Origin of the sequence: Streptomyces sp. NPDC006739 (assembly GCF_042869815.1) — a bacterium.
GTDB lineage: Bacteria > Actinomycetota > Actinomycetes > Streptomycetales > Streptomycetaceae > Streptomyces.
In genome coordinates this window covers 72,395-113,570 of record NZ_JBIAGM010000004.1, presented here as the reverse complement: position 1 = coordinate 113,570, position 41,176 = coordinate 72,395, and the positions used below count along the sequence as shown (strand labels likewise).

The window sequence follows — 41,176 nt, the reverse complement described above, 5'->3', positions numbered from 1 at the left end:
GGGCGTGGGGCCGGACCCCCAGATGGGTCTCCCCGCCGGCCACACCGTGGTCCCCGCCGGCTGGGCCGGGGGGGCCCCCCCCCCCGCGGGGGGGGGGGGGGGGGGGCGGGGCCCCCCCGCCCCACGACCCGCCCTTTGCTTTCAGTCGGTATCGATGGAATCGCATCGTGGATACGATGCGAGCGGGTATGGCGCATCCACCTGGCAGCACCTCTGAGTGGGAGGCGGGGGCCATGCGATCGATTTGCCGCACCGGTTTGGTGGGCATGGGCCTGGGACTCGGCATGATCGGCGGGTTCGTCGGCAGCCTGCTCAGGGAACGGAGCGCTCTGACAGCCGCCCGCGGCGCCGTGGGCGAAGGAAGCGAGGAACCGCCTTCATGGGCCGTCGGCTCGTACCGCTCACGCTGGACAACCTTCAGGACCTTCCCCAGCGCTGTCGCTCGTGTGTCTTCTGGGAACTGGACCCCGTCAGCGGTGAGGCCGCGGTAAGAGGCGGTACGGCCGCGATGGAGAAGGAGTCCTGGATCTCCGCCGTCCTGCTGGACTGGGGATCCTGCGGCCGGGTGGTCTACGTCGATGACGTACCGGTGGGCTTCGTGCTCTACGCCCCGCCGGCCTATGTGCCCCGCTCCACGGCGTTTCCCACAAGCCCGGTCTCGCCGGACGCCGTGCAGCTCATCACGGGCTTCATCATGCCCGGTTACCAGAGGCAGGGGCTGGGCCGGGTGATGGTCCAGACGGTGGCCAAGGACCTTTTGCGCCGCGGGTTCAAGGCGATCGAGGCATTCGGTGACGCCCGTTGGAAGGAGCCTGCCTGTCTGTTGCCCGCCGACCATCTCCTGGCCGTGGGCTTCAAGACGGTCCGGCAGCACCCCAGCCATCCCCGGCTGCGGTTGGAGCTGCGGACGACGCTGTCCTGGAAGGAAGACGTGGAACTGGCGCTCGACCGGTTGCTGGGTGCCGTACAGAAGGAACCGGCCCTGCGGCCGCTCTGAGCGGAGCCTGTTCTCAACGAAAAGGGCCAACCCCTCAGGGGTTGGCCCTTTTGTGTTTCACGTGAAACGTCACTCGGCGATGAACTCGTCCAGGTCACGGACGATCGCGGCCTTCGGCTTGGCGCCGACGATCGTCTTGGCGACTTCGCCGTTCTGGTAGACGTTCAGGGTCGGGATGGACATGACGCCGTACTTGGCGGCCGTACCCGGGTTCTCGTCGATGTTGAGCTTGACGATCTCGATCTTGTCGCCGTACTCGGCGGCGATCGCTTCGAGAGACGGGGCGATCTGGCGGCACGGACCGCACCAGGCGGCCCAGAAGTCCACCAGGACGGGCTTGTCGCTCTTGAGGACGTCCTGCTCGAAAGAGTCGTCGGTCACGTTCTTCAGGGTGCCGGCCACGGCGGGCTCCTTAGCTTGATCGTGCGGTCGGTCGGAGGGGGGAGGGTCAGACGGTGGTCTTCTCGGGTTCGGCGTTCTCCTCGTCCGCGAGGGCGGCGAGGAAACGCTCGGCGTCGAGAGCGGCGGAGCAACCGGTGCCGGCCGCCGTGATCGCCTGGCGGTAGGTGTGGTCGACCACGTCACCGGCACCGAAGACGCCGGTCAGGTTGGTGCGAGTGGAGGGCGCGGCGACCTTCAAATAGCCCTCCTCGTCCAGGTCCAGCTGGCCCTTGAACAGCTCGGTACGCGGGTCGTGGCCGATCGCGATGAACAGACCGGTCACCGCCAGGTCCGAGAGTTCACCGGTCTTGAGGTTGCGCAGCTTCAGGCCGGAGAGCTTCTGCTCGCCCTGGACCTCGGCAACCTCGCTGTCCCAGACGAACTTGATCTTCGGATCGGCGAAGGCGCGCTCCTGCATCGCCTTGGACGCGCGCAGGGTGTCCCTGCGGTGGACGATCGTCACGGACTTGGCGAACCGGGAGAGGAAGGTCGCCTCCTCCATCGCGGTGTCACCGCCGCCGATCACGGCGATGTCCTGGTCCTTGAAGAAGAACCCGTCACACGTGGCGCACCAGGAGACACCGCGGCCGGAGAGGGCGTCCTCGTTCGGCAGGCCGAGCTTGCGGTGCTGCGAGCCGGTGGTCACGATGACGGCCTTGGCCCGGTGGACCGTGCCCGCGGTGTCGGTGACGGTCTTGATCTCACCGGTCAGGTCGACGGAGACGATGTCGTCCGGGATCAGCTCGGCACCGAAGCGTTCGGCCTGCGCGCGCATGTTGTCCATGAGCTCCGGGCCCATGATGCCGTCGCGAAAGCCCGGGAAGTTCTCCACTTCGGTGGTGTTCATCAGCGCACCGCCGGCGGTGACGGCACCCTCGAACACCAGGGGCTTCAGCGACGCGCGCGCGGTGTAGAGCGCTGCCGTGTAACCGGCGGGCCCGGAGCCGATGATGATCACGTTTCGGACGTCGCTCACGGCTTGATTCCTCGTCTCTGGTCTACGTCGTTCGACCGGTGGGAGCCCCTCTCGGAGCCCTCACACCACCCAACGGATCCTACGGGGCGTGCATTCCCGGTGTGTCCGGGCACACGGAGTCGCACACGGTACGGATTACCGTACGGGCAGAGACAAGACCTTCTTGCCCGTAGACGTGCGACGGAGGATCAGGAGCGCGGGAGGGACTGCTTCAGCAGAACCTTGCCCGGCGAGACGGGCTGCCGGCCGATACAGGAGGCGTCGACCACGTAGGCGGTGACCCGATGAGGGGCACCGGACTCGGGCACCACGACCAGGTAGGCGCTCTTCCCCTCGTAGGTTCCTGTCTTCGCACCGAGTGCGGTGGTGTTGAGGTTGATTCCCTGGCGTACACAGTCGGGAACCGGCACCTGCTTCTGGAGCAGGGTGTTCGCGCTCTCGGCCGAGCCCGGGGTGTTGGGCTGGGACTGGACGTCCAGGTTCGGCTTCTGGCTTTCCGAGGGGTGCTGTGTGTCCCTCTTCGTGGAGAGGAGACCTTTCACCTGGTCCTCGATACTGCCACCGGAGAAGGTGCCGGCGGAGGGGGTCTGCGTGCCGTGGGCTGTCGTATCCGAGGAGTCGTTCCCGAGCGACTGCACGATGAGTGTCCCCGCACCCAGGACAGCGACGGTGAGGACAGCTCCCAGGACGACGGTCCTACGGCGCCGACCGCGTCCACGCTCCTTGCGCCCTGGGCCGGTCGCCGCATGGGGACGCCCGGAGGGGCGGTCGGCTGAAGTCGATGTTTCACGTGAAACGCGAGCCGGGGCGTCCTCGGCGGACGATCCGGAAGCGGAGACCAGTACCGGGGAATCCATCGATTCGGGGGCGCTGGCGTTCAGCAGCGCCTCGGCGGCCAGAGCCGCGTCGATACGGCCCGCTACGTCCGCGGGCATGAGCGGCGGGGCCGGAGCGGTGCCGAGCAGTCCGCGAATCTCCTCCAACGAGGCATGAACGTCGGCGCACAACTCGCACGTCTCCAGATGACGCCGGAGATCCGAAGTCCGTGACGGCGGAAGCAGGCCTTCGGTGAGGTCGGAGATCTCCGCGACGTCCGGGTGCCCGGCCGTGTCTGTCGAGGAAGTCACGCTCGCCCACCTCCGCCCTTCACTACAGCTGAACCGCTGGGCCCCCCGTCCAGGGGTCCTGGGGGAGCTCCGTCCTGAGATCCCGCTGCGGGTGGGACGGATGTCCTCTGCGCCCGGTTCCGTTCCGCTCCCGGGTCCTTGGCGCCACCGGTGTTTTCCGGCCGTAGATGGGTGAGCAGTGGAAGGAGTCTGGCTCTGCCCCGGGCGCAGCGGCTCTTCACCGTCCCTGTCGGCACGTCGAGGATCCGGGCGGCCTCCGCGACCGGGTAACCCTGCATGTCCACGAGGACGAGGGCCGCACGCTGATCGTGCGGAAGCGTGCCGAGGGCTTCGAGGAGCTGACGGTGCAGGTCGTTCCGTTCGGCCGGCGCGGAGGCCGATTCATGCGGCTCGAGCAGCTGCTCCAGCCGCTCGGTGTCGTCGACCGGGGAGGTCTTCCGGGTGGCGGCCTTGCGCGCCCGGTCCAGGCAGGCGTTCACCGTGATCCGGTGCAGCCAGGTGGTGACGGCGGACTGCCCCCGGAAGGTATGGGCGGCCCGGTAGGCCGACACCAGGGCGTCCTGAACCGCGTCAGCGGCCTCCTCGCGGTCGCCCAGGGTGCGGAGGGCCACGGCCCACAGCCGGTCCCGATGACGCCGCACAATCTCCCCGAAGGCATCGGGGTCACCTTCGACGTGCCGGGCGAGGAGATCCTCGTCCCGCACGTCGTCGTATCCGGCGCCATCTGCCATCCGCCCCTCCTCGGGGCAACCTTACGGACTTCCGGACAGGAATCCACAGTCCTCAGCTGGTGACCTTGATGTCCGCCACTCTGCCGCGCCACTGGCCGTTCTCCTGCATGGGCAGCTTCGTCAGCCACACCAGGAGGTACCGGCTCTTGAGGGGCTGCCCGGGCTTGAGTACCACGGTCGTACCCGAACCCGTGGCGACCTTGGTGTAGGAGTCGAAGGTCGTCGGCATGGTCCCCGAGTTCTCACTGCTCGCGGCCCGGAGTTCGACGGACGTGTCCCCCACGAAGGTGACGGTGGCCTTCCCGACCTGCTGGACCTTGCCGAGGTCGACAATGACCCCGACGCCGGACTTCAGATTGCCGAACTTCGCGCCCAGGTAGTAGTCGGTCTGCCAGTACGTTCGGGTGCTGTTGTCGTAGACCTTGTTTATGTTGGCCGGATTCTCGGAGTGGTCATCGCTGAACGGGTCGAAGTCCCGGGCGCCGATGATGGCGATGGGCTTGCCGGACGTCGTCTTCTTCGGAGCCTTGTCGCCGCCGCTGTCCGTGGTCTGCGTGTGGTTCGTGTCGTTGGACTTGTCGTCGTGCATCAGCGCGTCCGCCAGCTGCCAGCTGCCGAGGCCCAGGGCGGCGATCAGGAGGGCGGAGACCGCCCACTTGAGGGCCTTGCCGGTACGGCTCTGGAGCGGCGGCAGCGGCGCCGTGAGCGGCTGCCCGACGCCGGGGTGGGGGGCCGGACGGCCGTATGTACCCTGCTGGTACGTCGTGCGCTGGTACTCGGGAGGTGCCGTGAACGCCGGCTCGGGCGGACGGATGCGGGGCATCTCGCCGATCGCCTTCACCAGCTCCTCCGGCGTGGTGCACGGGGACTCGTGGCGGGAGGCGGTGGCACCGTCGTTGACGAGCGCGCGCATCGCCAGTTCCGACAGACCCCGGTGGACTCCGGCCCGCACCTGGTCGGGTGCGATCAGACCGACGTCCTTGGGCAGGCCGGACAGGCCGTAGGCATCGTTCTCGTACGGCCAGCGCTGCGTCAGCGCCGCGTACAGCAGGGCGCCGATCGACTCGGTGTCGGTGCGCTGAGGGGTCTGCGAACTGACGCCGCGCAGGGCCGCGTTGACGGCCAGCCCGCGGATGCGCCACTGACCGGTCGACGCACGCAGTACGGCGTTCGGGTTGAGCCGCAGATGGGCGAGACCCTCGCGATGCGCGGCAGCCATCGCGGAGGCGATCTGACTGACCATCTGGTAGGCGTCGTGCGGCTCCAGGGGAGCGGCCGAGAGCAGCGTGGTCAGCTCGGTCGCGTCGGGAAGCCATTCGTGCACCACGTAGACGAGGTCGTTCTCCTCGACGGCGTCCAGCACCTGGACGAAGCGAGGGTCTCCGAGCAGCGCGGAGGAGCGGGCGGCTGCCAGCACCGACCGGGCCCGCGCATGGTCCGCGGGCAGGATGTGGACGCCGACGGCGCGACGGAGTTTCTCGTCGACCGCGCGCCAACTGCTGAATCCGTCCAGACGGGTGACGCACTCCTCGAGACGGTAGCGTCTGGCGAGCTTGTGACCGCTGTGCAGTTCGGGAGGTGAGGCTGTCTTCTCAGGACTTCCGGTCCCGCCGCTCCTCTGTGCCTCGTCGCTTTCCGTGTCCCGCTCCGGGTTCTGGGCCACCCCGTCGGCCGTGGACTGATCCGCCTTGGCGGTCAGCGGCTCGTCACCGCTGTTGCCTGCCACGTCGACGGCAGCCGTGCTCCGTTCCGCCACCGTCGTTCCCTGCCTCCCCATCCGTTGCACCCTGTCCGACGCCGAATCCAATTGTGCCCACAGTCCGCTGCTATGCACGACACGCAATCGCGAACGATGGTTGTGCGCCTACCCCCACCTTCATCGCCCCAGACGCCCGCGCACCATGCCCACGAGCGAGTTGAGTTCCTCGATCCGCATACGGCGGGCGGCCACGAAAAAGATGCCGAACAGGACGACACTGCCCACCAGCAGAGCGGCGAACGAGCCCACGACGCCGTGGCCGAGGGCATGCAGAATGCCGTAGCAGGCGACGCCGCTGAGCAGGGCCGCTGGCACCGAGGCGATGCCGAGCCGGGCGTAGGTGCGCAGCACCTTGGCACCGTCCAGGTCGCCGCCGAGCCGCTTGCGCAGCCGTCGCCAGGCGACACCCACACCGGTCGCGTAGGCCAGGCCGTACGCGGCGGCCATGCCGGCGACAGCCCAGCGGGCCGGAAGCAGGACGTAGCAGAGCCCGGAGGCGCCCGCGTTGACCACGGCCACGATGACGGTGTTGTAGAAGGGCGTGCGGGTGTCTTCGTAGGCGTAGAAGGCGCGCAGGACGACGTACTGCACGGAGTACGGAATCAGACCGAGACCGAAGGCCATCAGCATGTAGCCCATGTTGGTGGCCGCGTCGGTGCCCGCGGAGCCGAAGATCAGCGTGCACATCGGGATGCCCAGGGAGAGGAAGCCGAAGGCGATGGGCACGATGGCGACCGCGGTGGTGCGCAGGCCCTGGGAGATGTCGTCGCGCACGGCACCGCTGTCGCCCTCGGAAGCCGAGCGAGCGATGCGCGGGAGCAGGGCGGCCATCAGGGACACGGTGATGATGGCCTGCGGCAGGCCCCAGATCAGCTGGGCGTTGGCGTAGGCGGCGAAGCCGGTGCCCTTGATGCCGGAGTCCTTGCTGGCGGCGGTGGACAGCTGGGTCACGACCATGGCGCCCGCCTGGTTGGCGAGGACGAACAGGACCGTCCACTTGGCGAGCATCGCGGCCTTGCCCAGGCCGTGGCCCTTCCAGTCGAAACGTGGGCGGATCCGGAACCCGGTCTCACGCAGGTACGGGATCATCGCCAGGGCCTGCACCACCAGGCCGAGCAGCACCCCGACACCGAGGAGCCGCTGGCCCTGCGGCGGGATGTTCGCGGTGGTCAGATGGGAGTGCGAGGCGGTGCCGTACACCCAGATGAACGCGCCGAGTGCCACGATGATGACGATGTTGTTCAGGACCGGGGTCCACATCATCGCGCCGAACTTTCCGCGAGCGTTGAGGATCTGACCCATCACCACGTGGATGCCCATGAAGAAGATCGAGGGCAGGAAGTAGCGGGTGAAGGTGACCGCGACCTCGTTGGACGCAGGGTCGGCGGCGATGGTGGGGGACAGCATCCGTACCAGCAGCGGTGCGGCGAACATCGCGAGGCCGGTGAGCGCGGCCAGGGCCACCATCACGAGGGTCAGCAGACGGTTGGCGAAGGCCTCGCCGCCGTCCTCGTCCTCCTTCATGGCCCGCACCAGCTGGGGCACGAACACGGAGTTGAGTCCGCCGCCGACGGTCAGGATGTAGATCATCGTCGGCAGCTGGTAGGCCACCTGGAAGGAGTCGGCGAGAAAGCTGAGGCCGAGAGCTGCGGCGATCAGTGCGGACCGGATGAAACCGGTGAGGCGGGAGACCATGGTGCCGGCCGCCATGACGGCGCTGGACTTCAGCAGACCGGAGGCCCGCCCGCCCTTGGCCGGCGTGGGGGCGGGGGCGGGAGCGGCAGTGGCCGCGGCCGGAGCAGGGGCAGGCGGCGGTACGGCGGCTTCCGCGCCGGCCGGAGCCGCTGGGTACTGGGCCTCGGCGTACTGGGCTTCGGGGTACTGCGCACCCTGGTAGGGGTTCGCCTGATGCGAATGGTCCCCGTTCGGGCTCATGGGGTGCGAACCGGTCGGATACTGACCGCTGCCCGGCGCGGCGGCCGGGCCCGGCACCGCCCGGGGCTGGGGGTCCATGGACGGATAGCCGCCCTGCTGCTGGTCCCGGAACAGATGCGCGAAGGCGTCCGGCTCGTGGTGCTCCTCACCGGAGTGCGTGACCAGGTCGTCCACCCCCACGAACTGGGTCGTGCGGGGGTTGTCACCGTAGGGCAGGTACTGGGTCGGGCCGTCCGGCTCCGGTGGCGGGGTCTGGGCCCACACCTGCGGGTCCGGGGCGTACGGCGACTGGGCCGGCGGGCCGTACAGCGGCGGCTGGGGCTCGTGCGCGCCCGGCGGCGGTGGAGGGTGCGCGGCGCGGTCGTAGAGCGCCTCGGCCACCGGGTCCTGGGCGGCGAGGTCCTGAGACCGGTAAGGATCCTGGTCGTAGGCGTCCTGGAGGTACATGTCCGCCGCGTGCTGCGGCGGCACCTGGCCGGGCTCGGGCGGCGACTCGGGGTAGCCCGAACCGGCCGCGCCCTGGCCGCGGTCACCGTCGTACGGCGCGTTCATGGTTTACCCCACCTCATCGTCCCCGGGCCCACCGGCCACGACATCGCTCAACGGTCCACTCTCTCACCCGTCCCGGACGGGTCGGCGCTTTCCGGTGCGGTGTCCGGTGTCGGGTCACTCGGCTGCCCCGGGTCGTCTGCCCCGCCGTCCCCGTCCGACTCTCCGGGGAGACGGTCCGAGGGGCCTTCGGGGTTCCCCGGGGAGTCGGTGCCCTCCCCCGCGTCGTCCGGGCCGTCGTCCTGGGCCTGGCGGGCCGCCGCGCGCTTGCGCTGGGTGTACATCCGGAACCCGGCGAGGACGAGGAGCAGCACGCCGCCGCCGATGACGAGCATCACGGTGGGGGTGACCTCGGTGACCTTCACGTCGAAGCTGACGGGGTCACCGTACTCCTGGCCGTCCTGCGTGTAGAGCTGGGCGATGACCGTGACACGGCCGTTGGCGTTGGCCGAGGTGGTGAACTTCACGGACTGGCTGTGCCCGCCGGAGACCTCCACGGGCTGCTCGGCGTAGGCCTTGCCGCCGATCTTCAGGCGGGTCGGCATCGTCGAGGTGAGCCGCAGCACCAGGTGGCCGGCGGGCTGGACGAGATTGTTCTGGACGGTCACCGGGATGGTGGCGCTGCGCCCCGAGAGCTTGGTCTCGGACTTGTCGATCAGCTTCACCTGGTCGGTCAGGTCGTCGAGCCATGCCTCGACACCACTGCGGTAGCTGTCGGCTTCCGGAGCCCGCCCCCGCCACGACGTGGACATCTCCCGGTTCATGGCCCGCCCGAAGGGCGTGACCACCCGGGACTCGTCGGTGAGAACCACCCGGAAGTTGTCGAGCTTGTCCTGGGTGCGTGCGATCTGCTCGAAGGCCGACCTCGGCATTTCCCCGGCACGCAGTGAGGAGGGGTAGACGGATGTCGACGGGATCCTCGTGGTGGCGCCCGGGTCGGGCTTGGCCTTGGCTGCGGCGGCGAGGTCCTGCGACTGGGACCAGTTACTGCCCTGGAGTGCGGACAGCGCCGCCGCCATCGCCTGGGCCTGGCTCGCCGTGGGCATCCGCTGAGGGGCCACGACGATGTTGCGCTGCTCGTCGGTCTGCCCGTTCAGCTCCAGGCTCTGGGCCAGGAACTCCTGCTCGGCCAGCGTGGCCGAGTCAGCCTTGGTCAGATCGCCCTCGAAGGCCCTCGACAGCCGCGCGTCGGCGACCACCGCCGTCGTACCGCCGCCGATGGGGCGGGCCGCGGAAGGCGTGTACGACAGGCCGCCGGCCTCCTGCAGGCTGTCGCTGCGGGCGATCACGTTGTCGGCGCCGGCGGAGGTCGCGACCTTGATGATCGACGGGTCGACGGCACCGTCCACGGGCCAGGCGAAGTCGGTGTTCGGCGTGACGTGCAGCACCGTCTTCACGGTGGTGGCGGCGACATCGGTGGCGTCCTTGAGATGGCTCAGCGAGCCGGTGACGCTGGTGCCGTTGTGCGCCAGGGAGGCCAGGTCCGGATCCGCGAAGGGCAGGGCCACGACCTCCTTGTCCGCCACCGCCTGCTGCAGTCCGGCGAGCCACTTCTTGGCCAACGCCTGGTGGGTGCCGGTGGTGGTGGTGTCGCCGTCTCCCTGGATCTTGTAGTTGCGGGTCATCGCGTCCACGGACGCCAGCAGGTCCGGGTCGATCACCCAGGTGACGTCGAGGTCCTTGCCCAGTGCCAGCATCTGGTCCAGCCGGCCGCCCGGCGCGATGTCCTTGGCGAGGTCGTCGTTGAGGAAGACCGGCGTCTGTAGTTCACCGGCGCCGGTCTTCGCGGTCACGTGGACCGGAGAGATCAGCGGCCACAGATACGTCGTCTTCGTCTTGGTGCCGGCCTCGGAAGGCTGCCACGGCAGGAAGGTCCGCCGGATGCCGAGCACCTGCTCCCAGGGCTGCGCCGAAGTCTGGCCGGACAGAGAGACGTCGAACTCGTAAACCCCGTCGTGGCCGAGGTCGAGCTTGTTCACCGGTACGGAGATCTCGAAGTGTTCGGCGACTCCAGGAGTCAGCTTGGCGAACTTCTCCACATACTTGTCACCGACCTCGGAGCCGATGCTGGCCTGGAGGTCGTCGGCGTGCTGGGCGGTGCTGTCGATCGCCGAGCGCGTGGTCAGCATCGGGCCCACACGCAGCCCCACGTGCGCGCCGGTGACGGTCTGCTTGCCGTTGTTGGTCACCGTCCCCGAGACGGTCAGCGTGTCGCCGTCCGTAGGGGTGCTGGGCGTGAGCGAATCCACGGAGACGTCCACCGTGTCCGAGGTCGCCGCCTGCGCGGACGTGGACGCGGGCAACTGGAGCACTCCGGCCAGCAAGGGCGCGCCGGCGAGCAGTGCTCCCGCGCGCCAGAGCCACCGGCGGGCAGGGGAGGCACTGGTCGCCTGGAAGTCTGCCGCCTCGGCCACGCGCTCGCCCGTCCCTCGTCTTCGTCAGTGGTCGTCGGAATGTGCGTCCACGCATGGTAACGATGCGCGCCGAGGGGAAGTGCCGCGGTCTGCCGCACAAGATCGGCGGCACCGCCGACCCGTCCCTATATATCCAGTATCGGGCAGACGGCCCGCTCGTGCCGCAGGAGCTGTGCTCGCACGAGTACGGACGGTGAGGATCTGCCCGTTAATGAGGGCGCCCCCGGCTGTCCGGGCCACGTACCCTCTTCTGTTGTGCCGAACGCCAACGAAGACACTCCCACTGCCCTGAACCAGGTGCAGCAGCGCGCGGTGAGCGAACTGCTGCGGGTGGCCCCCGTCGCCGACGAACTCGCACGCCGATTCCAGGAGGCCGGGTTCTCCCTCGCCCTGGTCGGTGGCTCGGTCCGGGACGCGCTGCTCGGCCGGCTCGGCAACGACCTGGACTTCACCACCGACGCCCGCCCCGAGGACGTACTGAAGATCATGCGGCCCTGGGCGGACGCGGTGTGGGAGGTCGGGATCGCCTTCGGCACGGTCGGCGCGCAGAAGGACGCCCGCGTCGGAGACACGGACTGGCGTTTTCAGATCGAGGTGACCACCTACCGGTCGGAGGCGTACGACCGCACCTCGCGCAAGCCTGAGGTCTCGTACGGCGACTCGATCGAGGAGGACCTCGTCCGCCGTGACTTCACCGTCAACGCGATGGCCGTGGCGTTGCCGGAGAAGAGGTTCATCGACCCGCACGGGGGGCTGGAGGACCTCGCGACGCGGGTGCTGCGCACGCCGGGCACACCCGAGGACTCCTTCTCGGACGACCCACTGCGGATGATGCGGGCCGCTCGTTTCGCTGCCCAGCTGGACTTCGAGGTGGCCCCCGAGGTTGTCGCCGCGATGCGGGAGATGGCCGGGCGGATCGAGATCGTCTCGGCCGAACGCGTCCGGGACGAGCTGAACAAGCTGATCATGTCCGCGAACCCACGCAAGGGGCTGACCCTGCTGGTGGACACCGGGCTTGCCGCTCACGTCCTGCCCGAGCTGCCGGCCCTGCGCCTCGAGAGTGACGAACACCACCGGCACAAGGACGTCTACGAGCACACGTTGATCGTCCTGGAGCAGGCGATGGCCTTGGAGGAGGACGGCCCGGACCTCACCCTTCGACTGGCCGCGCTGCTGCACGACATCGGCAAGCCCCGCACACGCCGTTTCGAGAAGGACGGCCGGGTCTCGTTCCACCACCACGAGGTGGTCGGCGCGAAGATGACCAAGAAGCGCATGACGGCCCTGAAGTACTCCAACGACCTGGTGAAGGACGTCTCACGGCTGGTCGAACTCCATCTGCGCTTCCACGGGTACGGCACCGGGGAGTGGACGGACTCGGCCGTCCGCCGCTACGTCCGTGACGGTGGGCCGCTCCTGGACCGCCTGCACAAACTGACCCGGTCGGACTGCACCACCCGCAACAAGCGCAAGGCCGCCGCGCTGTCGCGTGCGTACGACGGACTGGAGGAGCGCATCGCCCAGCTCCAGGAACAGGAAGAGCTGGACGCGATCCGTCCGGACCTCGACGGTAACCAGATCATGGAGATCCTGGGCGTCAGCCCGGGCCCGGTCATCGGCAAGGCCTACCAGCACATGCTGGAGCTGCGGCTGGAGAACGGCCCGATGGAGTACGACGCCGCCGTGGCGGCCCTCAAGGAATGGTGGGCCGAGCAGAGCTGACCGTTGCTGGGCTCGGGGTCGTGTTTCACGTGAAACACGACCCCGAGCCGCTCGTACGGAGGGCGATGTTTCACGTGAAACATCGCCCGTCTCGCGCTTAGCGGCATGCGAAGCGGGCCATCACCGCGGCGACCGCCGCATAGACAAGGGCGACCAGGACGACCAATACGGCCGAACGGCCGTCCGGAGGAAGCATCAGGGCGGCCACACCGGCGGCGCCGACGAAGGCGACGTTGAAGAGCACGTCGTACACGGAGAAGATCCGTCCGCGGAAGGCGTCGTCGACGGACGACTGCACGATCGTGTCGGTGGAGATCTTGGCGCCCTGGGTGAACAGCCCCAGGAAGAACGCCGCGGCCATCAGGGGGCCGGTGGTGAAGGAAAGGCCCAGGGCGGGTTCCAGGAAGGCCGCGGAGGAGGCGCACACGACGATCCACCGTCCGGGACCGAGGCGCCCCGCGGCCCAGGGTGTCACCACGGCCGCGGTGAAGAAGCCCGCGCCGGACACCCCCAACGCCAGTCCCAGCAGGCGCAGGCCTTCGTCGGGGTTCGAGGAGAGGGTGTACCGGCACAGCATGAGAAGCAGGACGAGCAGCGCGCCGTAGCAGAAGCGCATCACCGTCATCGTGAACAGGGCCCAGGCGGCCTCCCTTCGCTCGGGGCCGGCGAGGTGGCGCACCCCTGTCAGGAGCTCCCGCGTGGTCCGGACGAGTACGGTGCCCAGCGGCCGTGGTGCCGGAACGCGGTCCGGGCCGAGCAGTTCGGGTGCCATGGTCAGCGAGGTGAGGCCCGCACACAGGTATAGGGCGGCGCCCAGCAGCACCACCGAAGCGTTTGAGTCCGACACGGCCAGCCGTTCGGCGAAGGCCAGGCCGCCGCCGACGGTCGCGGCGAGCGTGCCGGCCGTCGGGGAGAGGGAGTTGGCCAGCACCAGACGTTCGGTGTCGACCACATGTGGCAGTGAAGCGGACAGGCCCGACAGGACGAAGCGATTGACGGCGGTGACGCAGAGGGCGGAGACGTAGAACAGCCAGTCCGGGACATCGCTGACCATCAGCAGTGCGGTAGCCCCGGCGAGCAGCCCACGCAGCAGATTGCCGTAGAAGAAGACCTGTCGGCGACGCCAGCGGTCCAGCAGGACGCCGGCGAAGGGGCCGACCAGCGAGTAGGGCAGCAGCAGGACCGCCATCGCCGAGGCGATCGAGGCGGCCGAGGCCTGCTTCTCCGGCGAGAAGACGACGTACGCGGCAAGAGCGACCTGGTACACCCCGTCGGCGCCCTGCGAGAGGAGACGCACGGCGAGCAGGCGCCGGAAGTCGCGCAGACGTAGGAGGACGCGCAGGTCACTGACGACGGACATGGGGCACAGCCTCACACACGGAAAGGGTCCCCGGGTCATGGACTCGGGGACCCTCCAGCCCTGGCAGGAGCGTTTACGTGCGAGCGGCGGGTGTCAGCCCGCAGCGCTGGTGCGACTCAGCGCTCGACGTCGCCGCGGATGAACTTCTCGACGTTCTCGCGGGCCTCGTCGTCGAAGTACTGCACCGGCGGGGACTTCATGAAGTACGAGGACGCCGACAGGATCGGGCCACCGATGCCGCGGTCCTTGGCGATCTTCGCGGCGCGCAGGGCGTCGATGATGACGCCGGCGGAGTTCGGGGAGTCCCAGACCTCGAGCTTGTACTCCAGGTTCAGCGGGACGTCACCGAAGGCGCGGCCCTCAAGACGGACGTAGGCCCACTTGCGGTCGTCGAGCCAGGCGACGTAGTCGGACGGGCCGATGTGGACGTTCTTCTCGCCCAGGTCCCGGTCGGGGATCTGCGAGGTGACGGCCTGCGTCTTGGAGATCTTCTTGGACTCCAGACGCTCACGCTCGAGCATGTTCTTGAAGTCCATGTTGCCGCCGACGTTCAGCTGCATGGTGCGGTCGAGGATGACACCGCGGTCCTCGAACAGCTTCGCCATGACGCGGTGCGTGATGGTGGCGCCGACCTGCGACTTGATGTCGTCACCGACGATCGGGACGCCCGCCTCGGTGAACTTGTCGGCCCATTCCTTGGTGCCGGCGATGAAGACCGGGAGGGCGTTGACGAACGCGACCTTGGCGTCGATGGCGGCCTGGGCGTAGAACTTCGCCGCGTCCTCGGAGCCGACGGGCAGGTAGCAGACCAGGACGTCGACCTGCTTGTCCTTCAGGATCTGGACGACGTCGACCGGCTCGGCCTCGGACTCCTCGATGGTCTGGCGGTAGTACTTGCCGAGACCGTCGAGGGTGTGGCCGCGCTGGACGGTGACACCGGTGTTGGGCACGTCGCAGATCTTGATGGTGTTGTTCTCGGAGGCGCCGATGGCGTCCGAGAGGTCCAGGCCGACCTTCTTGGCGTCGACGTCGAAGGCGGCGACGAACTCGATGTCCCGCACGTGGTAGTCACCGAACTGCACGTGCATCAGGCCCGGGACCTTGGCCGCCGGGTCGGCGTCCTTGTAGTACTCGACGCCCTGCACCAGCGACGCGGCGCAGTTGCCCACGCCGACGATGGCTACGCGAACCGAACCCATTCCGGTTGCTCCCTGTGTGTACGAGTGGGGCCCTGAGTGGGCCTCACGTGGCGGTGTCGTCGGGCGTATCCGTCCGGGGGGTCTCCCCAGCACGGGGCAGGCCGCCCGGCGCTCCATATGTGGTGTCCTGCTGAGCTGGCCCCCCGGAACCCTTCAGGTCCCGCCCGGCCCGCTCGCTCTCGATGAGCTCGTTCAGCCAGCGCACTTCGCGCTCCACGGACTCCATCCCGTGGCGCTGGAGCTCAAGCGTGTAGTCGTCGAGGCGCTCCCGGGTGCGCACCAGGGAGGCGCGCATCTTCTCCAGACGCTCCTCCAGACGGCTGCGGCGGCCCTCCAGCACGCGCATGCGCACATCGCGCGACGTCTGGCCGAAGAAGGCGAAACGTGCGGCGAAGTGCTCGTCCTCGTAGGCGTCGGGTCCGGTCTGCGAGAGCAGTTCCTCGAAGTGTTCCTTACCTTCCGCCGTCAACCTGTAGACGATCTTGGCACGGCGTCCCGCGAGCGGTGCGGCAAGGGGGTCCTCGTGGGTGCTTCCGGGCTCCTCGATCAACCAGCCGTTGGTGACCAGCGTCTTGAGGCACGGATACAGCGTCCCGTAGCTGAACGCGCGGAACACACCCAGTGACGTATTGAGTCGTTTGCGCAGCTCATAGCCGTGCATCGGGGACTCGCGGAGCAGACCGAGGACGGCGAACTCAAGGATGCCGGAACGTCGGCTCACCGTCGCCTCCTCTGTCCTTATCTCGCTCCGATGTATCGACTCGATACATCATGACGATAGAACGGCCATCCGGATGCGACAAGAGCGGGGGCGGTGAACGGGATCACATCACCGATTCGTAGGAGGTGAGTTGCCTGATTTGGGGTGAACTTCTCGGCTAGGCAGGTTTTGACGGTGCGTAGTCTGTGCGGCATGCATGTCACCGGGAACCGAGTGACGCGTGGGGAGCGTCAAGGTCCTTGGTGCAGTACGGGTGAATGCAGGACCGACCACATCCGTACTTCGGGGGGACCGGAAACCAGCCGCCGTTTCCAGGCGCGCAACGGCGCGCCTGCCCGAGGAGTAATCGTTCGATGAGCGAGCACCGTCGCAAATCGCCGCAGCCGCAGGAAGGCGGACGTGCCGCGGCCCGACGCGGCCAGTCCGGCTCGTCCTCCGGCCGCCGTGCGGCACCGCGAGGCGCCACCGGGTCTCCTTCCGACTCCTATGGGTCCCGTTCCTATGGGGCGGACTCCTACGACTCGGGGGGTGAGGAGCGCGCCTACGGCGGCCGGGCCGAGGCCCGCCGGGCGGCGCAGAGAGGCGCAGGCAGCCGTCGCAGAACAGAGGACAGCGCGGGTCCGGGCGGCCGGCGCGGCGGTCCCGGCGGACCGGCCGGACCCGGACGCGGCAGAGGGCGTCCGGCCCCACCACCCGGCAGGAAGGGGTTCATCGACTACCCCAGGGCCGGCAAGTACGGCTGGCGCCGGTGGATGCCCTCCTGGAAGCTGTTCTCCGGGCTGATGATCGGCTTCGTCGGATGCATGGTCGCCATGGTCGGTGTCGGGTATGCGATGGTGAGCATCCCGAGCGAGAACGACGCGGCCAAATCCCAGAACAACGTCTACTACTGGGCCGACGGCAAGCAGATGGTCGCCACCGGCACGGGCATCAACCGTCAGAACGTCACCATCGACAAGATCCCCGAGGCCATGCAGTGGGCCGTGATCTCGGCTGAGAACAAGAGCTTCTACCAGGACTCGGGCGTGGACCCGCAGGGCATCGCCCGGGCCCTGATGAACATGGCGCGGGGCGGTCAGACGCAGGGTGGTTCGACGATCACCCAGCAGTTCGTCAAGAACACCTACCTGAGCCAGGACCAGACGATCACCCGCAAGTTCAAGGAGATGTTCATCTCCATCAAGGTGGGCACGAAGCTCACCAAGCCGCAGATCCTTCAGGGCTACCTGAACACGTCGTACTACGGCCGTGGCGCCTACGGCATCCAGGCCGCCGCCCAGACCTACTACGGCAAGGACGCGGTCGACCTCAAGCCGAGCGAGTGCGCCGTGCTGGCCGCTCTGCTCAAGGGCCCCACGTATTTCGACCCCGCGGGCAACCAGGACCTCGACAAGACCGCGACTCAGGCGGCCAACCTCCAGCGTTCCAAGGAACGCTGGAGCTGGATCCTCGGCGAGATGCACAAGGACAAGCACCTCACCGACGCCGAGTACCAGGAAGCGGTCAAGAGCTACCCCATGCCTCAGGGCCGCAAGGCGACCAAGGGCATGACGGGGCAGATCAGCTACCTGGTCGACACGGCCAAGAAGTACGTCCTGAACCACTCCGACATCACGGAGGCGCAGTTCGACCAGGGCGGCTACCAGATCTACACGACGTTCCAGAAGGACAAGGTCGACGCCCTGACTGCGGCGGTGAAGAAGGTCCAGAAGGACCGCATTGACCCGAAGGCGCGGGACAAGGACAAGTATGTCCAGTTCGGCGCGGCCTCGGTGGAGCCGAAGGGCGGAGCGATCGTCGCGCTCTATGGCGGTGACGGTTACGAGAACGGTCACTTCACCAACAACGCGGATACCTCGGGTGTCCCCGTCGGTTCGACGTGGAAGCCGTTCGTGCTGGCCGCGGCGATGGAGTACGGCACCTACAAGACCGCACCCTCGGGCCTGTCGCCGCTGAGCAAGTACAACGGCAACGACAAGCTCAAGGTCATGAATCAGGACGGCAGCCCTGTCCTGAAGAAGGACGGCTCGGTCTTCTACCAGCGCAACGAGAGTGATTACCGCTGGGGCTACATCACGCTGCGCAAGGCGATGGAACAGTCCATCAACACACCGTTCGTCCAGCTCGGCATGGACGTGGGTCTGACGAAGGTGCGGGACGTCGCCAAGGCGTCCGGCATCCTCCAGGACAGCTTCTCCACGCTCAACCCGTCCTTCGCCATCGGCACCTCGACCCCGAGCGCGATCCGCATGGCCGACGCCTATGCGACGTTCGCGGCCTCCGGCCAGCACACGGACCCGTATTCGGTGGTCCAGGTGAAGAAGGACGGGGCGGTCCTGCCGGGCTTCACCAAGCCGGAGGCCACGTCGGCGATGCCCGCGGATGTGGCCAACAACGTCACGGACACCCTCGAGAATGTGATCCAGAACGGTACGGGTCAGAACGCCAAGGCCCTGGGCCGCACGGCGGCGGGCAAGACGGGTACCACCGACAGCAACAAGTCGGCCTGGTTCGTCGGCTACACCCAGGGGCTGTCCACGTCGGTGGCGATGTTCCGCGAGAACCCGAAGGACCATGAGCTGCTGTCCATGAATGGCACGGCGGGTGTCCCCTCCATCCACGGTGGTGACATCCCGACGTCGGTGTGGACCGAGTACATGAAGGTCGCCCTGAAGGGGAAGTCCGACACCGGCTTCCCGGAGGCCACCAAGATCGGTGAGGTACAGGACGAGGCGGGGGCTCCGTCCCCGACTCCGACCATCAGCATCCCGCCGAGCGCGTCCCCGAGCGATTCGCCGAGCCCCACGCCCAGCGTGACGGCCCCGTCCCCGTCACCCTCGCCGAGCGATTCCTGCCAATTCGGCTGGGGCAACACCTGCGCCAACACCGGTGGCACCGGTAATGGCGGCACCGACGGAGGCACGACCACTTCGCCCTCGCCAACCGACACCAACGGAAACGGCAACGGCAACACAAGAGGAAACGGCAACGGAGGGCTCTTCGCCGGACAGAACGGCTAGCTCGGTGGTCTGACCGGTTGACGGTCATATGGCCTGCCAAGGGTGTTTCACGTGAAACATGGGCCGCCGCACCCACGAGGTGCGGCGGCCCTCGGCATCTCCCCGGGCAGGTACGGCAGGATGTGCCCCATGCCCAGTGCAGAAACGACGCCCGCGAGTGTGCACGAGCCGGAACCGGTGCGACCGACCAAGGAGGATCCGGTCGCCGCGGCCGGCAGTGAGCTGATCGGTGGCCCCATCGGGCGGCGTGCCCTTCTCGGGACATCCTGGTGGACCCCCGTACGGGTCGTCGCACTCGTGGCGATCGGTATGTTCGCCCTCGGTCTGGTCCAGAAGGCGCCCTGCTACAACAGCGGCTGGTTCTTCGGCGCCAGTTCCCAGTACACGCAGGCCTGTTACTCGGACATCCCGCACCTCTACCAGGGACGCGGCTTCGCCGACGGGCTCGTGCCGTACTTCGACAAGCTCCAGGGCGACATGGACTACCTCGAATACCCGGTCCTCACCGGTGTGTTCATGGAAGTGGCCGCGTGGCTCACGCCCCGGAGCGGCAGCATCCAGCACCAGGAGCAGTGGTACTGGTTCGCCAATGCCGGACTGCTGATGGTGTGCGCCGCCGTCATCGCCGTCTGCGTGGCCCGTACACACCGCCGTCGCCCCTGGGACGCCCTGCTGGCCGCCCTGGCACCCGCCTTCGCGTTGACCGCCACCATCAACTGGGACCTGCTGGCGGTGGCTCTGACGGCCGCCGCGATGCTGATGTGGTCCCGGGGCCGCTCCCTCGCCTTCGGTGTCCTCCTGGGGCTCGCCACGGCCGCCAAGCTGTATCCCGTCTTCCTGCTCGGCCCGCTGTTCGTGCTGTGCTGGCGCGCCGGCAAATGGCGGGAGTTCTTCCAGGCCGTCGCAGGCGCGGTCGTCGCCTGGCTGGTGGTGAACCTGCCGGTGATGCTGTTCGCCTTCCAGGGATGGTCGAAGTTCTACACGTTCAGCCACGACCGGGGCATCGACTTCGGCTCCTTCTGGCTGATCTGGGCCCAGAACTCCACCAGCCCTCCCACCACCGACTTCGTGAACACCGTGGCCACGGCGCTGGTGGTGCTCTCCTTCCTCGGCATCGCCGTGCTGACGCTCACCGCGCCGCGCCGGCCGCGTTTCGCGCAGCTCGCGTTCCTGATCGTGGCCGCCTTCATCCTCACCAACAAGGTCTACTCCCCGCAGTACGTCCTGTGGCTGGTGCCGCTCGCGGTGCTGGCCCGGCCCAAGTGGCGGGACTTCCTGATCTGGCAGGCGTGCGAGGTGGCGTACTTCCTGGGGATCTGGATGTACCTCGCGTACACGACCAGCGGAGACGCCCACAAGGGCCTGCCGACGCACGGCTACCACTGGGCGATCGCGATGCACCTGCTGGGCACGCTGTACCTGTGCGTCGTCGTCGTACGGGACATCCTGATGCCGGAGCGGGACGTGGTGCGCCGGTCGGGTGACGACGACCCGTCGGGGGGCGTACTCGACGGCGCCGAGGACGTCTTCGTGTTCGGTGCGGCGGCCCATCCGCCTCGGCACGCGGCCCAGTTCGACGGGCCGCCGGTGGAATGGGGCAGGCAGGGGCCGACGCCACCGGAGGACCGTTCGCTCTGAGCGAACGCGGCGGGGCCCGTCACCGCGCAGGCTGTCAAAAAGGCCGTACACGGAGATCCGTGTACGGCCTTTTCGGCTGTCGGCGGCCGATCCCCGGTGTCAGCGGTCGACGAGCCGGTCGAACTGCGTGGTCGTGTGCCGCAGATGGGCGACCAGTTCCTCGCCGACCTTCGGCTCGGGGGCGTCCGCCGGTACGAAGAGGATCGACACCTGCATGTGCGGCGGCTCCGCGAACCAGCGCTGCTTGCCGCCCCAGACGAATGGAGAAAGGTTCCGGTTGACGGTGGCGAGGCCGGCGCGTGCGACACCCTTGGCCCGCGGCATGACGCCGTGCAGGGCCTTCGGGGCCTCCAGGCCCACGCCGTGCGACGTACCGCCCGCCACGACCACCAGATAGCCGTCGGAGGCCGCCTTCTGCTGGCGGTAGCCGAAGCGGTCGCCCTTGGCGACACGGGTGACGTCGAGGACGGCACCGCGGTACTCGGTGGCCTCGTGGTCCCCCAGCCACAGCCGGGTGCCGATACGGGCGCGGAAGCGGGTCTGCGGGAACTGCTGCTGGAGCCGGGCCAGGTCCTCGGCCTTGAGATGGCTGACGAACATGGTGTGCAGCGGCAGCCGGGCCGCGCGCAGCCGGTCCATCCAGCCGATGACCTCCTCGACGGCGTCAGAGCCGTCGGTGCGGTCCAGCGGCAGGTGGATGGCGAAGCCCTCCAGCCGGACGTTCTCTATGGCGGAATGCAGCTGCGGCAGGTCCTGTTCGCTGATCCCGTGCCGCTTCATCGAGGACATCACCTCGATGACCACACGGGCGCCGACCAGGCCGTACACGCCGTCGATGGACGAGACCGAGCGGATGACCCGGTCGGGCAGCGGCACCGGCTCCTCACCGCGCCGGTACGGCGTCAGGACCAGCAGATCACCGCCGAACCAGTCCTTGATGCGTGCGGCCTCGTAGGTGGTGCCGACGGCGAGGACGTCCGAGCCGAGACGCGTGGCCTCCTCCGCGAGGCGCTCGTGCCCGAAGCCGTAGCCGTTGCCCTTGCAGACCGGGACGAGTCCTGGGAACTGCTCCTGCACGTGCTTGTGGTGCGCCCGCCAGCGCGCGGTGTCGACGTAGAGCGTGAGCGCCATGGCCGGACCCGGAACCTTTCTCGTGGCTGCGGTGGATCAGAAGTGTGAGAGCTGTGAAGGCTATGGAATCAAACGCCCGCGGCTCAGCGGCGCGACATGTAGATGTCCAGGGCCTTGTGGAGCAGCTTGTTCAACGGGAAGTCCCACTCGCCGAGGTACTCGGCGGCCTGGCCGCCGGTGCCCACCTTGAACTGGATCAGGCCGAAGAGGTGGTCGGTCTCGTCCAGCGAGTCGGAGATGCCGCGCAGGTCGTAGACGGTGGCACCGAGCGCGTAGGCGTCGCGCAGCATCCGCCACTGCATCGCGTTCGAGGGTCGCACCTCACGGCCGATGTTGTCGGAGGCGCCGTAGGAGTACCAGACGTGCCCGCCCACGATCAGCATGGTCGCCGCGGAGAGGTTCACACCGTTGTGCCGGGCGAAGTACAGCCGCATCCGGTTGGGGTCCTCGGTGTTGAGGGCCGTCCACATGCGCTGGAAGTACGACAGCGGGCGGGGCCGGAAGTGGTCCCGGACGGCCGTGATCTCGTACAGTCGCTGCCATTCCGCGAGGTCCTGGTAGCCGCCCTGGACGACCTCCACACCGGCCTTCTCGGCCTTCTTGATGTTGCGGCGCCACAACTGGTTGAAGTTCTTGTGGACCTCTTCCAGGGAGCGGTTGGCGAGCGGCACCTGGTAGACGTAACGGGGCTGTACGTCGCCGAAGCCGGCCCCGCCGTCCTCGCCCTGCTGCCAGCCCATTCGGCGCAGCTTGTCGGCCACCTCGAAGGCGCGCGGCTCGATGAAGTCGGCCTCGATGTCCCGCAGGCGCTTCACATCAGGGTTCTGGATGCCCTGCTTGATGGAGTTGGCCTCCCAGCGCCGGATGATCACCGGCGGGCCCATCTTCACGGAGAAGGCGCCTTGGTGCTTGAGGTGCGCGAGCATCGGCTGAATCCAGTCGTCCAGATTCGGCGCGAACCAGTTGATGACCGGACCTTCGGGAAGGTAGGCGAGGTAGCGCTTGATCTTGGGCAGCTGACGGTAGAGGACCAGGCCCGCGCCGACCATCTCGCCGGTCCGGTCGTCGAACCAGCCGAGGTTCTCCGAACGCCACTCCGCCTTCACATCTGCCCAGGCCGGGACCTGCATGTGGCTCGCCGCCGGCAGGCTCTGGATGTAGGCCAGATGTTGCTCGCGGCTGATGGTCCTCAGGGTCAGGCTCATGTCGGGGCGCTCCTCGGGCTGGTGTGTCCCCATGGGTACAGGGGCTCCGGCTCTCGCGCCGAAGCCTACTGCGCCCGGGGAGCGCCCCGACTGGGCGCACGGTACCTTCGCCCCGGCCTGGGGGCCGCCGGGGTGTCGCGAAGGGTGCGGAAGGTCAGCCGAAGGTCAGCTGAAGATTCCGCCGAAGAGACCGCCGTGTGCCATGCCGAGGAAGAATCCGACCCCCGAGGCACCGAGACCCAGGATGAGACCGAAGCGTTCGCGTGTGGTCTCCGAGATCCACTGTCCGTAGGCGCCGGTGATGATGCCCACCAGGCCGGTCCAGGAGCTGAGCAGGTGAAGGCCGTGGAAGAACGACGTGGCGAAGGCCGTCACGCCGAGCACCAGGGTGACCGCCATCAGGGCGTCCTGGAGCGGATGGGGCTTGCCGTCGGTGGCGAAGAGGGATCCTGCGGTGTTGGGTCGCAATGCCTGTGCCATGGGGCACCTCCTGCGGAACGCGGCGCACAGTAGCGCCGTACACACCCGATGTGTACAGATTGGCGGCTCCCCCGCCCGGATTTCAACCGGAAGCCGGTGTGCGGGTAGTCTGTACCGCTGCACCGGTGTCTGCCCAGGCCCTGGCAGGGCCCGACGGGCCCGCGATTGTCAGTGGGGGCCGATACCGTTGCGCACGCATCACAACCCTCCTGCCACGGAACGACCGTGGCCGCTGAGTCCAAAGGAGGTGGGTTCCACATGCGTCACTACGAGGTGATGGTCATCCTCGACCCCGATCTGGAGGAGCGCGCAGTCGCCCCCCTGATCGAGAACTTCCTCTCCGTCGTCCGTGAGGGCAACGGCAAGGTGGAGAAGGTCGACACCTGGGGCCGTCGTCGTCTCGCGTACGAGATCAAGAAGAAGCCCGAGGGCATCTACTCGGTCATCGACCTGCAGGCCGAGCCTGTGGTCGTGAAGGAGCTCGACCGCCAGATGAACCTGAACGAGTCGGTCCTCCGGACCAAGGTCCTCCGCCCCGAGACCCACTGAGCCTTCCCGCTCAGTGATCTCGGGATTCGAGTAGCACAAAGCAGCCAGCAGCAAACCCGCCGAGAGGTTCCCCCATGGCAGGCGAGACCGTCATCACGGTCATCGGCAATCTTGTCGACGACCCCGAGCTGCGCTTCACCCCGTCCGGTGCGGCGGTCGCGAAGTTCCGCGTCGCGTCCACTCCCCGCACCTTCGACCGTCAGACGAACGAGTGGAAGGACGGCGAGAGCCTGTTCCTGACCTGCTCGGTCTGGCGTCAGGCGGCGGAGAACGTCGCCGAGTCGCTCCAGCGAGGCATGCGCGTCATCGTGCAGGGCCGGCTGAAGCAGCGGTCCTACGAGGACCGTGAGGGCGTCAAGCGCACGGTCTACGAACTGGACGTCGAGGAAGTCGGCGCCAGCCTGCGCAACGCCACGGCCAAGGTCACCAAGACCGCCGGTGGCGCTCGTGGCGGCCAGGGTGGTTACGGCGGCGGTGGCGGCCAGGGTGGCGGCGGCTGGGGCGGCGGCCCCGGTGGTGGCCAGCCGGCCGGCGGTGCTCCGGCCGACGACCCGTGGGCATCCGGCGCTCCCGCCGGTGGCAACCAGGGCGGTGGCGGCGGCTGGGGCGGTGGCTCCGGCGGCGCCGGTGGCGGTGGCGGCTACTCGGACGAGCCCCCTTTCTAAGGGCTCGCATCCCCACTTCTTGATCACACAGGAGAATCACCATGGCGAAGCCGCCTGTGCGCAAGCCGAAGAAGAAGGTCTGCGCTTTCTGCAAGGACAAGGTCACGTACGTGGACTACAAGGACACGAACATGCTGCGGAAGTTCATTTCCGACCGCGGCAAGATCCGTGCCCGCCGCGTGACCGGCAACTGCACGCAGCACCAGCGTGACGTCGCCACGGCCGTCAAGAACAGCCGTGAGATGGCGCTGCTGCCCTACACCTCCACCGCGCGATAAGGGAAGGGTGACCGACACATGAAGATCATCCTCACCCACGAGGTCTCCGGCCTCGGCGCCGCGGGCGACGTCGTCGACGTCAAGGACGGTTACGCTCGCAACTACCTGATCCCGCGGAAGTTCGCGATCCGCTGGACCAAGGGTGGCGAGAAGGACGTCGAGCAGATCCGTCGTGCTCGCAAGATCCACGAGATCCAGACCATCGAGCAGGCCAACGCTGTGAAGGCGCAGCTCGAGGGTGTCCGGGTCCGTCTGGCTGTCCGCTCCGGTGACGCCGGTCGTCTCTTCGGTTCCGTCACCCCGGCCGACATCGCTTCCGCGATCAAGGCTTCGGGTGGCCCGGAGGTCGACAAGCGCCGCATCGAGCTGTCCGCTCCGATCAAGACCCTGGGCGCCCACGAGACGTCCGTGCGTCTGCACCCCGAGGTGGCCGCCAAGGTCAACATCGAGGTCGTCGCGGCCTGATCGCCGCATGATCGCCGAGCTCGTTTGAGCTGGTGAAAGGGGCCGCACCCGCAAAGGTGCGGCCCCTTTCGTTTGGTCGGGTCGGGTGCGCCAGGCTCATGTTTCACGTGAAACGGTCAGCGCGTTGCGCCGGTCACGAGCCAGTGGCCCGATCGTGCGCGCAGCCAGAGGGTCAGCATTCTGACCGCCATCATGAGTGTCATGGCCGCCCAGAGTGCGGTGAGGCCTCCGCCCAGGGTGGGGGCGAGAAGGGCCACCGGGGAGAACACGGCCAAGGTGATCACCATCGCCCAGGCCAGGTACGGTCCGTCACCCGCTCCCATCAGGACGCCGTCCAGGACAAAGACGATTCCGCAGACGGGTTGGCAGAGCGCCACCAGCAGCAGCGCGGGAAGCGCCGTTTCCCTGACTGTGGAGTCGCTGGTGAAGAGGGGCAGGATGAGTGGCCGGGCCGCCACGACCAGCGCGCCGAGTACGACACCGGTCGCGATGCCCCACTGGATCATGCGACGGCAGGCTTCACGGGCGCCCTGGGCGTCGTTCGCACCGAGATGGCGGCCGATGATGGCCTGTCCCGCGATCGCTATCGCATCGAGAGCGAAGGACAGCAGGCTCCACAAGGAGAGGATGATCTGGTGGGCGGCTATGTCCGCATCACCGAGGCGAGCCGCGACGGCTGTGGCGATCATGAGGATCGACCGCAGCGAGAGGGTGCGGACGAGCAGGGGGACCCCCGTCTGTGCGGAGGCCCGGATACCGGCGGCGTCGGGGCGCAGGGAAGCCCCGTGTCGGCGGGCCCCCCGGACGACAACGGTCAGGTAGACCACCGCCATGCCGCACTGTGCGACAACGGTGCCCCAGGCGGAGCCGGCGATACCGAGCCCCGCGCCGTAGACCAGACCCGCGTTGAGCGCGGCGTTGGCGACAAAGCCCGCGACGGCGACGTACAGCGGGGTCCTGGTGTTCTGGAGGCCGCGCAGCACGCCGGTGGCGGCGAGCACGATCAGCATGGCCGGGATGCCGAGCGCGGAGATCCGAAGATAGGTCGTCGCATGGGGCGCCGCGGTGGCGGAGGCGCCGAAGAGGTCGACGACGCCAGGGGCCAGGGGGAGGACCAGGGCGACGACGCCGGCGCCGAGGAGCAGCGCCAGCCAGATGCCGTCCATGCCCTGGCGTATCGCCGCCCGGAGATCGCCCGCGCCGACGCGGCGGGATACGGCGGCCGTGGTGGCGTAGGCGAGGAAGACGAAGACGCTCACGGCCGTGGTGAGGAGAGCCGACGCCACGCCGAGACCAGCGAGTTGCGCCGTGCCGAGATGACCGACGATCGCACTGTCGGCCATGACGAACAGAGGCTCCGCGACGAGCGCGCCGAAGGCCGGGACGGCCAGTGCGACGATCTCACGGTCGTGCCGTCGGCCGGTGGCCTGGGGGATCGCGGGAGCCTGTGTCATGAGCACTAATCTAATCGTCCACAGGTAATGGATGCAAACGCCTACTGACCATTACTTGCGATCTCGGGGCACGCGCTCTCGCGCAGCGTTCGAAGGGATTGTGGTCCGACTGGGGAAGTTTTTCTTCTGCACAGCCGGTGGATGGGAAAAGTGCAGGTCAGAGCCGCCTGGTGGAAGGTGAGGAGTGCTTGTTCACAGGGCTGTCCACCGGGTCGTGCACAGGTTTTGGAGGGTTCTCCACAGCATCGGGCCGGTCGTCCACATGCCCTGTGGATAACCAGATTGGCTGACGGTGCCGACGGGCCTACCGTGGTCCGGCGCCCACTCCCTGCGTCAGCCTCGGAAACGTCACAAAACCGACGCGGCAGAACCGGAGCTGGGCCTCTCATTTTGTCAGTGCCGTGCCGTAGAAAAGAGGGCGCGGCGAGGTCCGCCGCGCGGACGGGAGGAGGTGGCTCGGTGAGCATTTCCGAGCCCTTGGACGATCCGTGGGCCGACAGCGGTCCCAGTGATCGTCTGCCCGCCTCCCGCCGACGGGGTGAGGGCCGCGGCCGTGACGACCAGCACGACCGGGGGCGGGAGAACGGCTCCTGGGACGGCGGGGGTTCCTCCTTCGAGCGGGTGCCGCCGCAGGACCTGGACGCGGAACAGTCGGTTCTCGGCGGCATGCTGCTGTCCAAGGACGCCATCGCCGACGTGGTGGAGATCCTCAAGGGTCACGACTTCTACAAGCCCGCGCACGAGACGATCTACCAGGCGATCCTCGATGTCTACGCCAAGGGAGAGCCGGCCGACCCCATCACGATCGCCGCCGAACTCACCAAGCGCGGCGAGATCAACAAGGTCGGTGGCGCGGCCTATCTCCACACCCTCGTCCAGACCGTCCCCACCGCTGCGAACGCCGAGTACTACGCGGAGATCGTCCACGAGAGGGCGGTGCTGCGCCGACTGGTCGAGGCCGGCACGCGCATCACGCAGATGGGATACGCCGCCGACGGCGACGTCGACGAGATCGTCAACAGTGCCCAGGCGGAGATCTACGCCGTCACCGAGCAGCGCACCAGCGAGGACTACCTGCCGCTCGGCGACATCATGGAGGGTGCCCTCGACGAGATCGAGGCGATCGGCTCGCGCAGTGGTGAGATGACGGGTGTGCCCACCGGTTTCACGGACTTCGACTCGTTGACGAACGGCCTTCACCCGGGCCAGATGATCGTCATCGCGGCACGTCCGGCCATGGGTAAGTCGACGCTGGCGCTGGACTTCGCGCGGGCGGCTTCGATCAAAAACAACCTTCCGAGTGTCATCTTCTCGCTTGAAATGGGCCGCAACGAGATCGCCATGCGTCTGCTGTCCGCCGAGGCGCGGGTCGCCCTGCATCACATGCGCTCCGGCACGATGACCGACGAGGACTGGACCCGGCTGGCCCGCCGGATGCCGGATGTCTCGGCCGCCCCGCTCTACATCGACGACTCCCCGAACCTGTCGATGATGGAGATCCGCGCCAAGTGCCGTCGGCTCAAGCAGCGCAATGATCTCAAGCTGGTCGTCATCGACTACCTTCAGCTGATGCAGTCCGGCGGCTCCAAACGCGCCGAGAGCCGCCAGCAGGAGGTCTCGGACATGTCCCGTAACCTCAAGCTGCTCGCCAAGGAACTGGAGATCCCGGTCATCGCGCTCTCCCAGCTCAACCGTGGTCCCGAGCAGCGCACCGACAAGAAGCCGATGGTCTCCGACCTGCGTGAGTCCGGCTCCATCGAGCAGGATGCCGACATGGTCATCCTGCTGCACCGCGAGGACGCCTACGAGAAGGAGTCGCCTCGCGCGGGTGAGGCGGACCTGATCGTCGCGAAGCACCGAAACGGCCCGACGGCAACGATCACGGTGGCCTTCCAGGGCCACTACTCCCGCTTCGTGGACATGGCGCAGACCTGATTCGTGCCGACTGGCGAAATGAACTCGACGCATGCCTCCCGCAGAGGATGGACTGGGGCGCATGACGACAACTCAGGAAGAGCTGCTGCCCGGAACCCGGCGGGCGCTGGCGCATCGTATTGCGGTGGCGCAGGCCGAAGGGCGGGCGCCGTCGTTGGTCGCCGCGGTGGTGCGGGGCGGCCGAGCGGTCTGGCATGGGGCGCGGACCTCGGTGGACGGGCACGGGCCGGACGAGAACGTGCAGTACAGGATCGGGTCGATCACCAAGACGTTCACCGCCGTACTGGTGCTGCGGCTGCGTGACGAGGGCCTGATCGACCTGGGTGACCCCCTGGAGAAGCATCTGCCGGGCACCGGCGCGGGGGAGGCCACGATCGCCGACCTGCTCGCTCACACCGCCGGGCTGGCGGCCGAAACCCCCGCGCCCTGGTGGGAGCGGACGCCGGGTTCGCTGCGACCCGAGCTGAGCGATGTGCTCGGAGAAGACCCGTTGCTGCACCCCGTCGGCAGGCGGCACCACTACTCGAACCCCGGGTACACGTTGCTCGGCGCACTGGTGGAGGAACTGCGTGGGGCTCGATGGGAGGAGGTCCTGCGCAGGGAAGTGCTGGAACCGCTGGGGCTCGACCGCACGACTGCACAGCCACAGGCGCCGCATGCGGGTGGCTGGGCGGTGCACCCCTGGGCCGACGCGCTGCTGCCGGAGCCGCTGGAGGATCTGGGCCGGATGGCCCCCGCCGGGCAGCTGTGGTCCACCACTGGGGATCTCGCGCGGTTCGCCGCCTTCCTGGCCACAGGGGACGCCCGGGTCCTGAGCGCCGAGTCAGTGCGGGAGATGCGAACGCCGGCCGCGCCCGCCGAGGTCGCGGACGTGATGGATGGCGCCGCCTATGGCCTGGGCCTGCAGATCCAGCATCGTGACGGCCGGCTTCTCGTGGGCCACTCCGGCTCTCTGCCGGGCTTCCTGGCGAACCTCACTCTCAGCGTGGAGGACGACGTGGCGGCCGTGGTGCTGGCCAACTGCACGTCGGGTCCGGTCCTCGGTGCCATGGGTGCCGACCTCGTCCGGATCGTCGCCGAGGCCGAACCGCGCATCCCCGAGCCGTGGCGACCACTGCGGGAGGTCGACCCGACCGTGCTCGAGTTGGCCGGGCAGTGGTACTGGGGCACTCATGCCTTCGCCCTGCGGGTGACGTCGGACGGGCTCCTGTCGCTGGGGCCGCTGTCCGGTGTCGGTCGCCGAGCACGTTTCCGGGCGAACGGGGATGGCACATGGACCGGTCTTGAGGGCTACTACGCCGGGGAACAGTTGCGGCCTGTACGGCGTCCGGACGGGTCGCTGAGCCACCTCGATCTCGGGTCGTTCGTGTTCACACGGCAGCCGTACGACGCGGAGGCTGCCGTGCCCGGTGGAGTGGACCCGCGGGGATGGCGGGGCATCGGCTAGGCGGGACGATCACAGGGCCCGTACCCGGGCGGTGGGTGGTCTGTTTCACGTGAAACAGACCACCCGATCCGCCTCAGAGCTGGAGTTTGAACCCTTCGTGCGAGGCCACGAAGCCCAGCCGCTCGTAGAAACGATGGGCGTCGGTACGCGTCTTGTCGGACGTCAGCTGTACCAGTCGGCATCCCTGGTGCCGGGACCTGTCGACCGCCCACTCGATGAGTTGGGTGCCCAGCCCGCTGCCGCGTTCATCGGCGTGCACCCGCACGCCCTCGATGATGGAGCGGGTCGCCCCCTTCCGGGAGAGTCCGGAGATCACCGTGAGCTGGAGGGTGCCGACGACGCGGCCTTCGCGGACGGCGACGACGAGGTGCTGGTTCGGGTCCGCGTCCAGACGGTCCAACGCCGCCTGGTAGGGGGCCAGGTCATCCGGTGACTCCCGCTGGGCGCCCAGCGGATCGTCGGCCAGCATCGCGACGATGGCCGGCAGGTCCTCCGCGGTCACCCGTCGTATCTCAAGATCTCCCATGCCCGCACCCTATGCGGGCAGGTTCAGCGACTCCACGACCCTGACCGGCGGGGTCAGTTCGGGATTCGTCGCGGCCTCGTCGAGAGCCTCACTCAGGGCGGCGGCATGGTGAGACGCGCCTTTTCGAGCAGTCGCAGACCCGCTTGCGTGACGTTCGTGTAGCCCGTTGCCCTGGCCGTCCTGTCGGCCGCCCTGGAGCGCAGCACCAGCGTGACCGGCGCCGTGATGGAATCCCCGTCAGGAGCGGACAGCCGTTCACCACCACTGAGCCGTCCGCAGTGGGTTCAGCCTGCCGCGACCGTCAGGGGCGCGAACCGCCGGGTCCAGTCGCCTGGCAGCTCCGTGATGCCGTAGGTCATGACGGCGTTCATGGCGACGGACACCAGCCCGCTCTCCTTCGCCCACGCCAGGAGTTCCTCGTGCCGTACGTCGATGTCGGTGCGCAGCGGCCCTTCGCTGTGGGCCGCGAGCGAGGTGACGAGAGCCTGCGCCGTCTCCGTGTCGCGGGCGATCAGCGGGCCGATGACCTGAGTGTCCATATTGGGCCAGGCCGCCGCGTACCCGATGATCCGGCCACCGTCCTCGGCGACTCGCAACTGGTCGGCGAAAGCGGGCAGGCGCGCGAGCAACGGCGTGCGGTCGGTGCCGAACACCTCCTCGTCGATCCGGAGAATCGAAGGGAGGTCCTCAGCGGTGGCCGCCCGTGTCGCCACCTGGGGCCGTCGCCCACCAGGGCTGAAGTATCCCCGCACCATCTCCGCTCGGCCGGTGACCTTGAAACCGAGTTCCTCGTAGAGTGGGCGGCCGTTCGCTGTGGCGTGCAGGGTGAGTGGTGTCGTTCCCATCAGTGAGACGACGTGTCGCATCAGTCGGCGCCCGACACCCTGGCGCGCATGCCGCTCGGCCACCAGGACCATGCCGACCGCTCCCAGCTCCGGCCGCTCCCAGGGGCCGTACTCCGTGACGACGCAGGCGGCGACCAGGCCGCCCTCGGGGTCGTCGATGCCGTAGCCCTTTCCTGCCGTGAGGAGGAAGCCCCATTTGTGCTCCTCGCGTGGCCACCCCCGGTCCTCGGACAAGTCGGCGCAGGCGGTGAGATCGCGAAGCGTCAGACGACGGATGGGCAAAGAGGCGGGGGAAGGAGTCGGCACGCAGGTCAGGCTGTCCGAATGACACCCTCGACGTCCACCTGTTTCGGGTACACGGACGTGCTTTTGGCCATGTCGTGGCCCTCGAGCAAGCGGTGGACGGACGAGCGGTGTTTCACGTGAAACATCAGGTGATGGTCCCTGGGCGGGCGAGGCTCTGTTCGGCGTGATGCGCCGTGCGGGGGCTGCGGGGCTTTCCGTGAACTCCTATGCAGCGCAACGAAATTGGCAGAACTCGTGGTGCACATCTGGTGTGCTTCGTGACCGAGTGAGGGGGGCTTGTGTGCGTGGCGACTCCCGGTAGGGTCGAGTCCGGTCCCCGTCCCGGGTGAGGTCGTAGGGACCGTTTGACCGGGCCGGGAAGCCGGCCGCCCGCGGGGGAGAGCAGGGGCCTTCCGATCGAGGAAGTGCGCAGACCGACCGAAAGATGTTCGAGGCGAGGCACACCATGGACGCTCCGGCCACCACCTCGGGGGACAACGGCACGTCCGGCGGAGACGGTTGGTTCGCGCCACGCACGCCGCCGACCGGCCCGCCCGACGGTGATGGGGAGGCGGCTGAGAGCCACCGCCTGGCCGCGATGCGACCGGTCGCCCTGCCCGCCAGGGACGGCGCCGTACGTCCCTCCATGGACGTTCCCGGGCCGTCGGCAGAGAACGGGCCCGAGGCCGGTCAACCGGCGCCACAGGAGCGAATACGGCCGCCTGAGCCTTCCTCGTATGCACCCCGAGCCCTGATCACTCCGGTCCCCACCCTCATGGAGGCCGTAACCGGCCGGCGATCCGCGCCGCCTGCCGAGGACGCCTCAACCGACGCGGTCCGCATCCGCCGCACGATGGCCGAGGTGGCCCCCGTGGCCGACAAGGTCACCTCGTACTTCTACGCGCTCCTCTTCGTGCGCCACCCGGACCTGCGCTCGTTGTTCCCGCCCGCGATGGACACCCAGCGGGACCGCTTGCTGAAGGCGCTCCTCACGGCGGCGGAGCACATCGACAACACGCCCGTCCTCGTCGAGTACCTGCAGAACCTGGGCCGCGGCCACCGCAAGTACGGGACCCGGGCCGAGCACTATCCGGCCATGGGCGAATGCCTGATCGGCGCCTTGAGCAAGTACGCCGCCGACACCTGGGACATGGAGACCGAGGCGGCCTGGGTCCGTGCCTACACCACCATCTCCCAGGTCATGATCGACGCAGCGGCCGCGGACGGACTGCGTGCCCCCGCCTGGTGGCACGCGGAGATCGTCACACACGACCTCCGGACCCGCGACGTCGCCGTCCTCACCGTGCGACCGGACCAGCCCTACCCCTTCCTCGCCGGGCAGTACACGAGCCTGGAGACACCGTGGTGGCCACGGATCTGGCGGCACTATTCATTCGCTTCCGCGCCCCGCTCGGACGGACTGCTGACGTTCCACGTGAAGGCGGTCCCGGCCGGCTGGGTCTCCAACGCACTCGTCCACCGCGCCCGCCCCGGTGACGTCGTACGCCTCGGCCCGCCGACCGGCTCGATGACCGTGGACCACACCACCGACAGCGGGCTGCTCTGCCTCGGCGGCGGCACTGGCATAGCACCCATCAAAGCGCTGCTCGAGGACGTCGTGGAGCATGGCGCGCGCCGCCCGGTCGAAGTGTTCTACGGGGCCCGTACCGACCACGATCTGTACGACATCGACACCATGCTCCGGCTCCAGCAGAGCCACCCCTGGCTCTCGGTCCGCGCGATCGTCGACCAGCAGGCCCACCGCCGGCTTCTCGACGCCGTGCGTGCCTACGGCCCGTGGACCTCGTACGACGCCTACCTGTCAGGGCCGCCCGGGATGATCCGCAGCGGGGTCGACGCACTGCGCGACTGCGGAATCCCCTCGGACCGCATACGGCACGACTCGGTCGAGGAACTGGTCCACGCCGGGGACTGACCTGTCACCCGAGATCAGGGGCGTGCATGGCCCGTACGCCCTCGATGTTGCCGTCCAGGTAGTGGCGCAGCGACAGCGGCACGAGATGCACGGAGGCGATGCCGACCCGGGTGAACGGGATACGGACGATTTCGTACTCGCCCGCGGGTTCCTCCACCTCCGGACCGTGGCGCAGGGCCGGGTCCATGGATTCCAGCCGGCACACGAAGAAGTGCTGCACCTTCACGCCGGTTGCCCCGCCGTCCTCACCGATGTGCTCCACGGTGTCCACGAAGCAGGGCACGACGTCGGTGATCTTGGCGCCGAGTTCCTCGTACACCTCGCGATGCAGGGCGTCGACGACGGTCGGGTCTTTGGCCTCGACCCCGCCACCGGGAGTCACCCAGTAGGGATCGACACCGGGCTTGGTGCGCTTGATCAGGATCAGGTCGTCACCGTCCAGCAGGACGGCACGGGCGGTGCGCTTGACCACGGGTCGGACGGTCATGGGAGAAATGTGGCCCGGCTGGTTCCACGTGAAACATCGCAAAGCGCCACCAGGCGAGCGCGCAACGTGAATCACGCGGGAGAGCGGTCAGCACCAGTCGGCAGCGGCCCGCTGGAGCCAGTCGTGCGCACGCGCGATGTGCGGCATGGTGAGCGTGCCTATGCGCGCCGCCAGGAAGTATGTCCGCAGCGGCGGCACCGCGGGTTCGTGCAGGGTGACCACCTCCCCATCCTGAAGAGCGGGGGCGCACAGATAGCGCGGCAGCACCGCGAGCCCGGCGCCCGACCGTGTACAGGAGAGCACCGCGCGCAGATCGGGCACGATGACGGTGCCGGAGGTGACCGGACGGGAGTCGAAGACGGAGGCCCAGTAGCGGGACACGAAGGGCAGCGACTCATGGACCTCGACGACCGGGAGGTTCTCCAGCGCGGGCGCCCCCTCGCGGCGCAGGCTCCCCGAGCCGATCCGTTCGGCCCAGTGCGGAGCGGCGACCAGCACATGCTCCTCGTCGCAGAGCGCGGTCGACGTGAGCAGGGCGCCACGCGGTTGGGCCGTGGTGATGGCCAGATCATGATGTCCGGCGGCCAGTCCCTCAAGGGTCTCCTCGGCGTTCCCGAAGGAGGCTCGTAACGCGAAACCCTGGCCCGCTTCGCCGGTGAGTGCCGTGAGCGCGGGCAGAGCGCGTTCGGCGGTGAACTCGGGTGGTCCGGCGAGGTGCAGGGTGCGCAACGACGACTCGTCGTCCAGACCGGTCTCGGCTATTTCCACCAGGGCGTCCAGATGCGGCGCTGCCTTGTGGGCCAGTTCGTCACCGATGGTCGTGGGGGTGACTCCACGGGCCTGGCGCAGGAACAGGGGGCGCCCAAGCTGCCGCTCCAGGGTGCGGATCTGGGAGGTGACGGCCGGCTGTGAGAGGCCGAGCAGCGCGGCGGCTCGGGTGAAGGAGCCGGCCCGGTGCACGGTGACGAAGGTGCGCAGCAAGGCCAGATCCATGGCACGCCCTCCCCTTCCCCGCCCGTCCCCGGCCTCAGGCAGGGCCCAACTATAAATAAGTCGATAGGTTTCTGTCGCTAGCGTGATTGGACACTGACACAGAGTCAACTAGCCTTGTTCGCGCGGTTCTTCGCGCGCGGAACCGGGACGGTCCGAGCCACGAGGGGGGAGGCTCGGACCGTCCGTTGTGCGTAGCCGGACCTCGACGGGCGCCCGTAACGCGGTCACCGGGCCGACTCGTCGAGGGCCCGGAGAACATCCGCCACCAGGTCGTCGGGGTCCTCGGCGCCGACGGACATCCGGATGAAACCCTCGGGAACCGCGTCCCCGCCCCAGCGGCCCCGTCGTTCGGCCGTGGAACGCACCCCGCCGAAGCTCGTGGCGTCCTCGACGAGCCGCAGCGCCCGCAGAAAACGCTCGGCACGCGCGCGCGTGGGCAGCGTGAAGGAGACCACGCAGCCGTAGCGGCGCATCTGCTGGGCGGCCACCGTGTGGGAGGGGTCGCCGGGCAGCCCCGGATAGCGCAGCCCGCTCACCTCGGACCGCTCCCGCAGTGCTTCGGCCACCGTCAGGGCGGTGGCGCACTGCCGGTCCACGCGCAGCTGCAGCGTGGCGATGGAGCGGTGCGCGAGCCAGGCCTCCATGGGTCCGGAGATCGCTCCGACGATCTTGCGCCAGCGGCGTACGGCCGCCATCGCCTCGGCATCGCGGCCGGCGACGTAGCCGAGCAGGACGTCCCCGTGTCCGGTCAGCTGCTTGGTGCCGCTGGCCACGGAGAAGTCGGCACCCAGCTCCAGCGGCCGCTGCCCGAGCGGTGTGGCGAGGGTGTTGTCGACGGCCACCAGGGCGCCGCGCGCGTGGGCCGCCTCGACCAGCCGCCGGATGTCGCAGACGTCCAGCCCCGGGTTCGACGGCGACTCGATCCACAGCAGCCGCGCGCCGTCGAGGACGTCCAGCTGGGCGTCACCACCGGTGGGCGCGGTGCGCACCTCGATGCCGTACGCCTCCAGCTGGGCGCGGACCAGGGGCAGCGCCTGGTAGCCGTCGCAGGGCAGTACGGCGATGTCGCCGGCGCGCAGCTGGGAGAAGAGCACCGAGGAGATCGCGGCCATGCCGGAGGCGAACACCAGCGTCTCCACGTCGTCCCGCCCGGGTGCCTCCAGTTCGCCGATGGCGCGCTCCAGCAGTGTCCAGGTGGGATTGTCGTCGCGGCCGTAGGCGTACGGCCCGGTCACCTCGCCCGGCAGATGGAAGTGCGCGGCGAACACCGGCCCGGGCAGGGTCGGCTCGTGCTTGACCGGCTCGGGGAGTCCGGCCCGCACCGCGCGCGTGCCCTCGCCGGTACGACCGTCGTCCTGGTTGGCATCGCTCATGCGGCCCGTCCCTCCAGGTGCTCGCGTACGGCGGTGAGCAGGCCGGCGCTCGCCGCCTCCACCATCTCCAGGCACTCCTCGAAGCCTTCCAGGCCCCCGTAGTACGGGTCCGGCACGTCCAGGTCGTCGGGTGCGGCGGGGTCGTAGGAGCGCAGCAGTCGAATCTTGTGCCCGTCCGCCTCGGTGGGGGCGAGGCGGCGCAGGGCTTTGAGGTGGCCGGTGTCGAGGGCGATCACGAGGTCCAGGCGGTCGAACCAGGACGGCCGGAACTGGCGGGCCGTGTGGTCGCTGTCGTACCCGTGCGCCTCAAGGACGGAAACGGTGCGCGGGTCGGCGCCGTCGCCCTCGTGCCATCCCCCGGTGCCCGCGCTGTCGACCTCGACCAGGTCTTCCAGCCCGGCTTCCGCCACGTGCGCGCGGAAGACGGACTCGGCCATCGGGGAACGGCAGATGTTGCCGGTGCAGACGAAACAGACGCGGTAGGCCATGGCGTACTCAGTCCTCGTCGGGCAGGACGACGTGCAGAGCCCAGGAGACGATCGAGATGATCAGGCCGCCGACGACGGCCGTCCAGAAGCCCTGGACGTGGAAGCTCAGGTCCAGCTTGCCGCACAGCCACGAGGTCAGCAGCAGCATGAGTGCGTTGACGACCAGCGTGATCAGGCCGAGGGTGAGAATGAACAGCGGGAAGGTCAGTACCTTGACTATGGGCTTGACCAGCCAGTTCACCAGGCCGAAGACCAGGGCGACGAGGATCAGCGTCCAGGCCTTTTTGGCCGTGTTGTCACCGGTGAGGGTGATTTTGTCGAGCAGCCACACGGCAACCGCCAGGGCGCCCGCATTGGCGATCGTCTTGACTAGGAAATTCTTCATGTGTCTGATCGTGGCAGACGAGATCGACGACGAGCAGTGGGGCGAGGGCGGACAACGGCGATGAAGGCATTCCGGCTGGACGAACTGGAGGCGGAGCGCGCCGCCAACGACGGGGCTTACCTGCAGTTTCTGCGGGAACGTAACATGTCCGTCGGCCTGTACGCCCTCGACGCGGGCGAGCATGATCCCCAGAACCCGCACAACCAGGACGAGGTGTACTTCGTGGTGAGCGGCCGGGCGGCGATCACGGTCGGCATGGAGACGACCCAGGTGGCGCGCGGCAGCGTGGTGTACGTGCCGGCCGGGGTGGCCCACAAGTTCCACCACATCAGCGAGGACCTGAGGGTTCTGGTCGTCTTCTCTCCACCTGAGGCCTGACCCGGTCCCCCGGAGTTCCCTAGGGGGCGGGTCAGGGGAGGACAAGGGCTGTGAAGGCCCCGTCGGACCCCCTGGCGGCCCTAGCATCGAGTGCGGGACATCGAGAACGATGCCGACAACGCTCAAGACGCAAAGGACAAGGGCAATGGGAGAGATCTTCGCGGGTCTGCCGTGGTGGGTGAAGTGGGTCGCGGTGCCGGTCATCGCCCTGGTCGTGTTCGGCGGCCTGATAGCGACCGTGGTCGGCTTCGTGATCGGTCTGCTCTTCAAGGCACTGGTCTTCGTCGCCCTGGTCGGCGGCCTGATCTACATCGTGCGGAAGTTCATGTCCAACTCGTCTTCACGCAGCGACTGGTGAGGTCGGTGGGGGCCGGTGGGCGGTAACAGGAATCACCGGTTCCCTCGGGGGAGGGAAGTTTCCCCGGCGGGCCGTCTGCGAGCGGTGGCAGACGGTTAGAGTCCGGAACCCCACGCGGGCCAGCCCCGCGGGCGGCACCACCCCCCACCCGTGTTCCTCGCACGGGGCTGCCTCCTCGCTTCGGGAGTGACCCTTGGCCACGGTTGACACCGCACCCGCAGAACCCCACGCACCCCCCGCGCAGCCGCGCTCCTGCACACCGCCCGTGCAGCGGCCGCCCACCGCGGCCGTCCCCGAACAACCGCACTCCGCCACCCTCATCGGATCCGTCCAGCGCGCGATGCGCCTGCTGGAGACCGTGGCCGAACACGAGTACGGCGCTCCGGCCAAGCAGTTGGCCCGGGAGACCGCTCTGGCGCTTCCCACCGCCTACCACCTGCTGCGCACCCTCGTGCACGAGGGCTATCTACGCCGGGACAAAGGACTCTTCTTCCTCGGCGAAGCGGCCGAGCGGCTGAGTAGCAGCGGAGCGCAGCAGAAACGTCGCAGCACGGTGGCCGACACGCTGGCGCACTGGCGGGATTCCATCGGTGTACCGCTGTACTACGCGATGTACCGGGACGGCGAGATCGAGGTCATGTGCGTCTCCGACTCCCCGGGCACTCCCGCCGTGGAGGAATGGGCCGACTTCCGCGAGACCGGACACGCGCACGCCCTCGGCCAGTGCCTGCTCTCGCAGCTGGACGAGGACGCCCGCCGCGACCACCTCGACCGCTATCCCGTGCAGTCCCTCACCCCGTACACGGTCCGCGACGACCACGCCCTGCTGCGTCGGCTGGACCGGATGCGGCGGATGGAGACGGTGGTGGAGCGCCAGGAATACGCGCTGGGCACGGTCTGCGCGGCGATCCCGATCACGGTCGGCAGCGCGGCGGCCACGATGGCCATCTCGCTTCCCTCCCACCAGGCCGACCGACTGCTGCCCGCCGCCCGGCAGTTGGAGACGGAGGTGGGGCGGCATCTGGGAGCCCTCACGCTCTCTATCACTATCTGAAAACTCACTCCTTGTGATCTGTTGTGTACGTTCAGCAAGATTTCACCATTGTCAAAGGGTTCAATCCCGGCCAGTCGGTGTCATATGACGAGGTAGTCGATGCGCGAGTCCGTACAGGCAGAGGTCATGATGAGCTTTCTCGTGTCGGAGGAGCTCTCCTTCCGCATCCCGGTGGAGCTGCGCTACGAGACGTGCGATCCCTATGCCGTGCGGTTGACCTTCCATCTTCCCGGCGATGCCCCGGTGACCTGGGCCTTCGGACGGGAGTTGCTGATCGACGGAGTGGGCCGCCCGTGCGGCGAGGGCGATGTGCACATCGCCCCGACCGGGACCGAGGTGCTGGGTGAGGTGTTGATCCGGCTTCAGGTCGGCGGCGACCAGGCGCTGTTCCGCTCCTCGGCACCGCCGCTGGTGGCCTTTCTCGACCGTACGGACAAGCTGGTCCCGCTCGGGCAGGAGGGGACGTTGGCCGACTTCGACGCGCATCTCGACGAGGCCCTGGACCGCATCCTGGCCGAGGAACAGAGCGCCGGCTGAGGTCGTACGGCACGGGGCACGGACGCTCCGCCGTGCCCCGTGAGAGAACGCAGGAACGCTTCTCCTCGAACCGCCCCCGCCCTGCCGTACCTCACCGCTTCCGGCGCCGTCCCCGGCCGCCCCGTGCCGGAGCGGGCTGTGCGCCGGCCATGGCCGGCGTGCCGGGCCGGTCGGCCGCCACCACCAGAGCGGCGAGAAGGGTGGTGACCGGCACCGAGGCGACCAGCCCGATCGAACCGACCAGAGTACGCACGATCTCCTCGGCCACCAGCTCGCTGTTGGCCACCGTCGTCACGCTGCTCTGCGCGATGGAGAACAGCAGCAGCAGCGGCAGCGCGGCACCCGCGTAGGCGAGCACGAGCGTGTTGACCACGGACGCGATGTGGTCACGGCCGATGCGGATACCCGCCCGGTACAGATCGCGCCAGCCCATCGACGGATTGGCCTCGTGAAGCTCCCAGACCGCCGACGTCTGCGTCACCGTCACATCGTCCAGCACACCCAGCGAACCGATGATGACGCCGGCCAGCAGCAGACCGCTCATGTCGATCGAGGGATACAGGCCGTGAATCAGGCCCGTGTTGTCGTCCGTGTTGCCGGTGAGCGCGGCCCAGTCGATGAACTCCGAACCCAGAAGACCGATCAACGACAGCGAGACGAGCGTGCCGAGCACCGCCACGGACGTACGGGCCGACAGACCGTGGCACATGTAGAGGGCGATCAGCATGATGGCACTCGCCCCGACCACCGCCACCAGCAGCGGATTCGAACCCTGCAGGATCGCGGGCAGGATGAAGAGAGTCAGCACCAGGAAGCTCACGGCCAGCGCGACCAGCGCCATGACACCCCGCAACCGGCCCACCACCACGACGGCGATCGCGAAGATCCCGGCGAGCAGTGCCATGGGGAACTTCCGGTTCACATCGGCGACCGAGTACTGCAGATCCTTCGGCGCCGAGGGCTCGTAGGCGACCACGACCTTCTCGCCCTGGTGCAACTGCCGTGACTGGTCCGGCTGAACGATCTCGGTGAACGTACGGCCCTGGTCCTTCCCGGTGTCGACCCGGACAGTCGCCTTTTTGCAGGTGCCCTTCGCCTCCTGTCGCGCCGAGCTGCCCTCGGCGGTGGAGGTGTCCCCGGCCGGGCTGTCCCCGGAGGCGTTCACCGACTTGCAGCTCACCTCGATCACCTTGCTGACCGTGGCCTGCTGTGTCTGCCGGTCGAAACCGACTCCGGTGCGCTCGTGCGGTGGTGCCCCACCTGGCCAGAGCACTACGAGACCGACCACGACGGCCGCGGTGAACGGGATCAGGATGGCGGCGATGACCTTGCG

The 41,176-nt window shown here is 68.4% G+C and carries 37 protein-coding genes and 1 pseudogene (1 of these 38 only partly in view); 15 read left to right on the top strand and 23 right to left on the bottom strand.

Annotation, left to right across the window (positions count from 1 at the left end):
• Positions 1 to 379 precede the first annotated feature (379 nt).
• Positions 380 to 997, top strand: a complete 618-nt coding sequence (locus tag ACFYMM_RS10300; protein ID WP_388385406.1) for a GNAT family N-acetyltransferase — start codon at positions 380 to 382, stop codon at positions 995 to 997.
• Positions 998 to 1,066: 69 nt separating this feature from the next.
• On the opposite strand, the gene trxA is transcribed toward ACFYMM_RS10300, so the two are convergent.
• The 7 genes from trxA to ACFYMM_RS10265 all read right to left on the bottom strand — a co-directional run bounded on the left by trxA (position 1,067) and on the right by ACFYMM_RS10265 (position 10,929).
• Positions 1,067 to 1,399: a thioredoxin gene (trxA, locus tag ACFYMM_RS10295; protein WP_388385405.1), complete on the bottom strand. Its 333-nt coding sequence runs from the start codon at positions 1,397 to 1,399 to the stop codon at positions 1,067 to 1,069.
• Between the two features lie 46 nt (positions 1,400 to 1,445).
• Positions 1,446 to 2,414 (bottom strand): thioredoxin-disulfide reductase, encoded by a 969-nt coding sequence (trxB, locus tag ACFYMM_RS10290; protein ID WP_388385404.1) that lies wholly within the window; start codon positions 2,412 to 2,414, stop codon positions 1,446 to 1,448.
• A gap of 188 nt (positions 2,415 to 2,602) precedes the next feature.
• Positions 2,603 to 3,541, bottom strand: a complete 939-nt coding sequence (locus ACFYMM_RS10285; RefSeq protein ID WP_388385403.1) for an anti-sigma factor family protein — start codon at positions 3,539 to 3,541, stop codon at positions 2,603 to 2,605.
• Positions 3,538 to 4,272, bottom strand: a complete 735-nt coding sequence (gene sigM, locus ACFYMM_RS10280; protein ID WP_388385402.1) for an RNA polymerase sigma factor SigM — start codon at positions 4,270 to 4,272, stop codon at positions 3,538 to 3,540. Before sigM ends, ACFYMM_RS10285 begins: the two co-directional genes overlap by 4 nt.
• Positions 4,273 to 4,324: 52 nt before the next feature.
• Positions 4,325 to 6,028: a serine/threonine protein kinase gene (locus tag ACFYMM_RS10275; protein WP_388385401.1), complete on the bottom strand. Its 1,704-nt coding sequence runs from the start codon at positions 6,026 to 6,028 to the stop codon at positions 4,325 to 4,327.
• A 120-nt stretch (positions 6,029 to 6,148) separates the two neighbouring features.
• Positions 6,149 to 8,518 (bottom strand): murein biosynthesis integral membrane protein MurJ, encoded by a 2,370-nt coding sequence (murJ, locus tag ACFYMM_RS10270; protein WP_388385400.1) that lies wholly within the window; start codon positions 8,516 to 8,518, stop codon positions 6,149 to 6,151.
• A gap of 47 nt (positions 8,519 to 8,565) precedes the next feature.
• Complete coding sequence (locus ACFYMM_RS10265; RefSeq protein WP_388385399.1) at positions 8,566 to 10,929, bottom strand: DUF6049 family protein; 2,364 nt, start codon at positions 10,927 to 10,929, stop codon at positions 8,566 to 8,568.
• A gap of 255 nt (positions 10,930 to 11,184) precedes the next feature.
• Here ACFYMM_RS10265 and ACFYMM_RS10260 point away from each other — a divergent pair, with 255 nt between their 5' ends.
• The gene (locus tag ACFYMM_RS10260; RefSeq protein ID WP_388385398.1) at positions 11,185 to 12,651 is read left to right on the top strand and encodes a CCA tRNA nucleotidyltransferase; all 1,467 of its coding nucleotides are present in this window, start codon (positions 11,185 to 11,187) and stop codon (positions 12,649 to 12,651) included.
• Positions 12,652 to 12,748: 97 nt separating this feature from the next.
• On the opposite strand, the gene ACFYMM_RS10255 is transcribed toward ACFYMM_RS10260, so the two are convergent.
• The 3 genes from ACFYMM_RS10255 to ACFYMM_RS10245 all read right to left on the bottom strand — a co-directional run bounded on the left by ACFYMM_RS10255 (position 12,749) and on the right by ACFYMM_RS10245 (position 15,931).
• Positions 12,749 to 14,011: an MFS transporter gene (locus tag ACFYMM_RS10255; protein ID WP_388385397.1), complete on the bottom strand. Its 1,263-nt coding sequence runs from the start codon at positions 14,009 to 14,011 to the stop codon at positions 12,749 to 12,751.
• A gap of 116 nt (positions 14,012 to 14,127) precedes the next feature.
• Entirely contained in the window at positions 14,128 to 15,210 is a 1,083-nt protein-coding gene (locus ACFYMM_RS10250; protein ID WP_388385396.1) for an inositol-3-phosphate synthase, read from the bottom strand.
• A gap of 43 nt (positions 15,211 to 15,253) precedes the next feature.
• The gene (locus tag ACFYMM_RS10245) at positions 15,254 to 15,931 is read right to left on the bottom strand and encodes a PadR family transcriptional regulator (RefSeq protein WP_388385395.1); all 678 of its coding nucleotides are present in this window, start codon (positions 15,929 to 15,931) and stop codon (positions 15,254 to 15,256) included.
• 353 nt (positions 15,932 to 16,284) lie between these two features.
• Here ACFYMM_RS10245 and ACFYMM_RS10240 point away from each other — a divergent pair, with 353 nt between their 5' ends.
• Together ACFYMM_RS10240 and ACFYMM_RS10235 are read left to right on the top strand one after the other, a co-directional pair.
• The gene (locus tag ACFYMM_RS10240) at positions 16,285 to 18,951 is read left to right on the top strand and encodes a transglycosylase domain-containing protein (RefSeq protein WP_388385394.1); all 2,667 of its coding nucleotides are present in this window, start codon (positions 16,285 to 16,287) and stop codon (positions 18,949 to 18,951) included.
• A gap of 129 nt (positions 18,952 to 19,080) precedes the next feature.
• Positions 19,081 to 20,589 carry a glycosyltransferase family 87 protein gene (locus ACFYMM_RS10235; protein ID WP_388385393.1) on the top strand — a complete coding sequence of 503 codons (1,509 nt, stop codon included), beginning with the start codon at positions 19,081 to 19,083 and terminating at the stop codon, positions 20,587 to 20,589.
• A gap of 99 nt (positions 20,590 to 20,688) precedes the next feature.
• Here the strand turns inward: ACFYMM_RS10235 and ACFYMM_RS10230 are convergent, their stop codons facing one another.
• From ACFYMM_RS10230 to ACFYMM_RS10220, 3 genes are all read right to left on the bottom strand, one after another.
• Positions 20,689 to 21,720 carry an alanine racemase gene (locus ACFYMM_RS10230; RefSeq protein WP_388385392.1) on the bottom strand — a complete coding sequence of 344 codons (1,032 nt, stop codon included), beginning with the start codon at positions 21,718 to 21,720 and terminating at the stop codon, positions 20,689 to 20,691.
• An 83-nt stretch (positions 21,721 to 21,803) separates the two neighbouring features.
• Positions 21,804 to 22,925 carry a peptidoglycan bridge formation glycyltransferase FemX gene (femX, locus tag ACFYMM_RS10225; protein ID WP_388385391.1) on the bottom strand — a complete coding sequence of 374 codons (1,122 nt, stop codon included), beginning with the start codon at positions 22,923 to 22,925 and terminating at the stop codon, positions 21,804 to 21,806.
• A gap of 165 nt (positions 22,926 to 23,090) precedes the next feature.
• Entirely contained in the window at positions 23,091 to 23,405 is a 315-nt protein-coding gene (locus tag ACFYMM_RS10220) for a hypothetical protein (RefSeq protein WP_388385390.1), read from the bottom strand.
• Between the two features lie 258 nt (positions 23,406 to 23,663).
• Here ACFYMM_RS10220 and rpsF point away from each other — a divergent pair, with 258 nt between their 5' ends.
• The 4 genes from rpsF (at position 23,664) to rplI (ending at position 25,362) form a co-directional block, all read left to right on the top strand.
• Complete coding sequence (gene rpsF / locus ACFYMM_RS10215) at positions 23,664 to 23,954, top strand: 30S ribosomal protein S6 (protein ID WP_369390496.1); 291 nt, start codon at positions 23,664 to 23,666, stop codon at positions 23,952 to 23,954.
• A 74-nt stretch (positions 23,955 to 24,028) separates the two neighbouring features.
• Positions 24,029 to 24,619: a single-stranded DNA-binding protein gene (locus tag ACFYMM_RS10210; protein WP_388385389.1), complete on the top strand. Its 591-nt coding sequence runs from the start codon at positions 24,029 to 24,031 to the stop codon at positions 24,617 to 24,619.
• A gap of 41 nt (positions 24,620 to 24,660) precedes the next feature.
• On the top strand, positions 24,661 to 24,897 hold the full coding sequence (gene rpsR, locus ACFYMM_RS10205) for a 30S ribosomal protein S18 (protein WP_003949403.1): 237 nt from the start codon (positions 24,661 to 24,663) through the stop codon (positions 24,895 to 24,897).
• Positions 24,898 to 24,915: 18 nt separating this feature from the next.
• Entirely contained in the window at positions 24,916 to 25,362 is a 447-nt protein-coding gene (gene rplI, locus ACFYMM_RS10200) for a 50S ribosomal protein L9 (RefSeq protein WP_388385388.1), read from the top strand.
• Positions 25,363 to 25,478: 116 nt separating this feature from the next.
• Here the strand turns inward: rplI and ACFYMM_RS10195 are convergent, their stop codons facing one another.
• A complete protein-coding gene (locus ACFYMM_RS10195) occupies positions 25,479 to 26,816 on the bottom strand; it encodes an MATE family efflux transporter (protein WP_388385387.1) in 1,338 nt (445 codons plus the stop codon).
• 459 nt (positions 26,817 to 27,275) lie between these two features.
• On the opposite strand from ACFYMM_RS10195, the gene dnaB reads away from it, so the two are divergent.
• Both dnaB and ACFYMM_RS10185 read left to right on the top strand, forming a co-directional pair.
• On the top strand, positions 27,276 to 28,751 hold the full coding sequence (gene dnaB, locus ACFYMM_RS10190) for a replicative DNA helicase (protein ID WP_388385386.1): 1,476 nt from the start codon (positions 27,276 to 27,278) through the stop codon (positions 28,749 to 28,751).
• 61 nt (positions 28,752 to 28,812) lie between these two features.
• Positions 28,813 to 30,198 (top strand): serine hydrolase domain-containing protein, encoded by a 1,386-nt coding sequence (locus ACFYMM_RS10185; protein ID WP_388385385.1) that lies wholly within the window; start codon positions 28,813 to 28,815, stop codon positions 30,196 to 30,198.
• 73 nt (positions 30,199 to 30,271) lie between these two features.
• On the opposite strand, the gene ACFYMM_RS10180 is transcribed toward ACFYMM_RS10185, so the two are convergent.
• From ACFYMM_RS10180 to ACFYMM_RS10170, 3 genes and pseudogenes are all read right to left on the bottom strand, one after another.
• Positions 30,272 to 30,724, bottom strand: a complete 453-nt coding sequence (locus tag ACFYMM_RS10180) for a GNAT family N-acetyltransferase (RefSeq protein WP_388385384.1) — start codon at positions 30,722 to 30,724, stop codon at positions 30,272 to 30,274.
• A gap of 9 nt (positions 30,725 to 30,733) precedes the next feature.
• Positions 30,734 to 30,903 (bottom strand): annotated as a pseudogene (locus ACFYMM_RS10175) (MarR family transcriptional regulator); the annotation flags it as partial.
• Positions 30,904 to 31,008: 105 nt separating this feature from the next.
• On the bottom strand, positions 31,009 to 31,875 hold the full coding sequence (locus ACFYMM_RS10170) for a GNAT family N-acetyltransferase (protein ID WP_388385383.1): 867 nt from the start codon (positions 31,873 to 31,875) through the stop codon (positions 31,009 to 31,011).
• Positions 31,876 to 32,299: 424 nt separating this feature from the next.
• Here ACFYMM_RS10170 and ACFYMM_RS10165 point away from each other — a divergent pair, with 424 nt between their 5' ends.
• Positions 32,300 to 33,790, top strand: coding sequence for a globin domain-containing protein (locus ACFYMM_RS10165; RefSeq protein ID WP_388385382.1), 1,491 nt, complete (start codon positions 32,300 to 32,302; stop codon positions 33,788 to 33,790).
• A 4-nt stretch (positions 33,791 to 33,794) separates the two neighbouring features.
• On the opposite strand, the gene ACFYMM_RS10160 is transcribed toward ACFYMM_RS10165, so the two are convergent.
• The 5 genes from ACFYMM_RS10160 to ACFYMM_RS10140 form a co-directional block, all read right to left on the bottom strand.
• The gene (locus tag ACFYMM_RS10160) at positions 33,795 to 34,277 is read right to left on the bottom strand and encodes an NUDIX domain-containing protein (RefSeq protein ID WP_388385381.1); all 483 of its coding nucleotides are present in this window, start codon (positions 34,275 to 34,277) and stop codon (positions 33,795 to 33,797) included.
• Positions 34,278 to 34,364: 87 nt separating this feature from the next.
• Entirely contained in the window at positions 34,365 to 35,270 is a 906-nt protein-coding gene (locus ACFYMM_RS10155; protein WP_388385380.1) for a LysR family transcriptional regulator, read from the bottom strand.
• Positions 35,271 to 35,494: 224 nt separating this feature from the next.
• A complete protein-coding gene (locus ACFYMM_RS10150) occupies positions 35,495 to 36,643 on the bottom strand; it encodes a cystathionine gamma-lyase (RefSeq protein WP_388385379.1) in 1,149 nt (382 codons plus the stop codon).
• Positions 36,640 to 37,131 carry a low molecular weight protein-tyrosine-phosphatase gene (locus tag ACFYMM_RS10145; RefSeq protein WP_388385378.1) on the bottom strand — a complete coding sequence of 164 codons (492 nt, stop codon included), beginning with the start codon at positions 37,129 to 37,131 and terminating at the stop codon, positions 36,640 to 36,642. The genes ACFYMM_RS10150 and ACFYMM_RS10145 overlap by 4 nt, the downstream gene beginning before the upstream one ends.
• A 7-nt stretch (positions 37,132 to 37,138) precedes the next feature.
• Positions 37,139 to 37,516, bottom strand: coding sequence for a phage holin family protein (locus ACFYMM_RS10140; RefSeq protein WP_388385377.1), 378 nt, complete (start codon positions 37,514 to 37,516; stop codon positions 37,139 to 37,141).
• Between the two features lie 60 nt (positions 37,517 to 37,576).
• On the opposite strand from ACFYMM_RS10140, the gene ACFYMM_RS10135 reads away from it, so the two are divergent.
• The 4 genes from ACFYMM_RS10135 (at position 37,577) to ACFYMM_RS10120 (ending at position 39,843) form a co-directional block, all read left to right on the top strand.
• Entirely contained in the window at positions 37,577 to 37,894 is a 318-nt protein-coding gene (locus ACFYMM_RS10135) for a cupin domain-containing protein (RefSeq protein ID WP_388385376.1), read from the top strand.
• A 145-nt stretch (positions 37,895 to 38,039) separates the two neighbouring features.
• Positions 38,040 to 38,252, top strand: a complete 213-nt coding sequence (locus ACFYMM_RS10130) for a DUF5326 family protein (protein WP_388385375.1) — start codon at positions 38,040 to 38,042, stop codon at positions 38,250 to 38,252.
• A gap of 193 nt (positions 38,253 to 38,445) precedes the next feature.
• Positions 38,446 to 39,306, top strand: coding sequence for an IclR family transcriptional regulator (locus ACFYMM_RS10125; RefSeq protein ID WP_388385374.1), 861 nt, complete (start codon positions 38,446 to 38,448; stop codon positions 39,304 to 39,306).
• A gap of 99 nt (positions 39,307 to 39,405) precedes the next feature.
• The gene (locus tag ACFYMM_RS10120) at positions 39,406 to 39,843 is read left to right on the top strand and encodes an SsgA family sporulation/cell division regulator (protein WP_388385373.1); all 438 of its coding nucleotides are present in this window, start codon (positions 39,406 to 39,408) and stop codon (positions 39,841 to 39,843) included.
• A gap of 91 nt (positions 39,844 to 39,934) precedes the next feature.
• Here ACFYMM_RS10120 and ACFYMM_RS10115 read toward each other — a convergent pair whose 3' ends face one another.
• Positions 39,935 to 41,176: the 3' portion of a YibE/F family protein gene (locus ACFYMM_RS10115; RefSeq protein ID WP_388385372.1), read on the bottom strand. It continues 222 nt past the right edge of the window; 1,242 of the gene's 1,464 nt are visible here — the last part of the coding sequence; its start codon lies off the right edge, out of view; the stop codon is at positions 39,935 to 39,937.

What these genes read in the sequence shown, in the direction of transcription:
- ACFYMM_RS10235 (WP_388385393.1), top strand. Translation starts at nt 19,081, where the DNA reads ATGCCCAGTGCAGAAACGACGCCCGCGAGTGTGCACGAGCCGGAACCG.
- femX (WP_388385391.1), bottom strand. Translation starts at nt 22,925, where the DNA reads ATGAGCCTGACCCTGAGGACCATCAGCCGCGAGCAACATCTGGCCTAC.
- ACFYMM_RS10165 (WP_388385382.1), top strand. Translation starts at nt 32,300, where the DNA reads ATGTTCGAGGCGAGGCACACCATGGACGCTCCGGCCACCACCTCGGGG.
- murJ (WP_388385400.1), bottom strand. Translation starts at nt 8,518, where the DNA reads ATGAACGCGCCGTACGACGGTGACCGCGGCCAGGGCGCGGCCGGTTCG.
- ACFYMM_RS10135 (WP_388385376.1), top strand. Translation starts at nt 37,577, where the DNA reads ATGAAGGCATTCCGGCTGGACGAACTGGAGGCGGAGCGCGCCGCCAAC.
- ACFYMM_RS10255 (WP_388385397.1), bottom strand. Translation starts at nt 14,011, where the DNA reads ATGTCCGTCGTCAGTGACCTGCGCGTCCTCCTACGTCTGCGCGACTTC.
- ACFYMM_RS10130 (WP_388385375.1), top strand. Translation starts at nt 38,040, where the DNA reads ATGGGAGAGATCTTCGCGGGTCTGCCGTGGTGGGTGAAGTGGGTCGCG.
- ACFYMM_RS10180 (WP_388385384.1), bottom strand. Translation starts at nt 30,724, where the DNA reads ATGGGAGATCTTGAGATACGACGGGTGACCGCGGAGGACCTGCCGGCC.
- ACFYMM_RS10210 (WP_388385389.1), top strand. Translation starts at nt 24,029, where the DNA reads ATGGCAGGCGAGACCGTCATCACGGTCATCGGCAATCTTGTCGACGAC.
- rpsR (WP_003949403.1), top strand. Translation starts at nt 24,661, where the DNA reads ATGGCGAAGCCGCCTGTGCGCAAGCCGAAGAAGAAGGTCTGCGCTTTC.
- sigM (WP_388385402.1), bottom strand. Translation starts at nt 4,272, where the DNA reads ATGGCAGATGGCGCCGGATACGACGACGTGCGGGACGAGGATCTCCTC.
- ACFYMM_RS10230 (WP_388385392.1), bottom strand. Translation starts at nt 21,720, where the DNA reads ATGGCGCTCACGCTCTACGTCGACACCGCGCGCTGGCGGGCGCACCAC.
- rplI (WP_388385388.1), top strand. Translation starts at nt 24,916, where the DNA reads ATGAAGATCATCCTCACCCACGAGGTCTCCGGCCTCGGCGCCGCGGGC.
- ACFYMM_RS10240 (WP_388385394.1), top strand. Translation starts at nt 16,285, where the DNA reads ATGAGCGAGCACCGTCGCAAATCGCCGCAGCCGCAGGAAGGCGGACGT.
- ACFYMM_RS10185 (WP_388385385.1), top strand. Translation starts at nt 28,813, where the DNA reads ATGACGACAACTCAGGAAGAGCTGCTGCCCGGAACCCGGCGGGCGCTG.
- ACFYMM_RS10145 (WP_388385378.1), bottom strand. Translation starts at nt 37,131, where the DNA reads ATGGCCTACCGCGTCTGTTTCGTCTGCACCGGCAACATCTGCCGTTCC.
- ACFYMM_RS10120 (WP_388385373.1), top strand. Translation starts at nt 39,406, where the DNA reads ATGCGCGAGTCCGTACAGGCAGAGGTCATGATGAGCTTTCTCGTGTCG.
- ACFYMM_RS10150 (WP_388385379.1), bottom strand. Translation starts at nt 36,643, where the DNA reads ATGAGCGATGCCAACCAGGACGACGGTCGTACCGGCGAGGGCACGCGC.
- ACFYMM_RS10160 (WP_388385381.1), bottom strand. Translation starts at nt 34,277, where the DNA reads ATGACCGTCCGACCCGTGGTCAAGCGCACCGCCCGTGCCGTCCTGCTG.
- ACFYMM_RS10250 (WP_388385396.1), bottom strand. Translation starts at nt 15,210, where the DNA reads ATGGGTTCGGTTCGCGTAGCCATCGTCGGCGTGGGCAACTGCGCCGCG.
- ACFYMM_RS10155 (WP_388385380.1), bottom strand. Translation starts at nt 35,270, where the DNA reads ATGGATCTGGCCTTGCTGCGCACCTTCGTCACCGTGCACCGGGCCGGC.
- ACFYMM_RS10300 (WP_388385406.1), top strand. Translation starts at nt 380, where the DNA reads ATGGGCCGTCGGCTCGTACCGCTCACGCTGGACAACCTTCAGGACCTT.
- ACFYMM_RS10195 (WP_388385387.1), bottom strand. Translation starts at nt 26,816, where the DNA reads ATGACACAGGCTCCCGCGATCCCCCAGGCCACCGGCCGACGGCACGAC.
- ACFYMM_RS10140 (WP_388385377.1), bottom strand. Translation starts at nt 37,516, where the DNA reads ATGAAGAATTTCCTAGTCAAGACGATCGCCAATGCGGGCGCCCTGGCG.
- rpsF (WP_369390496.1), top strand. Translation starts at nt 23,664, where the DNA reads ATGCGTCACTACGAGGTGATGGTCATCCTCGACCCCGATCTGGAGGAG.
- ACFYMM_RS10220 (WP_388385390.1), bottom strand. Translation starts at nt 23,405, where the DNA reads ATGGCACAGGCATTGCGACCCAACACCGCAGGATCCCTCTTCGCCACC.